This is a genomic window from Chryseobacterium formosense, assembly GCF_900116415.1.
In the GTDB taxonomy this organism is placed as follows: domain Bacteria; phylum Bacteroidota; class Bacteroidia; order Flavobacteriales; family Weeksellaceae; genus Chryseobacterium; species Chryseobacterium formosense.
Genome location: NZ_FPAP01000002.1, coordinates 576,716 through 634,386 on the forward strand (window position 1 = coordinate 576,716; position 57,671 = coordinate 634,386).

Here is a 57,671-nt window from a genome sequence, read left to right on the forward strand (position 1 = left end):
TGTTTTAAACATTGTGATGAAGAAAAATAAAATCGAAGGATATCGAGGCGTTCTTTCTTCAAAATACATTCAGACACAATATGCAAAAGGAGTTGCAGGCCTTTCGCAATACTATAAAAAAAATAAACTTTCGGTAATGGGAAGTTATTTTCGCGGAACGGGAACTTATTATCGAGAAGAAATAGGGTATGTGAATTATCCTGAAAATGGTACAACCTGGATCAGTATGATGAATCGCAAAGATCAGGCTAAAAGTCAGAATACGGTCAATTTTAATGTTGAATATGAGATTGACAGTCTTACGACGGCAAATCTTAATTATTCGGGATATTTTAATCCAAAATCTTTTGGAGTATATAATGTTCCGACTGTAATTTATAATGCTCAAAACGTTGCAGAATCAGATTACACCACAATTAATGACCATCATTCGCGAACAATTAATAACTCTCTAAGTTTTCAGGTAGACCGGAAATTGAATAAAAAAAGCAGTCTTTCGTGGATCAATTATTTTACAGGAAATAATGCGACAAAATATCAAAACGTTCTTACTTATTTGAATTTTGCTAACCAAAGCCCTCGAGAAACTAATTTTATGACGAATAATAAAAATGATGTTCAGCTTTATTCTACTCAATTTGATTATCAATGGAAGGGTGATAAGTTGGAACTAGAATCGGGCACGAAATATAGTTTTGTAAAAACCGACAGTCAACTTGATTTTTCTGATAACGAAAACGGAGGATTTCAGTACAGACCTGAAAAAAGCAGTCTTTTTGATTATAAAGAACACAATTTTTCCGTCTACACCTCATTGGCTTATAATGTTGGAAAATGGAATTTCAAAGGCGGACTTCGTGCTGAAATGACCGACCTGGAAGGTGTAGTTTCAGAACCTTATGAAGTGAATAAAAATAATTACTGGAGCTTATTCCCAACTTTTTATGCACAATATACGACTGAAAATAAGCATGAATTTGGCTTTTCTTATGGCAAAAGAATCAGCCGACCGTCTTATTCATGGTTGAATCCTGCAAAATCTTATTATAATTTGTTTTCCTATTATCAGGGCGACCCGAAATTGAAAGCAACGATTATTCATAATTTAAATCTTACCTATTCTTTCAAAAACTGGAATGTTGATTTTTATTACCGGAAAGAACTTTTTCCGTCAATGGAAATCTCTTTTCAGCAGCATGAGAACAATAACCTGATTTATTATTACACCAATATCGAAAAAGGTGAGGCTTTCGGAATGAGTCTTTACAAAAATTTTGAGATTAAACCCTGGTGGAATTTAATTGTTTCTCAAAATCTCGAGCATAACGAGAATTACTTTACAGGAATGGATGGAGCTTTAAATAAAAATCAGGTATGGAACTGGGTTTCGAATATTTCAACGAGCTTTACATTAGACAAAAATTCAGATTGGAAAATGGAGATTGGGCAGAACTATTATTCTCCGGCAATTCAGGGAACATTCAGGATTTCCAGCCAATGGTCTGCTTATTTTGTGATGAACAGGAAGTTTTTCAACAAAAAGCTGGAAGCTGCGTTTATTTTTAATGATATTTTCAAATCTACTCAACAGAAAATCAGTACCAAATATGGTAATCAGGATAATTATTTTTTAGATTATCAGGATACGCAGGGTTTTACTTTTTCGCTTAAATATAATTTCGGTAATCAATCCGTGAAAAGTACCAAAGCTATTAAGAAAGCCGAGGAACAGGAGAGATTGTAGATTTTATCGGACAAAATATACATTTGAGAATTATTTTTTTTAACAATCATTCATGATAATCAGTTTGATTTTTTGATGAAATTTAATAGAATTTTATTTTAACAACGGGAAGTTTCTGCAATTAATGATAGATTTGCAGCAATAATTAAATTCGTTAATAATAAATTATAAAATGATCAAATGAAAAAACAGACTATTGCATTATTCTGCATGGCAATATTTAGCGTTTCTTGCGCTCAGAAAAATGAAGGGAAGAGTGACAGCAAATATACAGATGACCAAAAAGCTTCGTATTATATCGGTCTGAATATCGCTCAGAATATGAAACAGGAAGGTTTCAAAGTAGATGCAGATCTTTTGGCTCAGGCTATTAAAGAAGAGATGGCAGGAACAAAGAAACTGATGCCGGCTGAAGAAATGAATACGTTCATGCAGGAATTTATGCAGAAGCAAAATGAGAAAAAACAATCTGAAGCTTTAGCACAGGCAGACGGAAATAAGAAAAAAGGGTTGGGTTTTCTTACAAAAAACAAAACAAATCCTAAAGTAAAAACTACCGCTACAGGTTTGCAGTATGAAGTTTTACAGGAAGGTGACGGCAAAACAAAGCCTAAAGCAACAGATGTAGTACAGGTGAAGTATACCGGAAAACTTTTGGACGGAACTGTCTTCGATTCTACCGATAAAAACGGGGGTAACCCAATGGATATTAATCTTGGTAGCGTAATAAAGGGTTGGACAGAAGGTATTCAGCTGATGAGCAAAGGTTCTAAATACAGATTCTATATTCCTTCAGATCTTGCTTATGGAGACCGTGGAGCAGGTGCTGCAATTCCTCCGGGTTCTACTATTATTTTTGATGTGGAATTGATAAGTATTAAATAAGACTATTATTTTCTAAATAAAAAAGAAGCTGAAAAGCTTCTTTTTTTATGCTTATAAATATGAAATTTATATTCAGGATTGAAAAAAACGTTATCTAAGATTCTGCAAAACCATTTTTTATGGCAAAAACAGCTAAACCGACCCTTGTTTTCAGTTCAAACTTTTCACAAAGCTGATCTCTGTAGCTTTCAACTGTTCTTGGGCTGCAGCACATTTTCTCTGCAATTTCTTTGTAACTGAGTTCGGTAACAGTATAGGTAAGAAATTCTTTTTCTCTTTCTGAAATTTTTATTGCTTTTTCGTTTGTCTTATCACTATTGATGTTCGAAAAAATAATTTTAGAAGCCCATTCCGGATAAAAAAAACCATCACTGCTTAGCTTTGAAAGAGCCGTTTCCAGATCTTTTGGATGGGTGTTTTTCAGAAGGTAACCCTTTGCTCCGTTTTTAATCATTTTGATGACACTGTTGTCATCACCCTGCATACTGAGAGCCATTACTTTGATTTCGGGATAATTATTTTTCAACCATAAAGCCGTTTCGAAACCATCCATTACCGGCATACTGATGTCGAGAAGGATTATATCGGGAATTTTGCCGCCACTTTCAAATTTTTCGATGAGGTCTTTACCGTTTTCCGCGACATCAATGACTTCAAAACCTGTGAAGTTATCAATGATTCCCTGAAGCGCTTTGGCAATAAGTATATGGTCGTCAACAATTAAAATGGTCTTTTTCATAGTGGTTTCTTTAATTTGATTTCAATGGAAGTTCCTTTACTTTCAAAACTTTTCAGGCTAAATTCTGCTCCGATGATGGCGGCTCTGTTTTTCATATTGGTAAGACCGATGCCATTTGACAGGGTGTTATCTATATTAAACCCAATTCCGTCGTCTTTTATTTTGAGTTCCCAAAGGTTTTCCTCAGAAGTATTGAGTGTAATCAGAATGTTTTCGCATTGCGAATGCTTAATGCTGTTCTGAATAAATTCCTGTGTGATTCGCAACAAAACATTTTTGTGAACAAAATCCAGATCAAGATTATCAAAATTATGCTCAAAATGAATCTTGCATTTTTTCAGAATATTGGCATTGTCTACTTCTTCCTGAATTAAAGTTACAATTTCTTTCTGGTTGATGTTATCATCCGTCAATGTTTTAGAAAGACTTCTCAAATCCTGCAACGATTGATTGATAATTTGCGAAACCTGATCTATTCTTTCACTTTCTTCTGCAACCTTATTTTCATACAGTAATTGTTGTGTATAAAGGCTCGCTAAGGTTAATTTCTGCCCGATATTGTCATGAAGTTCGCGCCCGATCTGCTGCATTGTTGCCTGCTGAATTTCGAGTTGTGTTGCCAAAAGTTCTTTTTGATGAATTTCATTTTTAAGCTGAATTTCACTCAGATATTCCATTTTTCGTTGCTTGTATTTTCGAACATAAATCGTTACAGCAATGATAAACATTGCAAAAAAAGCATTGAACAGTGTAATGGTTAAGAATAATTCTGTTTTCCCCATATAAAAGAGCTTGCAAATAACAGGTACATCACAATTCCAGACATCAGAAAATAGCTGAAATAAAGATTCCATATAGGTCTATGCTCCAGCAACTGGAAGTAAAATGCCCAAAATGGTAATGTTCCAATATAAAACAAAGTTACTCCAAGATTAATATAAAACATTCTGTTTTTGGCAAAATTCAGGATATTATCTGAGTTAATCTGTTTGTAATATTCCATTATTACTAAAAACATCAGAAGGAGACTCCCAAATGTGTAATTAAATGAGAAAATATGCTTATTCTTTAAAAAATAAAGCTCGTTTGGAATATAAGCCAAAGCAAACATCAGCGAAAATCCCCAGAATAAGTATTTCTTTTTAAGCGACTGATATGCATACAACCAATAAAGGAATATAAATTCTAAAGGAATTACAAAATAATTGTAAAACAGATTTTTCGGATACGAAATATATTCTCCACCATATTTTCCGAATATTTCGCAACAAAAAATAATAATGAGAAAAAACGAAAAGTAACGATAATGGGTTGCTTTAATTTTTTTGTAGTACAAAATTGATAGCAGCGCAGCAATGCCTTCGCTTAATCTCATACCACTCTGTAATAACATTTGAAAGTCAGTCATCTAAAATATGTTAATAAGTCTCTACAGTTGATGTATCTGGCGGAACCAAGCTGCCGTGATTTTGAGCCAGCGCCATAACAGGCCTTATTGCCAATGATTTTCCTTCTTCTTCACATGGATTGAAATCGTAGTTCAGACCGTCTTCTTTTTTTGTAGGAATCATTACTAAAGTATGTCTTAGAGCATAATCTGAAGGTACCGGCGCTACCGGAAACTCAGGGTAGGCTGCATAGTAAAATCTTATTCCCAGATCTGCATCTGTTACATTGGGATCTATTATGGCGGCTTGTTCTTCAATATCTTCAATGAAACTTTTCAGTGTGGGAAGATCAAACCAGATGGAATGTGCATCTTCAACACTTAGATTTTCATTAATAAAACTCAGCTGATTGTTGTGATAGTTGTCTACTAAACTCTGGATCAAAGTGGTGGGTAGCAAACTTATCATCGGCGGAGTTTTTTCTCTTCCGTTTTCTTTTGATTCACTTTTCATGCTAATAGGTTTCAGTTAGGATAGCAAATTTCTGAAAAAAATGTTACATCACAACATCGTGTTTTTCCGATGAAAAAAACCGTGTATTTACGGATTGTATAAATAGAATAGGTGTTGCAGATTATTCTACAACACCTATTCATAAAAATAATATATGAAAAAAACTACTTATTGTTCAGCAGGTCTGAAAACCAAACCTGTTTCTTCGAAATAATCTAAAGTGATTCTGTCGCCGTCATTTACTTTTCCAGCTAAAATTTCTCTTGATAATTTATTTAAAACTTCCTGTTGAATAACTCTCTTCAACGGTCTTGCCCCGAAAGCAGGATCATATCCTTTATTCATCAGATAATCTACAGCGTCCTGAGTTGCAGTCATAATGATATTTCGTTTTGCCAGCATATCATTGAATCCTCTCAGCTGGTAGGTTACAATTTTCCCGATTTCTTTTTTTCTTAAAGGCTGGAACAATACGACCTCATCGATTCTATTTAAGAATTCCGGACGCAATGTCTGCTTCAATAAATCAAAGACCTCATCTTTTGTTTTGTCAACGATTTCATCCTGATTTTCATCGGTAATATTTTCAAAATTTTCCTGAATAAGGTGCGAACCTAAATTCGAAGTCATAATGATGATTGAATTCTTAAAATTCACGACTCTACCTTTATTATCCGTCAAACGACCATCATCCAAAACCTGCAACAGCGTATTGAAAACATCCGGATGCGCTTTTTCAATTTCATCTAAAAGCACTACAGAATAAGGTCTTCTTCTTACCGCTTCCGTCAATTGCCCGCCTTCATCATAACCCACATATCCCGGAGGCGCACCAACAAGCCTAGACACGCTGTGTCTTTCCTGATATTCACTCATATCAATTCTTGTCATATTGTTTTCGTCATCGAATAGAAACTCAGCTAAGGCTTTTGCCAGCTCGGTTTTTCCGACACCGGTTGTTCCTAAAAATAAGAATGAACCAATAGGTTTTTTATCATCGCTTAATCCCGCTCTGTTTCTTCGGATTGCATCTGCAACGGCTGTAATCGCTTCATCTTGACCTACAACTCTGTGATGAAGTTCGGTTTCAAGATTTAATAATTTTTCTCTTTCGGATTGAAGGAGTTTTGTAACAGGAATTCCCGTCCATTTTGCAATCACTTCAGAAATGTTCTCAGAAGTTACTTCTTCTTTAATTAATTCATTCTGATGGTTTTGCATCTCCAATTCCAGTTTTTGCAAAGCATCTTCTTTTTCCTTTATTTTTCCGTACTGAATTTCCGCTACCTTTGCATAATCTCCTGCTCTTGAAGCTCTTTCTGCTTCTAATTTAAGAGATTCTATATCTTTTTTAATCTGAGTTAAATCTTCAGATTTTTGTTTTTCCTTCAACCATTTTGCATTGATTTCATTTCTCTGCTCGGAAATTTTCGAAATATCTTCTATTAAATGATCGATTTTTGTCTGATTTCCTTCTCTTGAAATGGCTGCCAATTCAATTTCCATCTGCATTAATTTTCTGTCTAGAACGTCAAGTTCTTCCGGTTTTGAATTGATTTCCATTCTCAATTTAGCTGAAGCTTCGTCAATCAAATCAATCGCTTTATCCGGTAAAAATCGGTCTGAAATATATCTTTGAGACATTTCCACCGCCGCAATAATCGCTTCATCTTTGATTCTTACTTTGTGGTGAGCTTCATATTTATCTTTAATTCCACGAAGAATGGAGATTGCTGATTCGGTATCCGGTTCTTCCACCATCACCTTCTGGAAACGTCTTTCTAACGCTTTATCTTTTTCAAAATATTTTTGATATTCATTCAAAGTCGTTGCACCGATGGCTCTTAATTCTCCTCTTGCTAAAGCAGGTTTCAGAATATTCGCAGCATCCATCGCACCTTCTCCGCCTCCGGCTCCAACCAATGTGTGGATTTCGTCGATGAAAAGAATGATTTGTCCGTCTGATTTGATCACTTCATTTACAACCGATTTCAAACGCTCCTCAAATTCTCCTTTATATTTTGCGCCGGCGATCAAGGCTCCCATATCTAATGAATACAAAGTTTTATCCATCAGATTTTCAGGAATATCTCCGCTGATAATTCTGTGCGCAATTCCTTCAGCGATCGCGGTTTTACCAACTCCGGGTTCACCAATCAGAATCGGATTATTTTTTGTTCTTCTCGAAAGAATCTGCAAAACTCTTCTGATTTCTTCATCACGACCGATTACTGGATCAAGTTTACCTTCTGCAGCGAGTTCGTTAAAGTTTTTAGCATATTTATTTAAGGATTGATACGTTTCTTCTGAACTTGCAGAAGTTGCCTTCGATCCTTTTCTTAATTCTTTAATTCCGCCTTCCAAAAGATTTTTCGTGACGCCCATATCTTTCAGCATTTTTGAAACTTCTGAACTGGTTTCTAATAATGAAAGCCAAAGATGTTCGATCGTTACAAATTCATCACCCATTTTTTTAGCGATATTGGGAGCATCAAGCAAAACTTTGTTTGCAGATTGTGAAAGGTAAATATTTCCGCCCTGTACTTTAGGAAGTTTTTCAAGATTTTCACGGTTGCGCTCTCTTACCAAAGTAGCATCTGCTTCAGATTTTTTTAATAAGAAAGGCGATATATTTTCATCTACCTGAAAAATTCCTTCAAGTAAATGTTGAGGTTCAATCTGTTGATTGCCAAATTCCATTGCCACTTGTTGTGCCGCCTGGATGGCTTCTTGTGATTTTACAGTATATTGATTTAAGTTCATATTTTGTTTTTTTGATTCTTTAATCTTTGGTTTAAATTTAGATTTTAGACATCAGATTTCAGACCATAAGAGTCTAATAAATGTTAATTTTTAAATCCGATTTTCTAATTTCTGATGTCCTCAATCTATTCAATCATTTAATTCGAAGAGATTATCACAAAAAGTGTTCAATTGTTGATTTTTTAAAAATAGTGGACAAAATTTCCGAAATATTCAATTTTGGTGCAATTTTATAAAGACAAAATTTCCGAATTCATTAAATTCAAATAAAATTTGTGGAATAACCGTCAGTTTAAATAAAATTAAAATTATTCATCTTAAACTTTGTTTTAAATCATCTCTTGAAAATCAGATTATTAAAATCAAAATAATTACTTTTGCCTTTTATCAGATGGAGCTAAAAGAAAAACAGATCAAAATACTCGAAGTCGCTGTAGAACTTTTCAAAGAGAAAGGTTATATGGGCAGCTCGGTGAGAGATTTGGCTACAAAACTCAATATCAAAGCGGCATCTTTATACGCTCATATTCGTTCTAAAGAAGAAATTCTTGAATGGATTTGTTTCGGAGTAGCCAACGAGTTTTTTGAAGAGCTTCAGCAAGTAAAAAATACCAAAGTTCCTGCTCAGGAAAAGCTTAATTTATTTATTGAAAAACATTTATCGGTTGTTTTGAAAAACCGCGATGTAACGCATATTTATTCCAACGAATGGAAGCATCTTGAAGAAAGATTACCCGAGTTTGTCGAACTCAGAAAAAATTATCAGCAGGAAGTTGAACAACTGATTTCTGAAATTTATGAAGCCCAAAACTGGGAACTGAGATCTCCTGCTTTTACGACAAGATTTATTCTTCATACTTTAAATAATTCTTATTTCTGGTTTAAAAGAAATATAGAATCTACATCGGAAATTACCGATGAGATTAGAGATAAGATACTTTTTGGTCTTTTAGGAAATCAAAAATAAGCTCCTTCCGTTCTTATCATTCATCAATGCTTTTGAATTTTCATTCGTCTAATTTTGTCCTATCTAAAAATCAACAATATGGAATTAGGAATAGGAATGTTTGGCGACTTGGGTTTCGATCAAAATACCGGAAAATATAAAGATGCAGGAATAAAAATCCGTGAAATCATCGAACAGGTAAAACTGATGGATGAGGTCGGAATTGATGTTTTTGCAATGGGAGAACATCATCGCGCGGATTATGCAGTTTCTTCGCCTGAAATGGTTTTGGCTGCAGCAGCAAGTGTGACCAAAAATATTAAATTGGCAAGTGGGGTTACGGTTTTAAGTTCGTCTGAACCAGTAAAAGTGTATGAAGATTTTTCAACACTAGATCTGATTTCTGATGGTCGGGCAGAAATTTTTGTCGGTCGTGGAAGTTTCATCGAATCTTTTCCTTTGTATGGGTATTCTTTAAATGATTACGAAGAATTATTCGATGAGAAATTAGAATTATTATTAAAAATAAATTCACAAGAAAACGTTTCGTGGACGGGTAAATTGCGTGCCCCAATGCAGAATCAGACGGTTTATCCGAGAGCAAAAAACAACGGAAAACTTTCCATCTGGAGAGCGGTTGGTGGAACTCCGCAATCGGTTTTAAGTGCTGCAAAACTGGGAATGCCCTTAGTCGTTGCTATTATTGGCGGAATGCCAATTCAGTTTAAAAATTTAATTGAATTTTACAAACAGGAATATCTGAATGCGGGTCACCCCGAATCTGAAATGCAGATTGCGATTCACTCACATACTTTTGTAAGTGAAGACCAAAATGTTGTTGATGGATATTTTAATAATTATAAATCTCAAATGGATAGAATCGGAAAATCCAGAGGTTGGTCTCCTTACACGAAAATGCAGTATGAAGGCGGAAGAGCAAAAGAAGGTGCGTTATTCATCGGGAATGCCAATGAAGTTGCTGATAAAATCAATTATATGAAAGAGATTTTCGGAATTACAAGATTTATCGGTCACATGGACGTTGGAGATCCTGCAAATGATGTGATGATGAAGTCTATTGAACTGTTTGGTGAAAAAGTTGCACCACAGGTAAGATAAAATAAAAACTCCGCTGAAAATATTTTCAGCGGAGTTTTTATTTAGATTGTCTCAAATCTAGTTTTATACTCATTCAGAAGGTCTGCAAGTTTTTGTGCAGACATTCCGTATGTATCAGGAAAAGCACCTGTTTTTGATTTCATGGTAGAATTTTCCAAAAGCTTTTGGTCGATATCAAAAACCACCATTTTATTAACGAAAATATACTTTGTTCTAAAACTACTGACAGCTTGCCAAGGAATAAAAGTAGTTCTGAAAAGGTTTTTCATCTCGATTCCTCTTTCGTCGATTTTCAAATAAGAAGAATCGGGAATGAGATTAATAATAAAAATAAGCAGACAGATTCCGAAGAAAACAATGTTCAGCACGGCAATCAGCATATTTTTTTCTAACAATGAAATTCCTAAAGCAACAAAACCGATACTTACCAGAATAAGAATGATACTTTTTACTTTCGAAGGCTTTAAGATAAGGGGTAAATTTTGCATGATAATTTTTAATGATTCAAATGTAAACAAAAATTGAAAATCTTTGATTTTCAACTCATGTGTTCTAAAATATTTTCAAGTATTAAAACTAATCTAATGTGACTTATGTATTAAAAGTTTGTGTCAAAAATCAAACAATCTCAATTAAACTTCCCCTTTCCTCATCTTTCGTAATATTCAGCGATACCGGAATTTTCTCTTTCAATTCTTCCACATGCGAAATAATTCCTACAATTCGGTTTTCTTTCTGAAGATTCATCAGCGTTTCAAACACAATATTCACCGATTCCACATCCTGAGTTCCAAAACCTTCATCAATAAAAAAGAAATTTTTCTCCGATTGTGCATTGGTTTGAACACTCTCAGCCAAAGCCAACGCAAGACTCAAAGAAACCTGAAAAGCCTGTCCTCCGGAAAGCGTTTTTACACTTCGGCTTCGGCCTTCATTCAGATAATCGATAATTTCAAAATCGTTATTTTCGTTCAACTGTAAACTTAGTTGATTTCTCGTCATCCGATGAAAACGAACATTGGCATGGTCACATAACTGACGAAGATAAATTGAGGAAACATATTGCACAAAACCAGCTCCCTTAAAGAGATTGGTCATTATTTTCAGGTTTTCTGCACGTTTCTGAAGTTGCGCCAAATCCTTTAAAAGATTTTCTTTTTTCCTGAATTCTTTTTCAAGCCTTTCAATTTCTGTTACGATTTTTACCACAGAATCGTTGGCAGTTTTTAAATCATTTTCAAAAGTTTTGAACTGATTTTCAATGGCTGAAAATTCTTCATCGTTAAATGAAAAATCTTTAAGCTTATTTTCCAATTCAAGAATACTGTTTTTCAACGTTTCAAACTGAATTCTGAATTGCTGAATCTGATTTCTTATTTCCTGAACATTGATTTCCTGAGCAAGAATTTGGTGGACCTCTTCCAAAGTGCTGAATTGCTGTTCAGACAAAGCTTTTTCAATCTGATTTATATTCTCTGAAATTTCTTTTTCCAGTTCAGAAATCCGTTTTTCCAATTGATGAACAATCGTTTTTTGTTCGGCTAATTTGGGCGAAATTTCTTTTTCTTCTTTGATTAATTGATTGTAATTCTGCTCGGTTTCAAGATTTGAATGTGCAAGTTTAGTGTAAATTTCTTCCACATCAACAATCACTTTTTCCTTGTAATTACTCCATTCTAAAACCTTTAAATTCCCTTCGTTGGCTTTGATCTGCTCTTCTTTTTTTGCTTCATCAAGCCTGAATTTTTCCAACGCCTTATTGTAACTGTCGAGATTTTCCCTTTCTTTGTCCAGATTTTTTTGTTCCAAAGAAATTTGCCGATTCAGCTCATCAATTTGTTTTTCAATAGTAAAAGATTGCTGTCTTTTTTCCTCGAAATCATTTTGATTTTCTGAACTAAATGCTGCCCAGATAAAGCCTTTTAAATGCTCATCAATGTTATTTTGGATCTGCTTTAAACTTTCCTCTTCCGATTTCAACTGTTCTTCAAAAATCTTTTTCCGGTCTAGGATTTTCTCGATTTCTAATAATTGTTTCTGAATATGTTCTTTTTGAATTTCAAGCTGCTCAATCTGCTTCTGAATTTCATTTAATTCTGAATTCACATCATCAAAATGCACAATATTCGGATGTTCCAAAGCGCCACAAAGCGGGCAGGATTCTCCGTCATGTAATTCGTTGGCAAAATGTGCCAGTTTCTGTTGAACTTCAAGGTGATTTCGTTTTTCAGAAATTGTTTTTCTTTGATTTTCTAAAGTTTCAATCTGAGTTTTAAAATCATTTTTAAAAGTTTCAGGATTGATTTTAAATGGTTTTAATTCATCAAGAATTTTTTGGGTTTCAAGTTTTTTTGAATCAATTTTTCCTGCTTGAATTTGTAATGTTTCGGTTAATTTTTGCCTTTCTGAAAACCAATTTCCGATATTTAAAAGTAAATTGGAATCTAATTTTTTAGGCTTTAAAAGTTCAGCATTTTTTGAAAGTTCTTCAATCTTATTTTGAATTAATTTTTGGCTGGCTTCAACTTCTTTTACTTTTTCTGAGCCTTTTTTAGTTCGTTCTTTTAAAGTTTCAATCTCATCCGAAAATTTAAGCATCTGAAGAATCAGACTCAAATCATTTTCCTGAATTTTAGACTGATGTAAAGCTTCATATTTCGGTTGAATTGCTGAAAGCTCATTCTTCGTATTTTCAAACTGAACTTCAGTTTCCTGTAAAATTTTAAACTGCTGTTCTTTACTTTTCTGCTGTTCAGAAATTTCTTTAGCAAGTTTATTTTTTTCAGAAATTAAAGGCGTAAAAGTCCTAAAAACGCTATCGTAAAGCTCTGTCTTTGTTTCTAAAATATCAATCTCAGATTTCTGTTGAGTCAGTTTTTCAAAATCTGATTTTTTCTGATGTAACATCTCAAAATCATCTTTTAAGGTTTTCAGTTTTACATATTTTTCTTCTGTTTCTTTGAAAACTTTCTGTACTTCTTCAAGCTTTTGCTGTTCGGTTTTTAACTCTGCTTTCTGGGCTGAAATCTGCTCTTCGTTGACCTCTTCAAAACCTTTTAACTGACCTTCCAGCTGATCGAGTTCTGATCTGTTTTTTGTATTTAAAACCGAAACATTATTCTGCAGATCAAACCGTTGAAGACCGAAAATTTCCTTCATCATATTCGTTCGTTCCGTTGCGCCGAGCTCCAGAAATTCTTTAAACTGACCTTGAGGAATAATGATGGTTCGCTTAAAATTCGCATAACTCAAACCAACCAATTTCTCCGCATTAGAATGTTCCAGAGGAATCCAGTTTTCATTTTTCCATTCGTAAAAAGTAACGGTAGGTGTTTTTACATCTTCAAAATTCTTAGAATTTCGTCTGAATTCTCTCGTCGCACGGAATTTTTTATTTTCATAATTCAAAAAATCAAACTCGATATAAGATTTGTTTGATTTCAGATTCATCATATTGTATGTGCGCTTATCTCTTGCATTCAAGCGTTCCGTTTCACCGTACAATGCAAAAGAAATGGCTTCCAAAATAGAAGATTTTCCGGAACCGACCGAACCGAAAATGCCGAAAAGTCCGGCTTCCGTAAGATTTTCGAAATCGATTTTTTGCCTTTCCTGATAAGAATACAGACCTTCTAAAGTCAATTGAATTGGAATCATTTTTATAAGTGTTTTTATTTAACCGCAAAAGGAACAAAAGATTTTGATGCTTCTCAGATATTCAAAAGTTTGCAAAACCAAGTTTCTTACATTTTATAAACTTTTAACTTACTTATTTTCAAAATTTTCTTTTGTCTCTTTTGCGGTTAAAAAATCCTTTTAATTTTAAGTTACGAATTATTTGAAACGATTTCATTAAACAAATTAATGAGTTCTTCATTCGCTTCCTGACCACCGTTTTTAGATTTAAAATAATCTTTAAACAACGTTTGTATATCCTGATTGAGATTAATTTCACTCAGATTATTTTCGTCAGTTTCCTGATTTTTTATCTTCGGAATCAGATGAACAATTCCGCTATGCGATTGGTACAGCCTTTTTCTCTCATCAGCGCTTAAAAAAGTTTCGCTTTCTAAAGTCAGTTCGACCAACGTATTTGGATTTTCATTAAGCCATTCCACTGTATTTTCGATAGAATCAAATGTTTTTCGGACTAATTTTTTGCCGTTTTGCAAAGCAATTTTTTCAAACGAAACTTGTTGATTAGGTTCGATATTAATAATGGAAATATATTTCGTCTGTCCTGCTTCACTAAAGCTGTAGCAAAGCGGAGAAGATGAATAAATTACAGGTTTTTCATCCGTTCCGATATTCTGAAAATTATGTAAATGCCCCAACGCGGTATATTGAATCTGTGGTGGAATAATATCAGAAAAAACTAAGTCTGCATTTCCGATTTTGATGGGTTTTTCGCCTTCCGGTTCTTCTAATATTGGAGCTCCTTTTTTATTCATATACAAATGCGTCATCAAAAGATTGACTCCGTTTTCATCACAAAAATAATCTGCATTTTTCTTCCAATGTTCAGCTAAAACATTGTTCAGTTCAGCTTCTTTGTCTTCTCCGAAATATTCTTTCAGACGGATTTCATTGGCATAAGGCGTGTGAAGAATTCTGATGGGGAAATTCTGATGTTGAAGTTCCATTTCGATAAATCCTTCTGCAGATTTTGAAATTTTAAAATGTTCGAGTTCAAAAGGCTGAACGGTCGCCTTCGGATGACCAATTAAAATAATGCCGCATTCTCTTGCTAAAGGGTCGGGTGCATCAATCAGGTTTGGAGAATCATGATTTCCCGAGATAGCAATGACTGGACGTTTTCCATTTAAAGATAAACGCTTTAAGGTTTTATAAAAAAGTTCTATGGCTTCCACACCCGGATTAAAATTATCAAACAAATCTCCGGCAATCAAAATTAAATCAACATTCTGTTCATCGGCAATCTGAACAATTTCTTCCATCACCAAAACCTGTTCTTCCAGTCTGGAAAAACGGTCAAGACGTTTACCTAAATGCCAATCGGCGGTGTGTAGAATTTTCATGTAATTAATCTTCGTTTTCTTGCTTCTCGTCTGATTTTTCTTTTCTATTTTCACGCATTTCCTTCAAACGGTTTTTCCTTTTCAGTTCGGCTTCCTGAATTTTCCTTTTTTTATTGTCGATCTTTTTTTTGTGTAATTTTCTGTTGGAGTCGGTATTCCTGCTCATCTCAACTCTATTTTAGATAAATTTTACTTAGAAATTTGGTCTTGCTAAATTAATATATTCTTTATAGAGAAAAAATTAATGTGACTTAATTAGGTGCTCAATTTTTAAGAAAAATATTCTTCAAACGTAAAAAAAGCAAAAAGAAAAAGTACAATTTTTCAATGAAAATCTTATTCCCTATTTTTGAAAAAACAATTATCATGAAAAATATTTTAGCAGTACTTGTTGTTTTGTTAGCAGTATCGTTTCAGGCACAAAATTTAGAAAAGCTTTCAAATGAAATCAATGAAGAAGGAATTGCTCTTTACCGCAGTGAAATGGCAAGTTGGTATGGAACGGATGTTTTCAGGGCTAGTTATGAGAACATGGAAAATGTAGGCGGATATTTTTCTTACATAGACGAATCGGTTCCAAAGTGTATTTTCTTTTCAAAGGAAAACAAGGTTATTGCAACAATCGCTTTTCCCACAAATTACAATCCAAAGGACGCAAATTTAGATTTAAAAGAACGAGATTTTACACCAACTGAAGCAGAATATTTTTCTATCAGACAGAATGCTTTGGCGAGAATTAAAACAGATACTATTTTTAAATCTTATCAGAATACAAGTTTTAATATTGTTCCTCTCATTCGAAAAAATGTTAAAAAGGTTTATGTTTTAACCGGACCATCTGTAAACAATGTTATTGTTTTCGGAAATGATTATTTGCTTACTTTTAATAATAAAAATGAAGTAAAAAATGTTGAAAAACTTCATAATTCTATGATACCAACCAATATCCATGACGAAAAAGTTGGAAAAACCGTAAGTGGAGTTCACTCTCATGTTATTGAAAAATGGTTAACCATTACTCCCACAGATATCTGTACATTGATGCTTTATTATAATCTTACCAATTGGGATTCTTATACTGTTGTTTCTAAAAAATATGTCAGTATCTGGAATTCGAATAATAAGCTTGTGATTATGAAAACTGAGAATTTTAAAGATATGGCAGAAAATATTCTTAAAAATAAAGATAAAACAGAATCAAAAGAAAAAACAGAATAGCATTGAATATTTTCATTAATTCAAAACAACCTTGTTTGCAGTCAAATGCGATTTACATAAAGGTAAAACAGACTTGTTTGTTACTAAATACAATTTTATCTCTATTTTTACACCATGGAACAACAATCTAAAGACCCGCTTCACGGAAAAAGACTTGATGCTATTCTCGAAGAACTGGTAGAATATTATGATGGTTTTGAGGAATTGGGGAAGCAAATTAATATTAAGTGTTTTACAGATAATCCGAGCATCAGCTCTTCGCTAAAGTTTTTGCGGAAAACAGATTGGGCAAGAACGAAAGTAGAGAGTTTATACCTTTATGTTTTAAGGCAGAAAAAGAAAGCGGAAAGAGATAATATAGGGTGATTTTTGATGATTTATTAATTTGTTTCTAAAACCAATTATTTCAAAAACAGTATATTTGTGCCGTTAATCGTGATGATAAATTCACGAAAAAAAGAAAAAATATGACAATCGAAAACAATCACGTTGTAGCTGTAAAGTATATTCTTCACACGATCGAAGAAGATGGATCTAAAGTTCTTGTAGAAGAGACAACAGAAGAAAATCCGCTTACATTTTTATATGGAATGGGAATGATGATTCCTAAGTTTGAGCAAAATATTCACGGTTTGAAAGCGGGCGATACAGCAGCTTTCGTTATTCAGCCAGAAGAAGCGTATGGCGAAAAACAGGAAGATGCGATTGCACAATTACCAATCGATATGTTCGGAGAATCCGGAATTCCACCAGTTGGAGCTATTCTGCCATTGACAGATAATCAGGGAAATAATTTCCAGGCTTTTGTAGTAGAAGTTACACCGGAAGTTGTGGTAGCAGATTTAAATCATCCAATGGCTGGGAAAGTTTTGGATTTCCAGGTTGAAGTTTTAAATACCCGTCCTGCAACTGAAGAGGAATTATCTCACGGTCACGCTCACGGAATTGACGGAAACGAAGGTCACTAAGAACTTCCTATACAATATTAAAATATCCTGCAGAAATGTGGGATATTTTTTGTTTTTAACCACAAAAGTCACAAAAGTTTTACACTTTTATAGTTTAAATGATTGAAAACAGAAGTTCAAAAAAGGTTTAAAAGTGATTTTTAATCTGTGAAAATCTGAGTAATCTGTGGGAGACTTTAAACACATAAGTCACATTAGTTTTTGGTTTAAATTTTTTGAAAATATTTTAGAACACATAAGGCTAAAATCAGAGATTTCAAATTACTAGAAATGAATTTTGTCTTTGATAAAATCTTTGCGTCTTAAAAAAGTTTAGAATTCAACTTCTTTTGCGCCTTGCGATTAACTAATTCCAATTATTCTAAAAACTCTCCGCTTACGTAGTACCAACGATTTTGAATCATTTTGAATTGAGATAATTCGTGATGAACTTGTTTTTCTCCATCTTCATTGGTGTAATACGCTTTGAATTCCACTTTATTCATTGATGGTTTGTCTACAATTTCCAGTTTCGTCCATTCATTGATTTCTCCCCATTCCTGTAAATCTTTTTTGTTGTGAAATTGTCTTTTTACCGGTGAAGTTGTTTCCATTAAATATTCTCCATTCGGAATGGCAAATGCTGAAAATCTAGAGCGCATCAAAGCTTCGGCGGTTGGTGCATTTTTTTCTCCGTTATGATAAGGTTTACAACATTTTTCATAGGTTTTACCCGAACAGCATGGACAGTTCATTTCTTTGATTTTTGAAACACAAATGTACACGAATATTATTACTTCTTATTTACCACGAATTCACGAATATATTAGAAGACATAAAGTTTATATCAATAGGAACGGGCTTTAGTTCCGTTTACCAAAATAGTAAATCCAACTGGCTTTAGCTGAAATATATTTTCCCACAGATTTCACAAATTTTCACAGATGTTTGCGCTATATTTTAAGATCTGCGTTATCTGCAAAATCAGCGAGAGAATATGGAATCATTCGTATAACGCATTTGTGTTCAAACAAAAAAGCATCCAAAAAATTGAATGCTTTTAAAAATTTATTTAATAAACCCTCTGTTTCTCAACAACGGTTTAATATCTGGATCATGTCCTGTGAAATCTCTGAATGCCTGATTCAAATCAACTGAATTTCCGACAGACAGAATATATTTTCTGAAACGGTCTCCATTTTCTCGAGTTAATCCGCCATTATTTTTAATCCATTCCCAGGCGTCGTTATCCAATGTTTCAGACCATAAATAAGCGTAATATCCTGCAGAATAACCACCACCCCAAATGTGTGCGAAATAAGGAGTATGATATCTCGGAGGAACCGTTGCTAAAGTAAATCCGTGATTTACCAACGATTGTTTTTCGAAATCTAAAACCGGAGTTAATTGATTTTCATTCGTTACCGTATGCCAATCCATATCCAAAGCTGCTGCAGAAACCAATTCGGTGGTCATGTAACCCTGATTGAAAGTCGCTGCTTTTTTAATTTTATCAACCAAAGCTTGTGGAATGGGTTGCTTGGTTTCGTAATGAAGTGCATAATTTTTCAAAACTACCGGATCTAAAGCCCAATGTTCATTGATTTGAGATGGAAACTCTACAAAATCTCTCGGTACATTTGTTCCTGAAAGAGAAGGATATTTCTGGCTCGCAAACATCCCGTGGATCGAGTGACCAAATTCATGGAAAATGGTTGTCACATCGTCATAGCTGATCAAGGAAGGTTTTCCCGGGGCAGGTTTTTGATAATTATAACAGTTTACAATAACTGGCTTTGTACCTAATAAATAAGATTGTTCTACGAAGTTACTCATCCATGCTCCACCGTTTTTAGAATCTCTCGTGTAGAAATCCAAGTAATAAATGGCGATAGATTTTCCATTATGGTCGAAAACTTCATACGTTACAACATCAGAATGATAAACAGGAAGATCAGTTCTTTTTTTGAAGGTCAATCCATAGAATTTTTCAGCAGCGAAGAAAACTCCTTTTTCCAGAACCGTTGTGATTTCGAAATAAGGCTTGATTTGATTTTCATCTAAATCATATTTAGCTTTTCTTACCTGTTCAGCATAAAAATTCCAATCCCAAGGTTCTACTTTGAAACCGCCTTTTTGCTGGTCAATCAGATCCTGAATATCTTTTGCTTCACGCCTTGCAGTTTCTACAGCAGGCGTTGCAATCTGATCCATCAATTTCTTTGCTGCTTCCGGATTTTTTGCCATCTGATCCTGCAATTTCCATTCTGCGAAACTTTTTTTGCCTAAAATCTGAGCTTTCTTCAGTCTTAATTTGGCTAATTTTTCAATCGTTTCTCTTGTGTCATTAGCATCACTTTTTTCAGCTCTCGTCCACGAAGCTTTGAATAATTTTTCTCTTGTTGCTCTGTTTTTAAGATTCTGTAAGAGAGGTTGCTGTGTCGTATTTTGTAAAGCCAATAAATACTGACCTTCTTTGCCTGCATTTTTAGCATCACTTGCAGCGGCGGCAATTTCATCAGCAGAAAGTCCGTCTAATTCTTTTGCATCAGAGAAGAAAACACCGCCCTGCTTTCTTGCTTCCAATAATTTGTTGGAATACTGTGTAGAAAGAGATGCCATTTCCTGATTTACCTGCTTCAGTTTTTCTTTGTCGGCCATTGAAAGATTAGCTCCCGCAATTTCAAAGTTTTGTTTATAAAACTGTACTAATCTTTTGCTTTCAGAATCTAATCCGTTTTCAGAAATAGATTTAATTCTTTTGTACAGATTTTCATTCAGATACATTTTATCGGAATGTGCGGCAAAAATCGGAGCATATTCTTCGTCTAAAGCCTGTAAAGTAGGGTTTGTATTTGCACTTGTTAAATTTGAAAATACAATGACAGCTCTTTTCAGGACTTCGCCACTTTTTTCTAATGCAACGATGGTATTTTCAAAAGTCGGAGCTTCAGGATTGTTGGCGATTTTTAAAATTTCAGCATCGTGTTGTTTTAAACCAAATTCAAAAGCAGGTTTGAAATGTTCGTTTTTAATTTTATCAAACTCCGGAGCTTCATATTGAAGTTTGCTTTTCTTCATGAAAGGATTCGAAGAAAGTGATGCGTCAGGAACAGGGATTTCCTGTTTTATGTCGTTTGTTTTCATTGTTGTAGTACAGGAATAATTGAATGCCAAAGCAGAAATTAATAATACTGATGAAACATTTTTCATAAGCAGATTTTATGGTATTTAAATTTAGTTTAGAATCTCTTTTTGATTTTAAAAATTGTTTTTCTTGTCAGTTGTAAGAGATTTCATAATTTAGTTGTTATTAAAGTATAAAGATATTAAAAACTAAACTTTTAAACATCAAAAATGAAATCGCCATGAATTTTCGTACTGAAACACTGATGAAGGTGAAGCGATTGCATATGTTCCTTAAAAGAAAATCAAAAATTTACATATGAAATACCAAACAATTTTACTTTTTTCAGGATTAATTATTTTTTCTTCGTGCAAAGAAAATGAGAACAAAAACGAAAAATCAACCTGGCTTCCGGATGTGACCAACAAAGATCACGGGCCTTTAAAACAAAAAGAATTTAAAGGAGATTTTGATGAAATTGAAGTTTCCCAGGCCATTGAAGCTGAAATTATTAAGTCGGATATTGAGAAAGTCGTGATTTCTGCACCGGAAAATATTATTAATGAAGTTTTGGTTGATAATGACGGAGGAGAACTGCATATTCATTATAAAACGGGAGTTCGTGTAATGAATACAAATAATGTAAAAGCTAAAATTTATGCTAAAAATTTCAACAAGATTGAAGCCAATTCTGCAGCAACAATCATTGTAAGAGATAAATTTACACAGGACAAAACGGATATTGAAGTGTCAAGTGCAGCACATATTTCAGGTAAATTGGAAGCAAATGATCTGGATATTGATGCGGGAAGCAGTGCAAGTTTCAAAGGAGAAATATGGGCAGTAAATCTGAATATCGAGGCTTCGTCTGCTTCAGATGTTACCATTTCAGGAAAAACTAAAAATGCAACCCTTAATTCATCTTCATCAAGCGAGATTTCTGCTAAAGAGGTAATTGCCGAAAATGTAAAAGCTGAAGCATCAAGTGCATCAAGTGTAGAAATCGGTGTCTCTTCTAAATTTGAAGGTCATGCTTCTTCGGGAGCAAGTGTTAAAGGAATTAAAAAAGGAAATGTGACAACGGTAAGCAAAGAAGAAAGCAGCGGCGGAAGCGTAACTGTGGAGTAATTTTTTACTCCTGATCCTCTTCTTCGTCTGTCGATTGAGTTTCCCAATCTTTATTTTCTAAATTAAGATTATCATAAGCCAATAAATCCTCCTCTCGCTGGAGGATTTCTCTTGTGGTAAAAAGATGAATTTCTTCGTCGTCTTTTGATTTTGCCAGTTTTCTGATAGAAGCTTTGTCGATTGCCATAAATCTCTGCCCAAGTCTGCGGGCAGCATATTTCCGCATTCCGGTTTCGTGGAGAACATCCACTGCCATATCAACAGCGGTTCCTAAAGTTTCACGGTAAATATTATCGATTCCGTTGTCCAAATAAGCATAAGCATCGATTCTGTTTTTAGCACGAACAAATATTTTCACTTTCGGATAATGTTCACGAACCAATTCTGCAATAAATTTATTGTCATCGGGATCATCAAGACATAAAACCAGAATTTCGGCATCTTCAATTCCTGCAGCTCTTAAGATGGGAATTCTTGTAGCATCTCCATAATATACTTTAAAACCATAGCTTCTCAATAATTTTACACGGTCTGAATCTCTGTCGAGAACCGTTGCGGTAATTTTATTGGCTTTTAAAAGTCTTCCAACCGTACTTCCGAAATGACCAAAACCGACGATAATGATTTTTTTCTGAGAAATATTACCGTCAAGAATACTGAAGGCAGATTCTTCTTCAGGAATTTCTTTGATGAATTTCGGAGTAATCAGTTTATCATTAATAATTAAAAGAATAGGAGTGATACACATGGTAATAGCAGTAACTGCCATCATTTGTGCGTTCATTTCAGCGCTGAAAAGATATAAATCTGATGCATAATTAATTAAAACGAAAGAAAATTCTCCTACCTGAGAAAGAGCAAAAGCATAAAATAAACTTTGTGGTGTGTCTATTTTAAAGAATTTTCCGATGGCAAAAAGGACAAAAGATTTCACTGCCAAAACCACAAAAACGGTACTGAAAATGAATACAGGATCCTGAGCAATAACATTAAAATTCATCGTGGAACCGACGCTCACGAAAAATACGGCAAGCAAAAGTCCTTTGAACGGGTCGATCTGTGCTTCAAGCTCATGACGAAATTCACTGTTTGCCAACATCACACCCGCTAAAAATGCTCCCAAAGCCGGAGACAATCCAATGGCAACCATTAGTTCTGAAACACCGATCACTAAAAATAGGGAAGAGGCAGTTAGTAACTCTGTCATTCCTGCTTTTGAAACGTATCTTAAAAATGGAACGAAAACATATCTTCCTAGTAAAATTAGAACAACAACTCCGAAAATTACGGTGGCAAACTGTAGCCATTCAGGAAGAGTCTGTATTAAAACCTGAACTTCATTATCGTGATGTCTAGCCTTATAATTTGCAATGATCGGTAAGATTGCCAAAATCGGGATCACAGCAATATCTTGAAATAAAAGCGTAGAAAATGATACTTCTCCGGCTAAAGTTTTCAGATTGTTTTTTTCCTGTAAGGTCTGCAAAACAATAGCAGTCGACGATAACGCAAAACACATGGCAATGGCAATTGATTTGTCGACTTTCCAGCCAGCCCAAATAAAAATAAGAAATAGAATGGAAATAGTAAGAACCATTTGCGTCAAACCGAGTCCGACAATCTTCTTCCGCATTTCCCAGAATTTCCTGGGTTCTAATTCTAATCCGACCAAAAAAAGAAGCATGATGACTCCAAATTCACTGGCGTGCATAATGTCGTTCACATCTTTTCCGGTAAGTTTTAAAACGTACGGTCCGATGATAATTCCACCTAAAATATAGCCGATTACTGAACTTAAACCCAATTTTCTTGCTAACGGAACCATAATAATGGCTACGCCCAAAAATAATAAAGTGTTCATTGCTAAAGTAGTTTCCATGCTATTGATTCAGGATTTCGACAAATTTCTTTTTCTGTAAAATGATTTCTTTTTTTGATAGTTTATTGGCTTCGTAAACGATTGTAATGTCTTTGATATTGGCTTTAAAAACATTCAGAGAAACAATCAATCCGCTGATGATTTCTTCAATCGTGTATTTGTATGTTCCGTTTTTTGAAAAAGACCTTTCTTTTCCACCGGTTGTCACAACGATAAAAACTTCTTTGTTTTCGAGAGGATTATTTTCGCCTTCTTTTACCCAGTTTCGGTCAAAAACTTCATCAATCCATAGTTTTAGTAAAGGTGGAATTCCGAACCAGATGATGGGAAACTGAAAAATAAAACGATCGTATTGCTGAAGTCTTTTTCGCTCCCGAAATGCCGCAATATGAAAATCGGGATATTCTTCATACAAATCGCGAAGGGTAAAATGCTGATGACGAACATAGAAATTGATGATCTCTACATTTGAATTGGAATGTTCAAGATAGGGATGGGCAAAAACCACCAGCGTTTTTTTCATAAACCCGTTTTCAGTAAATATAATGAAAATTGTGTGAAATATGAAGGGTTATGGCGGGTTTAATGAAATTTTAATCAGAGAAAAGCGGAATTTTTAGTTTAATTAAAATTTATTCTCCGTGAGTGAGTTTAATTATTTTTCCGTCTTTTGAACTTATTATTATCAGGAATGTTCCTCCGATTGCTACTTCAGCGGGCATTGTTCCATTAATTATATAGTAATCTTCAACATAATTTACATTATATGGTCTTTGTTTAACTATATTTTCTTCTCCGTAAATTTTAAAAAGAATGTCTTCAGCAATTTTAACAGCAGTTTGAGAATCTGAAATAACTTTATCAGTAAGGATCTCATTTTCTAAAAGAACATTCTTTAATTCTAATTGTGCATTTTCAATATTTCTGTTTTCTTTAAAAACTATAGAATTATTAATTTCAGAAATATTTTCTTGCTTATTTCTTTTTGTGCAAGATAAAATAGGTATAATTAAAAGTAATCCTAATGATATTTTCAATGAAGATTTCATATTTTAAAACTTTAAATAAACCATTTCCAAAAACTTACAAATATTGAAATTATTCCAATCATTAAAATACAAGTCGCAGAATATTTAAATGTATTTAATTCTTTGTTTTTAAAAGCTAATATTAAAAATGATAATGAAATGAATGAGATAATTAAAAAGTAATATTTGTATGAATATTTTAAGTCTAAAAGTCCATACAACGCCTGAGTTTTTCCGTCTGTCGACCAATAATCTTTTAGAATTGTCAGATTAACTTTAATGGAAAGTAATAAAGTTGTGAAGCTTAAAAGAATAGATGTTACTGAAAATTTCATTTTAATTTTTCTACCACCCACCCGAAGCTCCACCACCTCCAAAACTTCCGCCGCCTCCAAATCCTCCAAATCCTCCACCGCCTCGAGAGCTTCCACCACCAAATCCACCGCCAAAACTTCCGGGAAAAGGGAACGGGAAAAATCCACCGGGATAATTTCTTCTTCCTCTACGACTTAAAATAATATCGCCATCATCATCACCGCCACCTCTATTGCCAAAAATAATCGCAAGAATAATAAAAATAACAAAAGCAATGATAATTAATTTTAAAGCTCCTGAATCCCCTTCATTTTCATGGTTTTCCAAAGGTTTGAACTTTCCCTGAACAGCCTCCATAATAGCATTCGTTCCACCATTGATGCCTTCGTACCATCTTCCTTGCCTGAAATTCGGTGTAACGATATAATCTAAAATCTGTCCTGCAACTGAAGCCGTCAAATATTGTTCAACCGCTCTTCCTTGCTGAATAGACATGGTTCTGTCATCTTTTGCAATCAGGAAAACGACTCCGTTATCTACATCTTTTTGTCCGATTCCCCATTTTTCACCAAACATGGTTGCCAGAAAATTTACATCTTCGCCTTTTGTGGAAGGAATAATGATTACCTCAATTTCCGTTGAAGTAGAATCTGCAAATTTGATGAGCTTTTTGTTCAGTTCATCTTTTTCCTGCTGAGTCAAAAGGTTGGCTTCATCGTAAACAGGATAAAGAACTGCTGGTTTTTCGGGAATAGTGTATTGCGCTGATAAAAAACCATAACAGCAAACTAATAGAAATGTGAAAAATATTTTAAGAGAATGTAATCTCATTGGGTAATTCGTTGTGGTTTTCTCCGGTTATCGGAAAATATTTTTTTAATTCAAGACCTGTTTCAAGAATCCCGCTTTTCAAAGCTTGGTAATAATGCCCTTTTGCAAATTCCGAAGTGATATAATCGTGCAGATGATCCCAGTACGACTGATGCACTTTCTCATGAATTCCGGTATCACCAATAATGGTAAGGTATTTTTTCTCAAAATTAACATGAAAAAGAACCGCATTTTTTTCTGCAGTTTTGTCTTTGCACAGCTCTTTAAAAACTTCAAAAGCAGTTTCTGCAGACTGTGAATCTGTAGTAGAATCAATATGTACACGGATTTCTCCGGTAGAATGTTGCTCTGCCGACTGAATAGCTTCCACAAGGGAAGCTATTTGCTGATCTGTAAGAAAGCGGCTCATTATTCTGTAAATACGCTTGGTGCGTTTTCAGCTCCTGCCTGTGCTTTAAACAAAGGTTTTTCCTTAAAATTGGTAAAGTTTGCCAAGATATTGTTCGGGAATTGCTTGATCGAAACATTGTAGTCTCTCGCTGCATTGTTGTAATACACCGTTTCGGTTCTGATGCTGTTTTCAATAGCAATATATTCTCTCTGGAAATTGATGTACTGCTGATCTGCCTTCAAATTCGGATAAGCTTCTGCAACCGCCATCAATCTGCTTAAAGCCCCCGTTAATTCTCCTTGGGCAGCCTGAAATTTAGCCATGTCTTCTTCAGTAAGATTAGTAGGGTTGATGTTGATTGAAGTGGCTTTTGATCTGGCTTCAATAACTTTAGTCAAAGTTTCCTGCTCGAATTTTGAATATGATTTTACAGTTCTTTCAAGATTCGGAATGAGGTTGGCTCTTTTCTGATAAACGGTTTGTACGTTAGACCATTTTGCATCTACCGTCTGTTCCTGATCTACAAATTTATTATATCCGCTTTTTCCCCAGAAGAATAGTATTCCTACGATAATTATAAGAGCAATTCCGATCGTTCCGGCGCTCATACAGCCTTTGTTTTTCATATGTGAGTTTTTATTGTTTTTAATAGTTTTATGCAATCGCTAATCTTCAAGTATGTGTATTTGAAAATGTGTAGTTACGATTTCATCGTTTAAAATTTTTTAATGTTTTTGTGTTACTCAAATATACAAATTAAGTGCTAATTTTGCAGAAAATTTATTGAATGACAACAATTGTGGTGGCAATGGGAGAAAAAAACGAAATTGGTTCTGATAATCAGCTTCTGTGGCATCTTCCGAAAGATTTGAAACATTTTAAAGATCTTACTTCGGGGCATCCGATCATCATGGGAAGAAAAACATATGAAAGCATTGGAAAACCATTACCCAACCGTACCAATATTGTTGTTTCAAGAAAAAAAGACTGGTTTGAGGAAGGGATTTTAATTGTAGGAAGCATTAAAGAAGCTGTGAAATTTGCCAAAAAAATAGACGAAAATATTTTTATTATCGGAGGCGGAAATATATATGAGCAAACTATGGAGATTACAGACCGACTTGAAGTAACTTTAGTAAAAGCAAACCTTGAAGCCGATACTTATTTTCCTAAAATAGATCACAAAATCTGGAAAATGACAGAGGAAATCTGCCATGAAAAAGACGAGAAAAATCAATATGATTTCTGTTTTCAAACGTATGAAAGAATTGAAGGATAATAGTTGTTGGTTGATCGTTTTTAATTTGTGGAATTTTAATGAGAAACCGTCAACATACTAATAACTAACAACCAAATTTCTTATCTTTGCACTTCTAAAATTTAATAATGAACAAGTACATAAAAATCATAGTTGCAGCACTTTTGATTCTTGGAGGTCTTTACATGATGTTTTTTACCAGAAATTTAGGTTGGGGAATCGTAGTTTTCCTTTTATCAGTATTACCAATTTTCTTATTTTTTAAGAATGAAAATATCCTTTTGGCATTCTGGCAATTGAGAAAGCAGGATATGATAAAAGCTTCGAAATTTTTGAATAATATTAAAAATTATAAAACTGAGCTTCATAAGAACCAATATGGATATTACCATTATTTACAAGGCTTGGTTTTAGCACAGGATCATCCGACGAAGGTTGAGCCTTTAATGAAAAAAGCTTTGGAATATGGTTTGAATATGAAGCATGACCGCGCAATGGCAACTTTAAATCTTGCGGCAGGAGCAATTTCTAAAGGAAAAAAACAGGAAGGACAAAGACTTCTTGAAGAAGCAAAAAGGCTGGATTCTGCCGGAATGATGGCCGACCAAATCAAAATGCTGAAAGATCAGCTGAAAATGCCGACGATGCAAAAGCATATGCATAACCCGAATATGAGAAACAGAGGGAAATTTTAGAAAAATATAAATGGCAGAGAATATTCTCTGCCATTTTTTTTGTTAAATGAATTATTGTTTTATAACTTTTATTGTTTTCGAAGAACCGTCTTTGTAAATAACTTTAGCAATATAATTTCCTGATGTAAATCTTGATAAATTCACGGAAATATCTTTGTTGTCGAATTTCTGATTTAATATGTTTTGTCCGGACAAATTATAAATTTCTAAAGAAGTGATTGTTTGGTTGCCAGATATATTAAAGATATCTTTTACAGGGTTAGGATAATATTTCAAAGCGTTTTTTCCATCGATTTCTACAGTGCTTAATGTGCTGAAATTTAATCGGATATTGGCTCTGTTTGGTGTTGAAGTCATTGTTCTAGTATCATTCCATGCATTGGATATACTGTAATAATAGGATGATTTATCAGGTACATTTGAATAAGAATAATTCGGTGGACCTAATGTGTAATTTCCTGAGGCATGTACAACTAAAACAATTAAGTTTTTTGTAGAATCATTATATTGAAAAGGTGTGGTCAGCGTAATATTTTGCCAACCCACCACATCATTATTAACGTTTCCTGAATACACTAATGTATACCCTGTTGTAGAAGTAGGTGTTGAAATCGTACTTTGAGTAGCCATTTTCATATAAATAGACACATTTCCCGTAGTTACGGCATAAGCGCTGCTTACAATATTCCATCCGATAGAATTAATGGTTCCTGTAGTTCCTATTTCGGCAGCATCATAAATCGTTTCGCTTGCCCCGTTCTCAAACAATCGAGTTATTGGTGAATAATACCATGAGTTTGTACCTGTGCCAATTGTTACCTGTTGAGCATTTGTTGGAATAATCCCTAAAATACTAATGAGTAAAATGTAAAAAATAGTAGAATTTTTCATAAGCCTGATAATTTAAGTTGCTTAAATATAGCAATTATTTATCAAATAAGCTTATTTGTTGATTTATTACATTTCTGAGTTTTGTTCATAACCATAAAATTTTGGCATCTGCCAATGATATTTTACAGCCAGCGTTCTGATGGAAACAATTAATAAAATTGTAAAAATCTGGATAATTGTAAAAGAAAGATCGGTGAAAGTTGTCAATAATAAAAAGATCGAACCGCCAATAATACAGGCACTCGCATAAATTTCTTTTCTGAAAATCAAAGGAATTCTGTTTAATAAAATATCCCGTATAATTCCACCAAAACATCCGGTTATCGTTCCCAATGCAATACAAATTAAGGGATGAATATCTGAATTTAAACCTTTCTGAACTCCGATAATCGTAAACAATCCCAAACCGAAACTGTCAAAAATAAATAAAGTAACCTTAAAATTTTTCTCGATTGATTTAAAGACCATCGAAAAAACGCTGGTTACCAAAATCAAGCCGCACATCAGAAGATCGTGCATCCAGAAAACAGGGATGTCAAGAAGGAGATCTCTCACCGTTCCGCCTCCAACCGAAGTTACGAAAGCAATAATTAAAACACCGAAAGGATCTAATCTTTTCTGCATTGCCGCAAAACTTCCCGACATCGAAAACGATATCGTACCCAAGATTTCTATGGCAAAATTGATCTGTTCGTGCATTTATTATCGATGATGAGTAATTGGTAATGAGTAATCCACTTATTAGATTTTAGATAATTTATATTTATAAGTAGTCATTACTTTTACCAATTCTTCACATTCTGATTTTAATGGTTCTAATTTATTTTGCTCAACATATTGAAGTTCTTCAATGATTTCCAGCCAATGTTGAGTCTCGTCTATTTCTTCAACTACGATGCAGATTTTAGCAAACTTCTCCTTATCCGATCTTGCTCTGCAAACAGCTCTATAATTTGATGATACAGATGTTGCCGATCTTATAATTTGTTTTCTGATTATTGATACAGCATCTGAGTATGGGATATCTGATAAAGATTTGATGATTTCTACAGCAAATCTTTTAGTTCTGTCTCTGAAAATTTGATTGTAATCCATAATGTGTTTTTGCAAAATTACTCATTACAAATTACTTATTACTTATTTTTCTACTCTTACTGATTCTGGAACGAGAAGTTCGTATTCTCCGCCGTGATTGATGATTTCCCTTACGATGCTGCTGCTGATAAAAGATTTCCCGGAAGAAGTAAGAAGGAAAACGGTTTCAATTTTTTTATGGGCTAAAGTTCTGTTGGTATGCGCAATTGCCTTTTCGAATTCAAAATCGGCGGGATTTCTAAGTCCGCGGATGATAAACTGGGCATTTTTCTCAAAACAGTAATCCACGGTTAAACCTTCGAAAAAATCGACTTCCACATTGGGAAATTCGGCAACGGAATTTTGCAGGAATTCCATTCTTTTTTCTAGCGGGAACATGTATTTTTTCTGTGAATTCTGTCCGATGGCGATGATTAATTTATCAAAAAGTGCGGCGGCTCTTTCTATAATATCGTAATGTCCTAAAGTGATCGGGTCAAAAGATCCCGGGAAAACAGCAATTTTCATGCGTGAAAGGTTTTTAAGTTTAAGGTTCAGAGTTTAAAATTCTTCTAAAGAAAACGCTGCCTTTTGAAACTAAAGTTTATTTAAATTAAAATAAATGTTGAAAGTAAAGTAAAAAAACTTCCAACATCCATCTTCCTATTTATTCAAAGCTTTCTCAACCTCGTTTCCACAAAGGTCTTTGATTGATATTCCGTAGATTTTTGCCTGCTGCGGAAGAATACTTGCAGGAGAAAATCCTGGATTGGTATTCATTTCCAACATATAAGGAATTCCATCCATTAGAATAAATTCACTTCTTGAGAAACCGCTCATTCCAAGAGAATTGTACGCTCTTTTTGCAATTTCTTCCACTCTGATTCTTGTTTCGTCATCAATTCTTGCAGGAGTAATTTCTTCAGAAGCTCCTTCATATTTCGCTTCATAATCGAAAAATTCGTTTTTAGGAACAATTTCAGTAATTCCCAAAACAATTGTTTCACCTTTAAAATCAATAACTCCGACAGAAACCTCCATTCCGTTCAGGAAACTTTCAATTAAAATTTCATCATCTTCTTTAAAAGCAATTTCGGTTGCAGCAATCATCTCCGATTTTTCTTTAACCTTAGAAATTCCTAGTGAAGAACCAGACTGATTGGGTTTAACAAAAACTGGAAGTCCTAGATTGTCGATAATTTCATCAACATTAATATTTTCACCTTTTCTTAAATAAACACTTTTTGCAGAAGGAATTCCGTACTTCGAAAGTACCGCTAAAGTATCTTTTTTATTGAATGTTAATGCACTTTGATAAAAATCACAACCGGTATATTTCTGTCCGATGGCATCCCAATAAGCCTGAAAAATCCCATTTTCACCCGGTGTTCCGTGAATAATGTTGAAACAAGCATCAAATTTTAATTTTTCGTTATTGTCTAGTGTAACCGAAAAATCGCCTTTGTTGATCGGTTTTTTATTCTCGTTTTCATCCAGAAAATACCATTCGTCTTTTAAGATAACCACCTTGTAGACATGGTACAGATCACGGTCTAAGGAATCGTATATTAACTGACCGCTTTTCAGAGAAACTTTGTATTCGTCAGAATAGCCTCCCATAACTACGGCAATGTGTTTTTTGCTCATATTAAATTATCAATTAAGGCAAATTTAAACAATTTATATATTGAAATAAGTGAATTTCGGATTTTTTGAAAGCAAAAATGAATTCTGTCAAATAAAAACTTCAATATAAAATTATTAATTATCTTTGTCGTTATAATTAAAGTATTTTTAAGTATGCTTAAATCACTTTTCAATTGGAAAGTTTTACTCAATTTATTAGTAGCGATAGGGATTTTTGTGGGATTAGTATGGCTTACTTTCCGCTGGCTTGAGTATCATACCAATCATGGGCAGGAAATTCCTGTTCCTAATGTTGTGAATAAATCTGTGCACGACGCAGTAAAAATATTAGAAGATGCAGGGCTTGATTATGAAGTAGACAGTGCTGCTTACAATCCTAAATACAGACCGCTTCAGGTTTTGAAAGTATATCCTTCACAAGGTTCACGTGTGAAAGACGGAAGAGCGATTCAGCTGATGGTAAATCCTAAAAGCTGGGCTCCTGTTGCTGTGCCGGATGTTATCAATAAATATTCGGGTCTGGCTTTCCAAAGATTGGATCAGGTAGGTTTGAAGGTAGGAGACACCATTTTTGAATCGAGCATTCAGAAAGATGCTGTTTTAAGAATTTTATTTAAAGGAAACTCTATTAAACCGGGAACAAAAATCCCAAGATTCTCTGTGGTGGATGTTGTTGTAGGTTCTGGTCCTTTGAGAAATATTTCTGTTCCGAATGTGGTAGGATTAACGGTAAAAGAAGCTAAAGCTTTAATTGCAAGAAATTTATTTGAAGTTGGTCTTGTAGATCATGAAGATGGCGGCAATGATGATTCAGATATCATTTATTACCAGGATCCTGCAGCAGGAGATACACGAGATCAGGGAATGCAGATCGATCTTTGGGCAAGTAAGAAAACACCTGCAGAACTGCGTGGGAAAATTGAGATTTTAAATTCTACTTACAGAATGAAGGTTGATACAACACTGCCTCCAATCAGATACGAAGAAGTACCGAATTTCCCGGATCCTCCAATGAATGAGCCGACACCTGCTCCGGTAAGTCCTCCGAAAAAAGAGGTTCCTAGAACTGATGCTGCAAAACAAAGTACAGGTTCAGCAAAACCGGCGACTACAAATGATAAGACGAAACCTGCTGCAAATTCAACAACTCCCGCAACAGATAAGCCTAAAGCTAAAAAGGTAATTATATAATATAATTTTTAATTTAATATAAAAGGCTTCAACTTTAAATGTTGAAGCCTTTTATATAAAGAAGTAACAATGACAGAAGATAATGAGGATTTTTTAGACGAAGAATTTTTAGACATCAATAACTCAATTGATATTGATGAGGAAAATAAAGGTCTTTATGAACATTTTAATATTACGGTTGATCCTAAGCAGGAACCATTAAGAATTGATAAGTTTTTAATGATTTTTAGGCAGAATTCTTCGAGAAATAAAATTTCACAAACCTGCCGTGCAGGAAATGTTGTCGTCAACGGAAATCCTGTAAAACAAAATTACAAGGTAAAGCCCGGTGATCAGATTTCTGTTTTATTGGCTCATCCGCCGAGGGAAAATGTTATCATTCCACAAGATATTCCTATTAATATCGTATACGAAGATGATGATCTTGTCGTTGTAGATAAAGATCCCGGAATGGTGGTGCATCCCGGTTTCGGAAACTGGGACGGAACTTTGGTCAATGCATTAGCGTTTCATTTTCAGAAAAACGGTGAGAAATCTGATCTTGACAGAGTGGGATTGGTTCATAGGATTGATAAAGATACTTCCGGGCTTTTAGTCATTGCAAAAACAGAATATGCTCTGAGTTTTCTTGCAAAACAGTTCTTCGATCGGAAAACGAGACGTTTGTACTGGGCTTTTGTTTGGGGGAATGTACAGGACGATGAAGGTACGATTACCGGTCATATCGGAAGACATCCGAAAAACAGAATGCAGATGTACACGTATGCAGACGGAAGTCAGGGAAAACATGCGGTAACTCATTATAAAGTATTAGAAAGGTTTAAATACATGACTTGGGTAGAATGTAAGCTTGAGACCGGAAGAACGCATCAGATCAGAGCGCATTTTAAACATATCGGTCATACCTTATTTAATGATGAAAGATATGAAGGGAATGTTGCTCTGAGAGGAGTTAATCTGCCAAAGTATAAGAGTTTTATTAAAAATGTTTTTGAGGTTTTACCACGACATGCTTTACATGCTCATACTTTAGGATTTATACATCCAACCACTAAAAAGGAATTGTATTTTGAGAGCCCAATGCCGAAAGATATGGCGGATGCTGTAAAAAAATGGAGAAATTATTTAGAAAACTAAAAATATATTGAGAATTTTTTTATATTTGTTGAATTGAAATCAAGATTTGTTATGAGAAAACTATATGCTATCGTATGTTTAGCTCTTTTGTCGAATGCATACAAAGCACAAGAATCACTACCATATTATCAACAATATCTTTTGGATGGTGAGTTCCTGTTCAACCCTGCTCAATACGGTAAAACGGACTATGTACAGCTTAACTTAAACTATCAACAACAATTTTCAAAATTCAGCGAGTCTCCAAACGTACAATCTGTGGGGATCAACGCGAATATTTTTGACAGAGTGGGAGCGGGTATCTCCGTTTTCAGAGATAGTAACGGTCCTATTTCAGCAGGAGGGATTACAGCGGGAGCATCTTATTTTATTCCACTTAGCAGCGAAGGTGAAAGACAGGATCAGTTTTCTTTCGGTACAAGTGTGAACTTCTACAATATGAATTTTGATTACTCTAAAATTAATACAGAAGACGGATACGATCCTTTGCTTCAGGGTAACGAAAGCAACATCTTTATGGCGTATGCAAACTTCGGTTTGGCAGCGACGTACAGAGGTTTGTTCGGGGGAGTTTCTGTGAATGATATTGCTTTAAGCAATGACGAATCTATCGTAAACAACTACGAACCGTCTCCAATCAAATTCTTCTTAAACTTAGGATACGACTGGAAAATTGCAGACAACATTGCAATCACACCTTCAGCTTTAATCAATTTGAATACAAACTCAACGAGAATGATGGACTTAAACCTTATGGCTACATTCTCAAACGATATCAACGCTTTTTCTTTTGGGGTAAGCTACAGAGGAGTTCAGAACAGATTTGATAATCAGCAGCTGAGTATCTCTCCGATCGTAAAAGTAAGATTCAACAAATTTATGGTGGGTGCTACTTACAACCTTGGAATGTCTGACATTCAGGAGTATGGAGGAAACAGCTTCATGATTGGTCTTGGTTATAACTTCGATAACTTTATTAATCATAGAGGATTTAGATATTAATCAATTTAATTTAAATAAATTTGAGCTCTGAAATTTTTCAGGGCTTTTTTTATGATCTACATTCACATTCCTTTCTGCAAACAGAAATGCAGTTACTGCAATTTTCATTTTTCTACATCTTTGAATTTTAAAGATGAAATGCTGGATGCCATGAAAAAGGAAATTTTCCTGAGGAAAGACGAGCTTCAGAATAAAAATATTCAATCGCTTTATTTCGGTGGCGGAACTCCTTCTGTGCTTTCTGCGGATGAAATTAAATCTTTAATTGATGAAGTTTTAAAATATTTTAATTTTAAGAATGACATCGAAATTACATTAGAAGCAAATCCTGATGATTTAGATAAAAATTTTCTGAAAGGATTATCAGATTCTCCTGTCAATCGTTTATCAATCGGAACGCAGAGTTTTTTTGATGAAGATTTAAAGCTGATGAATCGTGCGCATAATGCTTCCGAAGCAGAAGGCTCGATTAAAAGAGCACAGGATTTTGGCTTTGAAAATTTAAGCATCGATTTAATCTACGGTTCACCAACTTCCAATCTGGAAATCTGGAAAGAAAATTTAAATAAAACCGTTGCCCTTGAAATTCCGCATATTTCTTCTTATGCCTTAACGGTAGAACCTAAAACCGCTTTGGAAAACTGGGTTGCAAAAGGAAAGGTTTTAAATCCAAAAGAAGAAGAACAGAATCGTGAGTTTTATTATATGATCGATTTTCTGAAAGACCACGGTTTTGAACATTATGAAGTTTCCAATTTTGCAAAGCCAGGATTTTATTCAAGACACAATTCTTCGTACTGGAAATACCAGGAATATCTGGGAATTGGTCCTTCCGCACATTCTTACAACGGAACTGATGTCAGAAGCTGGAATGTTGCCAATAATCAGCAATATATTAAGAAACTGAATTCAAATATTTTAGCAAAGGAAACGGAAGTACTTTCCCAACAAGACCAATTTAACGAAATGATTATGATTGGCTTGAGAACGGTTTGGGGCGTAGACTTAGATAGTTTAAACCAAAAATTTTCAGAAAATATTCTGGAACGCTTTAATAAAGAAATTCAAAATAAAATGGAAGAAGGAATTCTTAAAATTGATAATAATCATCTTAAAATTCCTGAAAAACATTGGTTTATGGCAGACGGAATAGCCTCCGATTTGTTCCAGGTTTAAAAATCTCAAATCTCGAATCTCAAATTTAAAATCTTTAAGTATTTTTGTATTAAATTTCAAAGCTTTTGAAAACTAAAAAACAAGATTATTCGCATCTTTCGCCGAAGCAGCCTATCGGGATTTTCGATAGCGGAGTAGGTGGTTTAACGGTTGCCAAAGAAATAAAAAGACTTCTCCCGAATGAAGACCTTATTTATTTTGGAGATACAAAACACCTTCCTTACGGGGAAAAATCGAAAGAAGCGATTATAGGATATTCTACGAAAATTTCTAATTTCCTTTTAGAACAAAATTGTAAAGCGATTGTCATTGCCTGTAATACCGCTACAGCAAACGCTTTGCAGGAAGTAATGGAATCGGTTGCCGGAAAAGTTCCGGTGATTGATGTCATCAACCCTGTTGCTGAAAAAGTAGCGTACGAAATTCACAATAATGTAGGTGTAATTGCGACGAAAGCGACTGTAAATTCAGGACTTTATAAGAAAAGCATTCGTAAGCACAATAAATTTATCAAAGTTGATGAGTTAGCGACTCCGCTTTTGGTTCCTGCGATTGAAGAAGGCTTCAAGAATCATCCGATCACGCATTCTATCATTTACAATTATCTGAGCAATGCTAAATTAAAGAATATTGAAACGCTAATTCTGGGCTGTACCCATTATCCGCTTTTGATTGATGAAATAAAGCAATATTACGGAAACCGCGTTCGTGTCATCGATTCACCGAATATTGTTGCAAATCATTTAACGATTATTTTAGATAAATATCACCTTCTGAATGACAATAATCCGAAACCGACCTACAAATTTTATCTTTCGGATATTACTAAAAACTTTGAGAAAATTTCCAAGAAATTCTTTGGTAAATCAATAGATCTAGAACATAAGGTTTTATAAAAACGAAAAAAGACTCAATTGAGTCTTTTTTTTATTCTGTAGTATCTTTGTTTTCAGTTTCAACTTCAATCTCAGCTTCCTGATTGGGTTCATAAAAACTGAAGCTCACATTTCCATATTTTCTGGTATATTTAAAATTAGGGTGATCCAGTTTTAATCTGCTTTGGTGTTCTACAATCAGAACTCCGTTTGGTTTTAGATATTTATTATTTAAAACCAAAGAAATCAGTTCCTGATATTTTTTTTCTTCGGTTTCAAAAGGAGCATCAGCAAAAACGATCTCATACGATTTATTATTTCTGAATTTCTTCAGCCAGTCATAAACGTCGCCACGTTGGGTACTTATCTGTAAACTCATGTCTAAATCTGAAGCTGTAGAATTGATAAAAGACGTGTGTTTCGGATTCATTTCAACCGAAGTTATATCTTGGCAACCTCTTGACGCAAATTCTAAAGTGATGGAACCGATTCCTGCAAAAAGATCAAGAACGGAAATCGACTGCATATCGTAAGTATTTTCTAAAATACTGAAAAGTGCTTCTTTTGCAAAGTCCGTTGTCGGTCTTACATCAAAATTTTTGGGAGCGGCTATTTTTTTTGCTTTCCATTTACCGGAAATTATTCTGTACATAGATGTTGGGTGTTAGATGTTTGGTGATGGAAAATTTCTAAACATTAAGAATTTCAAGCATTAATTCTTTCTATTTTCATTAAGATTTTATTAAGCTAAATAAGATTTATGTCTGTCTCTGCGCTCTTATATAAATAAAATGGCTTAGTGAACTTAAAACTATATTCAAAAAAAGCTTTGTGAACTTTGTGTTGTTATTCTTTCGAGTTAATTAAGGATAAAATTCTTATTCGGAACGTTATCATACACTACTTTAAGATTTTTTACAAACTTCTGAAGTTCAGAGATAAATGTTTCGTTTTCTGTGGTTTCGCCGTAAACGTAGAAATTGGTTTCGTTAATTCCAAAACCGATTTTGCTCAGCGTAAACATCACGAAATAAAGAAAGTCCACCTCCGAATTTACATCCAGATTGTTATATAAGATGATTTTTTTATTGGATATTGCAAAAAACTCACATTGATTATGATACAGATTGATGTGAATTTCTTTATTGTTTTTATTATTGATCGAGTTCAAAAACTTCTCTCCCGAAAAATTAAATCTTACCGGAATCGACAAATCTTTTATTTTCTGATAAAATTCTTTTGGAAAAGTATAGTAAAACTGAACTTTGAATTTCTTATTCACAGAAAGCATCAGTTCTTCGTTAGCCTTATCAACTGGCGCATTGAAAGCAATCAGGTCATATCCGGAATCATGATCTTCAAAACCTTCCGGCATCAAGGTGAAATGATTCAGTGCAGAAATTACAGAAACTTCGTCATACCTTTGTTTTAGAAGAACATCTTCAAGTTTTCCTGAAATAAAATTCTTCGGCGATTCTTCGTCTACGAAATAAGACTTTTCCTCCAAAACACTTTTGTTTTTGGTGATTTGGTAAATCAGTCCGTCTTTGGTAAAAAGTAAATTTAGTACGTTCATATTACAATTGTTGCAAATTTAGTGAAATTCTACCATTACCGCACCCGATTGATGATGAAGTATTTCCTTATTGTAAAAATCCAAACCTGTCTGGCTTTCGAGAACATCAAAAACCATTCGCTGCAGAGTTCCGTCACCGATTCCGTGAACAATTTCAAGTTTTTTCAAATGATTTTTTCTACAAAAATTAATAGTCTGAATGAGTTTTTCCTTCTGAATGAATAATCTTTCAAAGCTATCGTAATCATGTGGGTTTTTCACCAGATTTTCGAAATGTAAATCTAAAACAAGCGGATTTTTGTCATGCTTTTTAGAAATCACTTTTTTCGGTTCTGCTTTTTTTACGATTTTAATATTTTCATAAATTTCAGCGTTTTTCGGAACCAGTTTTTCTTTCGGATATTGATAAGTGAATCCGTATTCATCTTTGAAAACGACAATATTTACATTGACTGAAGTGATAACTCCACTCAAATCTTCATCAACTACCGAAACTTTATCGCCGATTTTCATACATCTTAAACACTAATCTACACAAATTTTCAGCACAAGTTTTTCACAAATTTTTTAGTGTTATTTGCGAAAAAATATTGGTGGCATTTGTGTTTCAAAATTAAACTTTTGTCCCTAATTCAATGACTGCCAAATCTTTTATTTCCTCACCATCAATCACAAACTGCATCATCGTTCTCATTTTATGCCATCCCTGTTTTCCGCAAGCTCCGGGATTGAGATGAAGCAATTTGTTTTTATCATCATACATCGCTTTCAAAATATGAGAATGCCCTGAAATAAATAATTTCGGAGCTTTTTCAGAAATTTCTTTCTTGGCTAAAGGCGTATATTTTCCCGGATAACCACCGATATGAATCATTAAAACTTCTACCTTTTCACAAAAAAAACGATTCACTTCAGGAAATTCTGAACGGATTTTTGCATTGTCAATATTTCCCCAAACTCCTTTTAAAGGTTTGATTTTTTCAAGTTGCTCAATGATTTCAAAACTTCCAAAATCTCCGCAATGCCAAATTTCATCGGCTTGTTTTGCATAATCTAAAATTCTGTCATCCATATAAGAATGAGAATCGGAGAGAAGGAGTATTTTAGTCATTTTTAATTTTTTTACCACAAAAGAAGAGACAAAGGAAATAATTGAATGGTATTTCAAAAGTTTACAAATCATTGATGCTGTTTTTTGTGAACTTTTGAAAATCTTATAGTACACTAAAATCTTTTGTTTCTTTTGCGGTTTAAACAAGTCGCAAATTTACTTAATAATACTGAATTGATTAAATTTGAAAAAATTTTTAAAATAAATATTTACATATGAAAAAGAAACTTTCTTTTTTCCTTTTTCTTTTAACAATAGGGATTGCGAATGCGCAGGTTGAAGAAAAAAAACTGGATGAATTAATTCAGAATACCTTAAAAACTTTCGACGTTCCCGGAATCTCGGTTGGTGTTATTAAAGACGGAAAAATAATTTATTCTAAAGGTTTTGGGGTGCGTTCTTTGACAACGAAACAACCGATGGATGATACCACTTTGGTAGGTATTGCTTCCAACTCAAAAGGGTTTACCTGTACTGCTTTAGCGATTTTGGCGGATGAAGGTAAATTAAACTGGGATGATAAAGTTTCAAAATATATCCCTGAATTTCAAATGTATGATCCTTATGTTTCTCAAAATGTGACCATCAAAGATTTGGTAACCCACAGAGCGGGATTAGGACTCGGACAAGGAGATTTGATGTTTTTTCCTGAAGGTGGAAATTTAACGGTAAAAGATATTGTTCATAATGTAAGATATTTAAAACCTGAAAATCCGTTCAGAACGACATTGGATTATAACAACATCATGTTTATTGTTGCAGGAGAAGTGATTACCAGAATTTCAGGATTAAGCTGGGCAGATTTTATTGAGCAGAGAATTATGAAGCCGGTCGGAATGACTTCAAGTTTCGGGAGTTATAACAGAGCAAAAGCTATTTCGAATAAAATCGATGCACACGCGCCGGTTGACGGAAAAGCAATTGCCGTTCCCCACGACTGGAACGAAACAGGAAATGCAGCAGGCGGAATTATGAGCAACATTAAAGACATGACCACTTGGGCAGAATGTCTTCTGAATAATTTTACAACAAAAGACGGAAAGAAATTGGTTTCGGATAAAAATATTCAGCAGCTTTGGAGTTTACAGATTCCGGACGGTGTGGCAATGAAAAATCCTTATGACACAAGTTTTTACGGATACGGTTTGGGTTGGTTTTTAAGTGATGTAAAAGGACATAAGCAGATTCAGCACACTGGTGGATTGATTGGAACGGTAACTCAGTTTACCTTAATTCCTGATATGAAATTAGGGATTGTGGTTTTAACGAATCAACAGTCCGGAGCAGCTTTCAGTACGATTACCAATACAGTAAAAGATTCTTATTTAGGAGTTGCCGACAGAAACTGGCTAAAAACTTATGGTGACAGAATGCAGAAAGTTGAAGCGGATTACAACAAGCAAAAGAAAGAAGCTTTTGCAAAATCTGAGGCTTTTAAAAAAGAAAAAAATCTGCAGCCAAAACCAGAACAGTTTGTCGGAAAATACAATGATCAATGGTTCGGAGATGTTGAAGTGATTCAACAAGGAAATACGTACAGAATTTCTTGTAAAAATTCGCCAAGACTGAAGGGGAAGCTTCTTCCTTTTTCAAACAATACTTTCATTATTAAATGGGATGATAGAAGTTACGATGCCAATGCATATCTTACTTTTAGCTATGATGAAAACGGAAAAGCAGAATCTGCAAAAATGAAAGCGATTTCTGATGTGACAGATTTCAGCTTCGATTTTGATGATTTGGATTTGAGGAGGAAATAATTTTTTTTAAATATTTATTCAAATAGGGACGGGCTTTAGCCCGTCTTTTCTTTGTAATGCGAATTGGCTTTAGCCAAAACTTAAAATTTAAAAATATTTAACCACCCCGTCAAAAATTCTTACGAATTTTCGCCACCCCTCCAGAGGAGGGGAATCTTAACGTCAAACTTTTATTTTCGCAGGCTCATAGAAGAAAAGCAATTTTTTATTGGCTCCGTCAAACTGCGACCATGAGTCACATTCAATCTGAAAACCGGCAACACCACAGGTAGGGAAATGGAAAATATCCTCAGAAATTGAATTGGCAAAGTTGGAGATTCCGTTGTTGTGAGAAAAAAACGCAACAGAATTCAGTTCGTCATTTAAATCATAAATAACCGACTGAAAATTATTTTCAGAAGGATTGTACAGTTTTTCGTCTGTTCCAAATTTCAGATGATAGGTCTGATTGAAAATTTTACAGGTATTCAAAGCCCTTACAGCGGGGCTCGAAACAAGATAATCAATCGCGATATTATGGTTTTTAAGAAATTTAGACATTTTTAAAGCATCCTGTAAGCCGGTATCTGCTAATGGTCTTTCAAAGTCGCTGGTTTCTTCGGGCCAGTCACTTTTTGCATGTCTTACGAGAATCAATTGCTTCATAGTCTTTGGTTTAGGTAATATAAAATTATAAAAAAATTAATGTAAAAAACTATGATTTATAAAAAAAACTGTGTTAGGAATATAATGGCTAAAATTTCTTAAATTTGCAGACTTATGGGACAGATCATTGCAATAGACTATGGAAAGGCGCGTTGTGGTATCGCTGCAACCGATGATATGCAGATTATTGCAAGCGGTCTTGATACTGTGGAAACCCACTTTCTGATTGATTTTTTGAAAAAATATTTCAGTTTAAATAAGGTAGATGCAGTTGTTGTAGGTCTTCCTACGGATTTAAAAGGTAATATTTCGGAAGTGGAAACCGATATTTTAGGTTTTATAGAAAACTTTAAAAAAGAATTTCCGCAGGTTGAAGTTCATCGTTTTGATGAGAGATTTACCTCAAAAATGGCTTCATTTTTTATTTCCCAAAGCGGAAAAAGTAAAAAACAAAGACAACAGAAAGGATTAATAGATAAAGTAAGTGCAACCATCATATTGCAGAATTTTTTAGAACAAAGAACAAGATGATTTTACCAATTAGAGCTTTTGGAGATCCTGTTTTAAGAAAAACGGGAAAAGATATAGACAAAAATTATCCGGATCTGCAGGAACTGATCGATAATATGTTTGAAACCATGTACAGCGCAAACGGTATTGGTTTGGCTGCACCACAGATTGGTCTGGATATCAGATTGTTTATCGTAGATGTGACGCCTTTAGCGGAGGATGAGGATTATGAGGATATTGCTGAAGAACTGAAGGACTTTAAAAAAGTTTTTATCAATGCAAAAATTCTTGAAGAATCTGGTGAAGAATGGAAATTTAATGAAGGATGTCTCTCAATTCCTGATGTAAGAGAAGATGTGAAAAGGAAGAGTACAATTCTTATTGAATATTACGACGAAAATTTTGTAAAGCATACAGAAACTTTTTCCGATATTAGAGCCCGCGTAATTCAGCATGAGTATGATCATATTGAAGGAACACTTTTTACCGATCATTTAAGTGCGCTGAAGAAAAAGTTGGTGAAAGGAAAACTCACAAAAATCACTCAGGGAGATGTTTCAATAGGTTATAAAATGAGATTTCCAAAATAATTTAAACTAAGAAATATATTATTATAAAGAGCGTTATAGCTTTTACTAAAATTAAAAAAATAAAATTATGCTGTTAGAAAAAATAATTTCGATTTCTGGTAAGCCGGGTCTTTACAAGTTGGTTTCGCAATTGAAAAACGGATTCATTATCGAGGACGTAACTACTAAAAAGAAGGTGAGCATCGGGAATTCAAGCCAGGTAAGTCTTTTGGATAATATCGCCATGTTTACTTTTGATAAAGAAGTTCCTTTGTTTGAAGTATTCGAAAACATTGCTAAAAACCACGATTATAAAGAAGCGCTTTCTCACAAATCTTCAGAAGATGAGTTGAAAGAATTTATGGGTGCATCTCTTCCAAATTATGATACTGAAAGAGTATATAATTCTGACATCAAAAAATTAGCTCAATGGTATAACATTCTTCACAAAGCAGGCTACATCACTCCTGAAAGTTTTGTAAAAGCAGAACCTGAAACTGTTGACGGAGAAGCTACAGAAGAGGTAAGCATTGAAAAAGAAGCTCCAAAAAAAGCTCCAAAAGCTGAAAAACCTGCAGCTCCAAAAGTAAAAGCAAGTACAGGAGCAAAAGCTGCTACAAAAAGTACACACAGAAAAATGGGATAATATATCCTGAATATTATATAAAAACCTTGTCAGAAATGATGAGGTTTTTTGTTTCAAGACAAAATAACAATACAGAAGATTTGCCGTAAATTTGTACTTCTTAACCTAAACCTTAATCTCAACCTCAATTAGATGAATACCAAACAGGAAAAACTCGAAGCTTTCGGAAGACTTTTAGATATTATGGATGATCTTCGTGAAAAATGTCCATGGGATCAGAAGCAGACTCTTCAAACGTTACGTCATTTAACGTTAGAAGAAACCTACGAGCTTTCTGATGCGCTTTTACAGGAAGATTTAACGGAAATTAAAAAAGAATTGGGAGATGTTTTGCTTCATTTGGTTTTCTATGCTAAAATTGGTTCCGAAAAAGGCAGTTTTGATATTGCTGATGTCATTAATTCTTTGAATGAAAAACTGATTTTCCGTCATCCTCATATTTATGGAGATGTTGAAGTGAAAGATGATGAAGAAGTAAAGCAGAACTGGGAAAAATTGAAACTAAAAGAAGGCAACAAATCTATTTTGGGTGGTGTTCCTAAAGGTTTGCCGAGTTTGGTAAAAGCATACCGAATTCAGGATAAGGTAAAAGGAATTGGTTTTGAATTTCACGACGCTGAAGATGCGTGGAAAAAAGTAGACGAAGAAATTCAGGAGTTTCATGCGGAGACCGATTTAGACAAAAAAGAGCAGGAGTTAGGCGATGTGTTTTTCTCACTAATCAATTATGCCCGAATTTCAGGGATAAATCCTGATTCAGCATTAGAAAGAACAAATTTAAAGTTCATTTCAAGATTCCAGAAAATGGAACAGCTTACAGCTGAAGCAGATTTAAAATTAGCCGATATGACTTTAGAGGAAATGGATCTGTTTTGGGAAAAAGCAAAGCTTCAAGATAAAAATTAATGAAAGTAAATCATCCTGTGCAAAACAGATTTCAGTACATCATTGAAATCAAAAAGACAGAAAGGAAATGGCATTTTCCTTTACTGGCGGCTTTGTGCATCGGGACGCCATTGCTTTTGGGTTGGCTTATAGAAAAACCTGACTTTGGAAGCTTCTCAAGTTTGGGAGCATTAACGATTCTTTACTTCACGCAGGCTCCGATCAGTCAAAGAATGATTCATCTTGCGGTTTGTTCCTTTGGAATGATTTTCTCATTTGCGGTGAGTTTATGTTTGGGATTTAATATCTATTCTGCCGCCTTTGCCTTAGGAATTGTGGCTTTTCTCTCACATTTTATAACAAATTATTACAAAATTCCACCTCCCGGAAATTTCTTTTTCATTATGGTTGCGGCAATGGCGAGTAATTTTCAGTTTAATATCGAATTGATTCCTACAAGGATCGGTCTTTTTGCGATGGGCGCCATTCTTTCCTGTTCATTTGCATTTATTTATTCTGTTTTTGTCGAGAAATCTGCGGTCATCAATCTTCCCAGAAGAACATTCAGGAAAAGACGATATACAAAGTTCGTAGAAAGTGGGATAATCGCTGTTTTTATGATCTTAACTTTGATCATCGGGCATCTGTTAGAATTTAAAAATACCTATTGGATTTCCATTTCAACAATTGCTATCATTCAAGGGAGAAATTTTGAGCATGTACGGCAAAGAAATCTCCATCGAATTATCGGAACTTTCGTAGGTCTCGGTTTGGCTTCTGTTATTCTTTATTTTGATCCAGAAAAAATTGTGATGATTTTTATTATTATGATTTTACAATATGTTGTTGAACTGATGATCGTGAGAAATTATGGGTTTGCAGTTGTTTTTCTTACACCCTTAACAATTTTACTGGTAGAAACCGGAAGTCACATTCATCATGATGTTACCGAATTAATGCAGGCAAGACTGATCGATACTGTAATCGGAAGTTTAATGGGTTTATCAGCAGGATTCTTACTCTACCATCAGCAAACCATCAATAACCTGGAGAAAAGCGTAAGATTTTCTTTTTTTCAGTTTAAAAAATTGAAGAAGTAAAAAATATTTAAGCCATTAAGATTTATGTAATGATTGAGAAGTTTAAGAAATATCAAAATATATTCATTATCAGTCATCTTAAATCAGATTTATCTGAAACTTAAAAAATCTTATCCACTGAAATAACTTAATGTTTAAATTTGAATATTAAATAAAAAGGAAGTTATGAAATTCAACTATATTTTCGCCCTGTTTTTACTAAGTTGCAATCCTAAAGCACAGGATTCTGCAATAAAAAGTGATGCCTTGAAGACAGAGTTTTCTCTTCCCAAAAAGCTAAAAGAAGTTTCGGGAATTGCACTTTCCCAAGACCAAAAAACTATTTGGGCAATTGAAGATGCAGGAAATAAAAATGTAGTCTATGGTTTAGATTTAAAAGGAAACCTTATTGCAGATGTTTTGGTAGAAAATACAGAAAACAACGACTGGGAAGACATTACAAAAGATAAAAACGGAGATATCTACATCGGAGATTTCGGAAATAATGAAAATGACAGACAGAATCTTTCCATTATAAAATTAGATTTGAAAAACGGTTCTCAAACGTCAACAAAGGTCGTTCAGACAACGAAGTTTCATTACGAAGGACAAAACGAATTTCCACCGAAAAAATCAAACTTGCTGTACGATTGTGAAGCTTTTGTAGAAAGAGACGGAAGTTTTTATCTATTTACAAAAAACAGAAGCAAAGGATTTGACGGAACTTTTTTAGTCTTCCAGATTCCAAATAAAGAAGGTGATTTTGAAGCAAAATTAATAGGAAAGCTGAAACTGGAAGGTGGCTTTAATGATGCTGCTATTACTTCAGCTGCGATTAATTCTAAAGATCAGATTGTACTTCTAACGCACAAGAATATTCATGTTCTTTCCGGATTCACAACAAATGATTTTAATTCAGCTAAAATTCAGAAAATCTCTCTGGATCATAATTCACAAAAAGAGGCAGTTGTTTTTTTGGATGACAAAACTCTGCTAATCGCCGATGAAAAGGATAAAAATGAAGGTGGGAATGTTTATCGTTTTGGATTGTAGTTGATAATAGATTATTTTCGCAGTTGTTAAAAATAATTATGAAAAAACTATTATATATTCTACTTGCTTTCGCTGTTATTTCATGTAGTGGAACTGATGATATTTTACAAGAAGAAACTTCTCAAAATAATTCTTCGGAATTACAACCGGATAAGATTTGGGTTTATTATGCCGAACTTCCTATTATAACAAATGTAAACCAAGATTGGAATTATAAATTTCTCTATGAAAATGGGCTTTTGAAAAGAATGACCGGAAGATTAAATAAAGTAAATTCGGGAGGTTCTAATATTTATTTTTTTTCCAACGATATATATACAAGTGTCTCTTACTTACCTAATCAGGTTGTTGTCGAACATTCAGAAATGCATGATGGAGTAAAGAAAATTGTTCATAAATTGCAAAATAATAAATTGATTAAATCTGAAGTTTATAATAATTACAACGAGATTTATCAAGTTAAAAACTATTCATACGAAGCAAATAAAATATCGGTTCATACAAAATGGTACTCTTGGGATACTTATGATACCTATTTCTTTGATTCTAATAAAAACCTGATTAAAAGTGAAAAACTAGAGCTTTCAGGAAATGTTCAGACTAAGCTGACTAAAACGGATTATTTGAACTTTGATACAGCTAAAAATCCGTATAAAAAGCTTTCATTATTAAATGAAAATTTTTTCGTGAAAAGTTTGTCAGAAAATAATTACAGAAAGATATCTTATACAACTCAATATTTACCAAATGACCCTCAGATTTTGCCAGGAAACGGATATAATGAATGGACGTATCAATATAATTCTGACGGGCAAGTAGTATTATCTCATTAGAAATAAAAAAGAAAACCATTTCGGTTTTCTTTTTTTATTTTGTGATATTCTTTTCTTTAGACTTCTCTAAAAATTCATTCCCACACCGCCGGAAATTCTTCCTCCATCCGAACCGATGAAATAATCTAGTCTTGCAGAGAAAGATTCCAAAAGATTTAACCAAAATCCTGCACCAACACCTTGATGCCATTTGTCAGACTGTTCTTTGTCTATCCATACTCTTCCCAAATCGTAACCTACCAAGATCCCCATATTGGTCGGAACAATATTGTTCTTCACCCTACCAAAATCCCAACGGACTTCTGCATTGTTGACCAAATACGATTTTCCGGCAAACCTTTCATTTCTATAAGCGCGCATTCCGTTGTTTCCGCCAATGGCTGCAGCTTGGTAGAATTCAAAATTATTATTGTTGATGATCATTGCATTCGTTGAGTTGGCAAAAACAAATCTTCCCTGCTTATCAATTCTTTTAAAAAGATTCATCGTTCCCTGGAATGTTGCGAAATTTCTGTCGAAATCCTGTAAATTGGTTTTCCAGCCTGCATTTAAAATTAATTCCAAGCCTAACGTAGGAAAAGCATTATTATCTAAATTTTTAAAGCTAAACGTGTAATTTGCTCCTCCAAACTGTTGATTATTGAAAACTTCAGGTCTTACATCGGGAGAAACGGCTACAAAACGATCATCATTTCTCTGAACTTTAGCATTTTCAAAAGTTAACTGAAACTGATGTTTCAGATTAAGCCAGCTTGTTTTTGAAATGGAAGGTGCAAATTTAATCTGCGAAATTCTCACACGGTTATAATCTCTGTTGTCCTCATCCGCATCGTTTAAGCTTTCGTTTCCTAAACCAAAAAATGTTCGAGCAAAATGTGGAGTCGTGTAAAGAGCATCAATTCCTGCATCCCAACCGAAAATTGCTTTTTTGAAAACTCCTTTATAGCCAAGATTAAACCCACCAGTTGCAGTGTATAAATTGGCGCTTAAGCTGTGTTTCTGTGTAAAGCGGTCACGAATGAAATTGTTGACGGTATAGTTTGCTACAATCCCTAAAATTACTCCGTCATCAGGGTTGAAATTCGCATTCGGATACCCTGCAAAGAAATTATATTTCGGATGTTTCCAGTTATAGGTATTCACATTATAATCATCAGAAATTCTTTTTAAAGCTCCTTTGGTTTCGTACGTATTTTTCTGAGATTTAAAATCATAAATTTTAACGTTTCTTCCATTGGAAACTTGATAAACATCGTGATTATAACCGCCAATTAATCGAATGTTGGTCTTTGATTTCCCATCACCCGAAACTTCGTAAATATCATCATCATCCAAACCATAGATCCAAAGTTCCTTTGTTTTTTTGCCGTCATAATTTTTCTCAAAGACCAGCTCTTCAGTTTTATCCTTATTGATTTTGTATTGCTTTACATCAACGGAGTTTTCATTTTTAACGATAACAAATTTATCTTTGTCTAAAGTACCCACCAATGGAACTTTTTCCTGAAGAATGTGATAATATTCAACTGCATTTGCATCGATTTTCTCTTTTCTCAGCTTTAATTTTCTCTGAATATCGGCAATTGTTTCGTCCTGAACTTCTTTCGGAAGATTTTTAAAGGCATTGTCGATATCGGTATCCGTAAGATTTTTTTGAATAAATTTTGCCTGATTGCTCCAATCCTGTTCCGTAGAGCCTTTCAGGAAAATTAAATCTAAAGGATAAGGTTCCATGTTTACCCAACGTACATTTTTAATTTCATCTTTAAAAGATTTCATGTGACGAATCATCGGAATATTCATGATAAAGAAAAAAGCAGCACCGTCATAATTGCTGAAAGCCTGATCTCTGTCTCTTGGAATCGGTTTGTAAATAACTTTGTTACCGACTTTATATTCAGCCCATTTCCATTGGTCTTCGTGGCGATCCCAATCTCCGATCAGCATATCAAAAATCCTGGCTCTGATGTACAAAGCCTGGTCCACAGAATATTTGCTGTCTTTTCGCATATTTTTCAGAACATCTGAAGTTGAAACAATATCTGTAGCATTGTCAAGCGATTGCAAAGTTTTTGGGTCAGAAGAAAAACGTTCTTCGATCATGTATAATTCATCGCCATAGTTTTCATTGTATTTTCCTAAAGATTTTTGCTTCGGAATATAATATAATTCGGGATTGCTGTGGAAAATTCCTAACTTATCAATCATATTATTGACTGCAAAACCTGTAAAAGGATGATTGGTTGTATAAAAATCGAGGAGAAATCGTTCAGCGAACGTATTGTTTAATTCGTTTCCGAAATCATTTTTCTTAAAAGCTTGTGCGTTGAGAAAGCGAACTGCACTTTTCTTGATTCCGCGCATTACAAATTCCTGTCCGTCATTGGTTCTTAAACGTAAACTGTTCGACTGATTTCCGCCACCTTCTCGTACCGGTGAATAACCGGGATTCATGTCAGAAAGATCTTTAGTTTGCGCATTAATCGGAAGTGAGTAATATTTTCTGTAATGTTCTCCCCAAAGCCAGCGGTAGATTTTCCCTTTTTGAGTCATCTTCTCGGCGTAAACGGCAGAAGTATATGTTGCCGGAAGTGAGCTTGGAAAATTATTTTCAAATATTTTTGGTTTAGAAATAACAGAAATCTGTGTCAGTTTTTCTAGCTTATTATCTTTGGTTGAAAAATATTCAACGTCTGAACTGAGGTCTTTTCTTAAATTTAAAACAGCAAATCCGCTTCCGCCGTAAGAGAAATCGGTTTTCTCAACAATCGTTGAAGGGTCGGTTTTTGAGCCGGCTCCGCTAATGATTTGTCTGATATTTCGGTCTGCATGATATTGCAAATTATGATCGTGCCCGGAAACGAAAATTACATTTTCTTTATCCTGAACAATACTCTTGATTCTGTTGGCAAAATCTGCGTAATGTCTGTTGCTGATGTCTTCCATGCTTGCTCCGGAAGAACTTCTTAAAGTTGTAAGAACAGTAGCGACTCCGGGAACTGGAACTTTACCGTTAAAAGCTGAAAGATGTGATTTTGCAGTATTAAAACCGGCATGAACGCCCGAGCTGATTACGGGATGATGAAGCGCAACAATAATTCTTTTGTCCTGATTTTTAGTAATTAAATCTTTGAATTCGGTGTAAAGGTCGTCTCTGGTTTTGATATCGCAGCCTTTGTTGATTCCGGGTTGTTTATCCCAGTTAATTAAAGCCCATTCAGAATCAATAACGATGAGCTTAATGTCTTTTGTTAAATTAATATCATCAATCGGGCAGGAATTTTTAGGCAAAAAAGATTTTTTATCGTTCAGATAAGATTTTACAAATTCTTCCTGAGCTTTTAATCCGTCTAAACCGTGATACCAGTCATGATTTCCTGGAATAACCAATGTTTTGCCTTTAAAATTTTTGGTAATTGAAAGCTGGTTTTCCATTTTTTCTTTGGCTAGAGGATAGCCACTGTCGCTTTCTTTTGGCATTCCGAGAGGGTAGATGTTGTCACCCAAAAAGATCAGCATCGAATTGCTGTTGGCAGAATCAATCTTATTTTTAAGAAAATTCAAAGTGTGCTGAGCCTGAATTTCTTCCGCATTTCCGGCATCTCCAACCAGGAAGATCTGAAAATCGTTATCCGTTTTTATTTCAGATTGCTGCAGCTCATGTAAGTTTTTACCTTTTTTTACGTTGTAGGTAGCACAAGATAAAAGAAGTCCCGAAAGGAGAAGTGTTTTTCCTGCCGGAGCTATTTTTTTTAAATAAGATTTAAAGGATAAATTCATACATTTACATTAAGAAAAATTCTGTGATGAGCATCTTAGACAAAGCTAAAAATTATGTTGAAAACTTATTCAAAGATAAACTATCTTCTGTTTACTTTTATCATAATTTTATTCATACCACATACGCTGTTCAGAAAGCAGATGAAATCATAAAACATACCAGTATCTCTGAAACAGACAAAGAAAAAGTGTTATTGGCATTATGGTTTCATGATGTTGGCTTTACCGACTGCAATGCAGAAGGTCATGAGAAGCGCAGTGCGGTTATCATGAGAGAATTTTTGAAGAAAGATAACTTTTCAGACGAATATATTGATGAGGTTTCAAAGCTGATTCTTTCTACCGAAAAATATCACCAACCTCAAGGTTTACTGGAGGAAATCATGAAGGACGCTGATTTCAGTCACTTTGCAAGTCCGTTTTACAATGATTCGGCGGAAGCTTTGCGTAAAGAATGGGAACTGACAGGCGGAATGTGCTTTTCAAATGACGAGTGGAACGAAATGAATGTGGATTTTCTGAAAAATAAACACAAATATTTTACTGATTACGCCAAAGAACATTGGGAGCCTTTGAAAATGAAAAATGTAAAAAAGTTGGAAAAAAAATTGGATAAAGAAGAAAAACCAAAGAAAGATTCAGATAAAAAAGATCAGAAATCGGATAGAAGTGTTGATACTCTGTTCAGAGTCACGTTGAATAATCACACAAGATTGAGTGATATTGCAGACAGTAAAGCGAATATTTTACTTTCGGTAAATGCGATTATTATTTCGGTTTGTCTTTCGGTTTTGGTTCCAAAGCTGGATGCTCCGAAAAATACGCATTTGATTATTCCGACATTTTTTCTTTTGATTTCAAGTGTTTTAACAATTATTTTTGCGATTCTTTCGACAAAACCGAATGTGACGAAAACCAATTTTACAAAACAGGATATTGCAGACCGAAAGGTAAATCTTCTGTTTTTCGGAAATTTTCAGCAAATGCTTTTTGATGATTTTAATAATTCGATGAAAGATCTGATTAAGGATCGTGATTATATTTACGATTCTCTGACGAAAGACCTGTACTTTTTAGGAAAGGTTTTAGACAGAAAATATAAGCTTCTTTCGGTGACGTATCAGATTTTTATGGCAGGAATTGTGATTTCTGTACTGTCTTTTGCATATGCGTTTTTGACTTTGTAATTTTTGAAATGTTTTTTCATAGCGCTCCTACGGAGCGCACCGCAATAATACGATCTTATTTTCTACACACATTTTGCTCTTATGGAGCAATGGTAAGTTGTATTTTATAAGGATGACTGTTTTGTTTTAAAACAGAATTATTATTTAAGCCAAAGAAACCCTTATTGCCAACAACCCCGAAATTCCCTGCAAATCTTCTACTTTGAGAAACTCAACATCGTTCTTTAAAAGTCCTTTCTTTTGAAGCGTATTGATGTACTGAAGATATTCTTTCTGATTTTCCAGACCGAAATAAACGATCGCGATTTTTCCGGGAGATGTAATTCTTTCCTGAGAATTTTTGATATGTGCTTTGTCGATTCGTTTTTTGATGATTTCATAGTAAGAATTGTGAGCGCCATCAATGTCGAAACGCTTTTCATCCATACGGAAACGGATGTCTACTTTTTCGTTATACACAAAAATCAGTGAGGCAATATCTAAAGGAATCGGAAGATTCTGTTTAAACATCTGAAACTCAATTTCCATATTGCAGACCGTTTCCAATTGCCAGAATCTTAGCTGATGCACATCTTTCTGAGAGTAATCTGCATCGGGAGAAATATTCTGACCGATATATAAATTGTGCTCTACACCGTCAGATTTGAAACGCTCATAATAATGCGGGAAAATTTCCTGCGCCTGAACCTGACTTTTATCCAAAACATCCGCCAGTTTTCTGTTGACCAATGTGATCGATTCATCTAAATTTCTGCGCTGATTGTAAAAAAGCTGATTCTGTAAAGTGATCTGCGAAATATACGTTTTGATCTTATTCTTTACTTCTTCGGTTGCGCTGGTTTCCAGTTTTCCCTGAAGGTAAGGGTGAATTTCGTCACGAAGAAGGCGCTGAAATCGTTGTTCAGTATCGGCTTTTATTTCGTTATTCAGTTCATTTTCAAAAATTTCTAATGCCAAAAGATATTTTTCGGAATCTGAATTGATTAAAGTAAAGATCTCATAAAGACATTCCAACTGATGATTGAGGTCAACTTTCATCAGGTTAAAACGTTTTTCCGAAGAAGCTCTAATATCTGAGAAACCAAATAACGGAGTAAGATTTTTAAATGAAATCTGCTTTAAAGTATAAATTTTCTTAGATAAAAAGGCGTTGAAATACTTCTCGGCTTCATTTCTGAATTTCCAGACTACAGAATCGTGGATGGATGTATATTCTCGCTGAATAATCGCTTCGATCTGATTGTTTCTCTCAAAGCTGAAACGGTTGAGTGAAAAGAGAATCATGTCCGTGAAAAATTCCATTTTCTTTAGTTTCAGGCCATTTAAAGAATTGGCAATTGGTGAGGTAAATTCCATAATTGCCATCAATTCTCCATCTTTCATAATCGGAATGACCATAAAACTTCGTATTCCTGTATTTTTTAAAATTTCAAAAGACGACATATTTTTCACCTCTTCGTCCATTTTATCAATATCGGAAATCACGATCGGCCTGGAATTATAGTTTATGTTTTCAAAAGCAGTTTTTCGGATTTCTTCATCGAAAGTATTAAGCCAGAAGTCAAGAATATGACTGGTAAAAACATTTTCGTAGATCGGAAGCCGCTCAAGCTTTTTATCTTTTTTATTGAAAAGCATTAAGCCGAAATTCAGATCCGGAACATCGAAATAAGATTTGAAAATTTCTTTTAAATTTTCGTCTGGAGCAGGATGTTCCAGATCAACTTTAATGAGTGTAGATTTAAGATCAGATAACGCAACTTCAGAAGTACAATCGATAAGTGAAATAATGGCAAACCCGCTCAAAATCCAGGATTGAGGCGGGAAATTTTTTTTCCACAATCTGATATCGTCGATGTTTTCAAGCAGCATATTTACGGTATCTTCGTCGGGAATTTTGGTGTCTTTATCCGGATAAACATCGGTGAAATCTGAATTTACCGTGATTTTATAATGTTTTATAATTCCATCCTTATTCGGAATGTCATAGTAAAGTGGAAGGGTTGCCCGTAAATCTGTGCTGAAATGCACCTGCAAAATTAAACAGCAACAAAAAATATAAAACTCATCGTCATCAATTTCCCTGAACTTGATTTCGAAATCGGTTCCTGCGTCGCTAAGAATATTTCTGAATCTTTCAGTATAATTAAAGGTAATATTGGCAAGCGGAATACTGGCTGCTTTAATTTCGTTTCGGGTTAAACCTGTGGGGAAAAGGTCTGCCAATAAGAGTCTGATGAGGTCGTCATGTTTTTCGAGTAGCGAAAGATCCTGAAAACCTTCTCTTAATTCTTTGAAGTTTTTTGTTCTCTCGATAAGTGATTCTGCATAATTTGCCCGGTATTCCAGACGATCATTGTAGCGGATATGTTCCAGCACATCCAAATACTTTTTGAATGAAATGAAAACCTGAAACGGACTGTTATTTGTATCGAGTTCCGACAAAATCTGAAAAAAATTGTGGAGGTAAAGGTATGAAAAAAGGATTTTTTAATCGAAAAGAGAACGGTAATATTTGTGAAATATTAATGTTCAAAATAAAACCGCTGCTTGATTGCAACGGTATTATTTTTTATTACGTTTCAAAAAATATTTAAAAACAGAATTTATTTTTTTGGTTTTAAAGATAAATTATCAATATAAACAGCCTGGTGTATACCATTCAGCATCACTTTTAAGCCTAAATGCGCATCTTTTTTCAAAGAAACATTGATTGTTTTTTTGTCGCCTGTAATTTTCGAAGCTTTCGCTACAACAACAGAAGCTTTTGTGTCGGCTGCGTTGTTTAATGACAAAACTTCTATTGTTGTTTCACCTCCGTTATCAGATATATCAAACGTTAATGTATAATTTCCTGCTTTGATTTTCGGAGTTACCAAAACCATGTTTTCGCGTGGGCTCGTCATCGAATAAAAAGTCACTTTTTTATCTTTAGAGTAAAGCATCGCTTTTCCTGATTGGGCAGTCCAGCATTTGTCGATATCTTTCCACGTATCAAAATTTTCCGCAAGAGTAGTTACTGTTTTACATTGTGCATGAGCAGTAAGAAATCCGCCTAGAGTCACTATTCCTGTAAGTAATATTTTTCTCATAAATTGTTTATATATTATGAAGTAAAAGTAGCTAAAAAAGATTTTGTTAGAAAGTTTAAATTTGATTATTTTGAATGATTCTAAATGTTTTTTATCATCTTTATTTTTATTATATGCAAGAAAACGTAACTTGTACAAAACTATTAATTATGCCCAATCAGTTGTATCATCATATTGTAAAACTTGTTCCTGCATTTGAAAAAGAGGTTGAAAAAGTGCTTCCTTATTTTGAAAAACGGAGCTTTCCAAAAGATTATATTTTGATCAAAGAAGGAAATATGGTGGATGAATTTTATTTTGTTTTGAATGGTTGCCTTCAGATTTATTTTACAGACCATTCAGGAAGTAAAAATACAATTCATTTTGCGATCGAAAACTGGTGGGTGACAGAATATAACGCTTTCTTGGGTGCTCCTGCAGCTCATTTTAGTATTGCAGCTTTAGAGGAAACGGAAGTTTTATTTATTAAAAAAGAAAAATTCAACGAGATGTTGCTCGATTTTCCTTTTATGGCTATTTATTTTAATAAAATTCACATGAGAGCTTATGGTGCAGCATTACAGAAGCAAAAAACGTATGCCGTAACGAGCAAGAAAGATTTTCATTATTATTTCTGTACGCATTACCCTGATCTTGTGAAACGCTTTCCGGATGATGTTTTTGCTTCCTACATCGGAATTTCAACTGAAGAGCTGGCTATTTTAAACAAAAATTTTCGTTCTTAAACCAGTTTAAGATTTTTCAGACTCAAGTTACTGACCTTTGTTTTATTAATTTAAAAAAAATTAAAACAATGAAAATAGTAATTATCGGAGGTACGGGTCTTATCGGATCACAACTTACCAATCTTTTGAAAGACAAACATGAGGTAATCGTTGCATCACCCAATACAGGAGTCAATACATTAACAGGCGAAGGTCTGGATAACGCACTTGAAAATGCAGATGTTGTAGTGGATGTTTCTAATTCTCCGTCTTTTGCGGATGATGATGTGATGAATTTTTTCAAAACCTCTACTTCAAACCTTTTGGAAGCCGAGAAAAAAGCGAACGTAAAACATCACATTGCTTTATCGGTTGTAGGAACTCAAAAATTGAGCGCAAGCGGATATTTCAGAGCAAAACAAGTACAGGAAGAGCTTATCGGTTCATCATCAATTCCGTATTCAATCGTTCATGCGACGCAGTTTTTTGAATTTGCCGGCGGTGTTGCTGCTTCAAGCGTAAAAGAAAACGGAATGTTTGTAACTGATGCTTTTGTTCAGCCGATTGCAAGCTCAGAAGTGGCTGCATTTTTAGCAAAAACGGTAGAAGAAAAACCGAATCTTGGAATTTCTGAAATTGCAGGTCCTGAAAGAATGCCAATGAATCATTGGATTGAAAATTATCTGTCTGTAATGAATCGTCCTTCTGAGATTACGATTGAAAAAGAGGCTCCTTATTTCGGTGCAGTTCTGGAAAAAGATACTTTAGTTCCGGAAAAAGCAGTTTTTGAAAGTAATATCAGATACCAGGATTGGATTGCAGATCCAAAGAACCAAAGATAAATATTGATTATTATAAAAGGTTTCAGACGTTTTATGACGAGTTCTATCGGCAGAAAGGTGGTAATGGCAGCGACTGGTCTGTTTCTGATCAGTTTTCTGATTGTACACTGCGGTGTAAATGCTTTGATCTTTTTTGATGACGGAGGAAAAACGTTTAATATTGGTGCCCATTTTATGGGTACCAATCCTGTTATCAGGACGATTGAGGTGTTTCTGATCATTGGTTTTCTGATTCACATTGTTCAGGGATTTATGATCTGGTGGCAGAATAAGAAAGCGCGACCTGTACGTTATGCAGTAAACGGAGCATCCAAAAACAGTACCTGGTACAGCCGAAGCATGGCATTATTGGGCACATTGCTGCTTTTGTTTCTGATGATTCATACTTCAAATTTCTGGATTCCCAACCGAACCAACCAATTTATTCACGGCGAAGAACTTCCGCTTTATGAA

The 57,671-nt window shown here is 34.3% G+C and carries 58 protein-coding genes (2 of these 58 running past the window's edge); 27 read left to right on the forward strand and 31 right to left on the reverse strand.

The annotated features are described in order from the left end of the window. A protein-coding gene (locus BM371_RS08875; protein WP_034678153.1) for an outer membrane beta-barrel family protein crosses the window boundary here: on the forward strand, window positions 1-1,744 show its 3' portion. The gene continues 629 nt to the left of window position 1, outside the view; the window shows 1,744 of its 2,373 coding nt (coding positions 630-2,373); the start codon falls outside the window, past its left edge; its stop codon occupies window positions 1,742-1,744. Between the two features lie 180 nt (window positions 1,745-1,924). Further along, window positions 1,925-2,629, forward strand: coding sequence for an FKBP-type peptidyl-prolyl cis-trans isomerase (locus BM371_RS08880; protein ID WP_034678155.1), 705 nt, complete (start codon window positions 1,925-1,927; stop codon window positions 2,627-2,629). 94 nt (window positions 2,630-2,723) lie between these two features. Here the strand turns inward: BM371_RS08880 and BM371_RS08885 are convergent, their stop codons facing one another. The 5 genes from BM371_RS08885 to clpB form a co-directional block, all read right to left on the reverse strand. After that, window positions 2,724-3,368 carry a response regulator transcription factor gene (locus BM371_RS08885; protein WP_034678158.1) on the reverse strand — a complete coding sequence of 215 codons (645 nt, stop codon included), beginning with the start codon at window positions 3,366-3,368 and terminating at the stop codon, window positions 2,724-2,726. Then, window positions 3,365-4,150, reverse strand: a complete 786-nt coding sequence (locus BM371_RS08890) for a sensor histidine kinase (protein ID WP_034678159.1) — start codon at window positions 4,148-4,150, stop codon at window positions 3,365-3,367. Before BM371_RS08890 ends, BM371_RS08885 begins: the two co-directional genes overlap by 4 nt. Continuing rightward, complete coding sequence (locus BM371_RS08895) at window positions 4,126-4,776, reverse strand: hypothetical protein (protein WP_034678160.1); 651 nt, start codon at window positions 4,774-4,776, stop codon at window positions 4,126-4,128. The genes BM371_RS08890 and BM371_RS08895 overlap by 25 nt, the downstream gene beginning before the upstream one ends. Window positions 4,777-4,786: 10 nt before the next feature. Further along, on the reverse strand, window positions 4,787-5,269 hold the full coding sequence (locus BM371_RS08900) for a hypothetical protein (protein WP_034678161.1): 483 nt from the start codon (window positions 5,267-5,269) through the stop codon (window positions 4,787-4,789). Window positions 5,270-5,437: 168 nt separating this feature from the next. Beyond that, window positions 5,438-8,032: an ATP-dependent chaperone ClpB gene (gene clpB, locus BM371_RS08905; protein WP_034678162.1), complete on the reverse strand. Its 2,595-nt coding sequence runs from the start codon at window positions 8,030-8,032 to the stop codon at window positions 5,438-5,440. A gap of 391 nt (window positions 8,033-8,423) precedes the next feature. Here clpB and BM371_RS08910 point away from each other — a divergent pair, with 391 nt between their 5' ends. Then, window positions 8,424-8,999, forward strand: a complete 576-nt coding sequence (locus tag BM371_RS08910; RefSeq protein WP_034678164.1) for a TetR/AcrR family transcriptional regulator — start codon at window positions 8,424-8,426, stop codon at window positions 8,997-8,999. A gap of 78 nt (window positions 9,000-9,077) precedes the next feature. Next, complete coding sequence (locus BM371_RS08915) at window positions 9,078-10,097, forward strand: LLM class flavin-dependent oxidoreductase (RefSeq protein ID WP_034678165.1); 1,020 nt, start codon at window positions 9,078-9,080, stop codon at window positions 10,095-10,097. A gap of 41 nt (window positions 10,098-10,138) precedes the next feature. Here BM371_RS08915 and BM371_RS08920 read toward each other — a convergent pair whose 3' ends face one another. From BM371_RS08920 to BM371_RS20525, 4 genes are all read right to left on the reverse strand, one after another. After that, window positions 10,139-10,585, reverse strand: a complete 447-nt coding sequence (locus BM371_RS08920; protein ID WP_131430986.1) for a PH domain-containing protein — start codon at window positions 10,583-10,585, stop codon at window positions 10,139-10,141. A 130-nt stretch (window positions 10,586-10,715) separates the two neighbouring features. Next, window positions 10,716-13,754 carry an AAA family ATPase gene (locus BM371_RS08925; protein WP_034678167.1) on the reverse strand — a complete coding sequence of 1,013 codons (3,039 nt, stop codon included), beginning with the start codon at window positions 13,752-13,754 and terminating at the stop codon, window positions 10,716-10,718. A 170-nt stretch (window positions 13,755-13,924) separates the two neighbouring features. Beyond that, the gene (locus BM371_RS08930) at window positions 13,925-15,136 is read right to left on the reverse strand and encodes a metallophosphoesterase family protein (protein ID WP_034678169.1); all 1,212 of its coding nucleotides are present in this window, start codon (window positions 15,134-15,136) and stop codon (window positions 13,925-13,927) included. 4 nt (window positions 15,137-15,140) lie between these two features. Then, entirely contained in the window at window positions 15,141-15,302 is a 162-nt protein-coding gene (locus tag BM371_RS20525) for a hypothetical protein (RefSeq protein ID WP_165571786.1), read from the reverse strand. Window positions 15,303-15,502: 200 nt separating this feature from the next. Here BM371_RS20525 and BM371_RS08935 point away from each other — a divergent pair, with 200 nt between their 5' ends. The 3 genes from BM371_RS08935 (at window position 15,503) to BM371_RS08945 (ending at window position 17,322) form a co-directional block, all read left to right on the forward strand. Next, window positions 15,503-16,354: a hypothetical protein gene (locus tag BM371_RS08935; protein ID WP_034678313.1), complete on the forward strand. Its 852-nt coding sequence runs from the start codon at window positions 15,503-15,505 to the stop codon at window positions 16,352-16,354. A gap of 114 nt (window positions 16,355-16,468) precedes the next feature. Continuing rightward, window positions 16,469-16,720 carry a VF530 family protein gene (locus BM371_RS08940; RefSeq protein ID WP_034678172.1) on the forward strand — a complete coding sequence of 84 codons (252 nt, stop codon included), beginning with the start codon at window positions 16,469-16,471 and terminating at the stop codon, window positions 16,718-16,720. Window positions 16,721-16,821: 101 nt separating this feature from the next. Beyond that, a complete protein-coding gene (locus tag BM371_RS08945) occupies window positions 16,822-17,322 on the forward strand; it encodes an FKBP-type peptidyl-prolyl cis-trans isomerase (RefSeq protein ID WP_034678173.1) in 501 nt (166 codons plus the stop codon). A gap of 356 nt (window positions 17,323-17,678) precedes the next feature. On the opposite strand, the gene BM371_RS08950 is transcribed toward BM371_RS08945, so the two are convergent. Together BM371_RS08950 and BM371_RS08955 are read right to left on the reverse strand one after the other, a co-directional pair. Then, entirely contained in the window at window positions 17,679-18,056 is a 378-nt protein-coding gene (locus BM371_RS08950; protein ID WP_034678174.1) for a YchJ family protein, read from the reverse strand. Between the two features lie 313 nt (window positions 18,057-18,369). Further along, entirely contained in the window at window positions 18,370-20,514 is a 2,145-nt protein-coding gene (locus tag BM371_RS08955; protein WP_034678175.1) for a M3 family metallopeptidase, read from the reverse strand. A 232-nt stretch (window positions 20,515-20,746) separates the two neighbouring features. On the opposite strand from BM371_RS08955, the gene BM371_RS08960 reads away from it, so the two are divergent. Next, a complete protein-coding gene (locus BM371_RS08960; protein WP_034678176.1) occupies window positions 20,747-21,556 on the forward strand; it encodes a head GIN domain-containing protein in 810 nt (269 codons plus the stop codon). Between the two features lie 4 nt (window positions 21,557-21,560). Here the strand turns inward: BM371_RS08960 and BM371_RS08965 are convergent, their stop codons facing one another. From BM371_RS08965 to BM371_RS08995, 7 genes are all read right to left on the reverse strand, one after another. Next, a complete protein-coding gene (locus BM371_RS08965) occupies window positions 21,561-23,435 on the reverse strand; it encodes a monovalent cation:proton antiporter-2 (CPA2) family protein (protein WP_034678177.1) in 1,875 nt (624 codons plus the stop codon). A gap of 1 nt (window position 23,436) precedes the next feature. Further along, window positions 23,437-23,958 (reverse strand): NAD(P)H-dependent oxidoreductase, encoded by a 522-nt coding sequence (locus tag BM371_RS08970; protein ID WP_034678178.1) that lies wholly within the window; start codon window positions 23,956-23,958, stop codon window positions 23,437-23,439. Window positions 23,959-24,067: 109 nt separating this feature from the next. Next, entirely contained in the window at window positions 24,068-24,484 is a 417-nt protein-coding gene (locus BM371_RS08975; RefSeq protein ID WP_051882925.1) for an NTF2 fold immunity protein, read from the reverse strand. Window positions 24,485-24,495: 11 nt separating this feature from the next. Next, window positions 24,496-24,798: a hypothetical protein gene (locus BM371_RS20530; RefSeq protein ID WP_165571787.1), complete on the reverse strand. Its 303-nt coding sequence runs from the start codon at window positions 24,796-24,798 to the stop codon at window positions 24,496-24,498. A gap of 10 nt (window positions 24,799-24,808) precedes the next feature. After that, on the reverse strand, window positions 24,809-25,609 hold the full coding sequence (locus tag BM371_RS08985; protein WP_034678181.1) for a TPM domain-containing protein: 801 nt from the start codon (window positions 25,607-25,609) through the stop codon (window positions 24,809-24,811). Beyond that, window positions 25,590-26,018 carry a TPM domain-containing protein gene (locus BM371_RS08990; protein WP_177225350.1) on the reverse strand — a complete coding sequence of 143 codons (429 nt, stop codon included), beginning with the start codon at window positions 26,016-26,018 and terminating at the stop codon, window positions 25,590-25,592. Before BM371_RS08990 ends, BM371_RS08985 begins: the two co-directional genes overlap by 20 nt. Then, window positions 26,018-26,626, reverse strand: a complete 609-nt coding sequence (locus BM371_RS08995) for a LemA family protein (protein ID WP_034678184.1) — start codon at window positions 26,624-26,626, stop codon at window positions 26,018-26,020. Before BM371_RS08995 ends, BM371_RS08990 begins: the two co-directional genes overlap by 1 nt. Before the next feature lie 161 nt (window positions 26,627-26,787). On the opposite strand from BM371_RS08995, the gene BM371_RS09000 reads away from it, so the two are divergent. Together BM371_RS09000 and BM371_RS09005 are read left to right on the forward strand one after the other, a co-directional pair. Next, window positions 26,788-27,279, forward strand: a complete 492-nt coding sequence (locus BM371_RS09000) for a dihydrofolate reductase (protein WP_034678185.1) — start codon at window positions 26,788-26,790, stop codon at window positions 27,277-27,279. Window positions 27,280-27,386: 107 nt separating this feature from the next. Next, the gene (locus BM371_RS09005) at window positions 27,387-27,953 is read left to right on the forward strand and encodes a hypothetical protein (RefSeq protein ID WP_034678186.1); all 567 of its coding nucleotides are present in this window, start codon (window positions 27,387-27,389) and stop codon (window positions 27,951-27,953) included. Between the two features lie 51 nt (window positions 27,954-28,004). On the opposite strand, the gene BM371_RS09010 is transcribed toward BM371_RS09005, so the two are convergent. From BM371_RS09010 to BM371_RS09030, 5 genes are all read right to left on the reverse strand, one after another. After that, window positions 28,005-28,844: a T9SS type A sorting domain-containing protein gene (locus BM371_RS09010; protein ID WP_034678187.1), complete on the reverse strand. Its 840-nt coding sequence runs from the start codon at window positions 28,842-28,844 to the stop codon at window positions 28,005-28,007. A 66-nt stretch (window positions 28,845-28,910) separates the two neighbouring features. Further along, window positions 28,911-29,543 (reverse strand): trimeric intracellular cation channel family protein, encoded by a 633-nt coding sequence (locus tag BM371_RS09015; protein ID WP_034678188.1) that lies wholly within the window; start codon window positions 29,541-29,543, stop codon window positions 28,911-28,913. 42 nt (window positions 29,544-29,585) lie between these two features. Continuing rightward, window positions 29,586-29,939 (reverse strand): four helix bundle protein, encoded by a 354-nt coding sequence (locus tag BM371_RS09020; RefSeq protein ID WP_051882927.1) that lies wholly within the window; start codon window positions 29,937-29,939, stop codon window positions 29,586-29,588. Window positions 29,940-29,981: 42 nt separating this feature from the next. Then, window positions 29,982-30,446, reverse strand: coding sequence for a pantetheine-phosphate adenylyltransferase (coaD, locus tag BM371_RS09025; protein ID WP_034678190.1), 465 nt, complete (start codon window positions 30,444-30,446; stop codon window positions 29,982-29,984). Window positions 30,447-30,581: 135 nt separating this feature from the next. Continuing rightward, complete coding sequence (locus BM371_RS09030) at window positions 30,582-31,565, reverse strand: D-alanine--D-alanine ligase (RefSeq protein WP_034678191.1); 984 nt, start codon at window positions 31,563-31,565, stop codon at window positions 30,582-30,584. Between the two features lie 153 nt (window positions 31,566-31,718). Here BM371_RS09030 and BM371_RS09035 point away from each other — a divergent pair, with 153 nt between their 5' ends. The 5 genes from BM371_RS09035 (at window position 31,719) to murI (ending at window position 36,967) form a co-directional block, all read left to right on the forward strand. Further along, window positions 31,719-32,756 (forward strand): PASTA domain-containing protein, encoded by a 1,038-nt coding sequence (locus BM371_RS09035; RefSeq protein ID WP_034678193.1) that lies wholly within the window; start codon window positions 31,719-31,721, stop codon window positions 32,754-32,756. Window positions 32,757-32,825: 69 nt separating this feature from the next. After that, a complete protein-coding gene (locus BM371_RS09040) occupies window positions 32,826-33,893 on the forward strand; it encodes an RluA family pseudouridine synthase (protein WP_034678195.1) in 1,068 nt (355 codons plus the stop codon). Between the two features lie 51 nt (window positions 33,894-33,944). Further along, complete coding sequence (locus BM371_RS09045; RefSeq protein WP_034678196.1) at window positions 33,945-34,895, forward strand: PorP/SprF family type IX secretion system membrane protein; 951 nt, start codon at window positions 33,945-33,947, stop codon at window positions 34,893-34,895. Window positions 34,896-34,946: 51 nt separating this feature from the next. Beyond that, window positions 34,947-36,071, forward strand: coding sequence for a radical SAM family heme chaperone HemW (gene hemW, locus BM371_RS09050; RefSeq protein WP_074958656.1), 1,125 nt, complete (start codon window positions 34,947-34,949; stop codon window positions 36,069-36,071). A gap of 65 nt (window positions 36,072-36,136) precedes the next feature. After that, window positions 36,137-36,967 carry a glutamate racemase gene (gene murI, locus BM371_RS09055; RefSeq protein WP_034678198.1) on the forward strand — a complete coding sequence of 277 codons (831 nt, stop codon included), beginning with the start codon at window positions 36,137-36,139 and terminating at the stop codon, window positions 36,965-36,967. 31 nt (window positions 36,968-36,998) lie between these two features. Here the strand turns inward: murI and BM371_RS09060 are convergent, their stop codons facing one another. From BM371_RS09060 to BM371_RS09075, 4 genes are all read right to left on the reverse strand, one after another. Further along, the gene (locus BM371_RS09060; protein WP_034678199.1) at window positions 36,999-37,598 is read right to left on the reverse strand and encodes an RsmD family RNA methyltransferase; all 600 of its coding nucleotides are present in this window, start codon (window positions 37,596-37,598) and stop codon (window positions 36,999-37,001) included. Between the two features lie 207 nt (window positions 37,599-37,805). Next, window positions 37,806-38,522 (reverse strand): DUF3822 family protein, encoded by a 717-nt coding sequence (locus BM371_RS09065; RefSeq protein WP_034678200.1) that lies wholly within the window; start codon window positions 38,520-38,522, stop codon window positions 37,806-37,808. 18 nt (window positions 38,523-38,540) lie between these two features. Further along, window positions 38,541-39,035, reverse strand: a complete 495-nt coding sequence (locus BM371_RS09070; protein WP_034678202.1) for a Smr/MutS family protein — start codon at window positions 39,033-39,035, stop codon at window positions 38,541-38,543. Between the two features lie 100 nt (window positions 39,036-39,135). After that, a complete protein-coding gene (locus BM371_RS09075) occupies window positions 39,136-39,633 on the reverse strand; it encodes a metallophosphoesterase family protein (protein ID WP_034678317.1) in 498 nt (165 codons plus the stop codon). Between the two features lie 215 nt (window positions 39,634-39,848). Here BM371_RS09075 and BM371_RS09080 point away from each other — a divergent pair, with 215 nt between their 5' ends. Then, window positions 39,849-41,393, forward strand: a complete 1,545-nt coding sequence (locus tag BM371_RS09080; protein ID WP_034678204.1) for a serine hydrolase — start codon at window positions 39,849-39,851, stop codon at window positions 41,391-41,393. Window positions 41,394-41,555: 162 nt separating this feature from the next. On the opposite strand, the gene BM371_RS09085 is transcribed toward BM371_RS09080, so the two are convergent. Beyond that, a complete protein-coding gene (locus BM371_RS09085) occupies window positions 41,556-42,038 on the reverse strand; it encodes a SixA phosphatase family protein (protein WP_034678205.1) in 483 nt (160 codons plus the stop codon). Window positions 42,039-42,152: 114 nt separating this feature from the next. Between BM371_RS09085 and ruvX the strand changes: the two genes are divergently transcribed. From ruvX to BM371_RS09120, 7 genes are all read left to right on the forward strand, one after another. Beyond that, window positions 42,153-42,569: a Holliday junction resolvase RuvX gene (gene ruvX, locus BM371_RS09090; RefSeq protein ID WP_034678207.1), complete on the forward strand. Its 417-nt coding sequence runs from the start codon at window positions 42,153-42,155 to the stop codon at window positions 42,567-42,569. Next, a complete protein-coding gene (gene def, locus BM371_RS09095; protein ID WP_034678208.1) occupies window positions 42,566-43,138 on the forward strand; it encodes a peptide deformylase in 573 nt (190 codons plus the stop codon). The genes ruvX and def overlap by 4 nt, the downstream gene beginning before the upstream one ends. Before the next feature lie 67 nt (window positions 43,139-43,205). Beyond that, window positions 43,206-43,763, forward strand: a complete 558-nt coding sequence (locus BM371_RS09100) for a DUF5606 family protein (RefSeq protein WP_034678209.1) — start codon at window positions 43,206-43,208, stop codon at window positions 43,761-43,763. A 132-nt stretch (window positions 43,764-43,895) separates the two neighbouring features. Continuing rightward, window positions 43,896-44,669 carry a nucleoside triphosphate pyrophosphohydrolase gene (gene mazG, locus BM371_RS09105; RefSeq protein WP_034678210.1) on the forward strand — a complete coding sequence of 258 codons (774 nt, stop codon included), beginning with the start codon at window positions 43,896-43,898 and terminating at the stop codon, window positions 44,667-44,669. Then, window positions 44,669-45,748 (forward strand): FUSC family protein, encoded by a 1,080-nt coding sequence (locus BM371_RS09110; RefSeq protein ID WP_034678212.1) that lies wholly within the window; start codon window positions 44,669-44,671, stop codon window positions 45,746-45,748. The genes mazG and BM371_RS09110 overlap by 1 nt, the downstream gene beginning before the upstream one ends. Before the next feature lie 165 nt (window positions 45,749-45,913). Continuing rightward, window positions 45,914-46,780: a hypothetical protein gene (locus BM371_RS09115; RefSeq protein WP_034678214.1), complete on the forward strand. Its 867-nt coding sequence runs from the start codon at window positions 45,914-45,916 to the stop codon at window positions 46,778-46,780. Window positions 46,781-46,818: 38 nt separating this feature from the next. Next, window positions 46,819-47,613 (forward strand): hypothetical protein, encoded by a 795-nt coding sequence (locus BM371_RS09120; protein ID WP_034678215.1) that lies wholly within the window; start codon window positions 46,819-46,821, stop codon window positions 47,611-47,613. A gap of 66 nt (window positions 47,614-47,679) precedes the next feature. Here BM371_RS09120 and BM371_RS09125 read toward each other — a convergent pair whose 3' ends face one another. Next, on the reverse strand, window positions 47,680-51,393 hold the full coding sequence (locus BM371_RS09125; protein ID WP_034678216.1) for a metallophosphoesterase: 3,714 nt from the start codon (window positions 51,391-51,393) through the stop codon (window positions 47,680-47,682). A gap of 26 nt (window positions 51,394-51,419) precedes the next feature. On the opposite strand from BM371_RS09125, the gene BM371_RS09130 reads away from it, so the two are divergent. After that, entirely contained in the window at window positions 51,420-52,580 is a 1,161-nt protein-coding gene (locus BM371_RS09130) for a Pycsar system effector family protein (protein WP_034678218.1), read from the forward strand. 144 nt (window positions 52,581-52,724) lie between these two features. On the opposite strand, the gene BM371_RS09135 is transcribed toward BM371_RS09130, so the two are convergent. Both BM371_RS09135 and BM371_RS09140 read right to left on the reverse strand, forming a co-directional pair. After that, window positions 52,725-55,025, reverse strand: coding sequence for a GAF domain-containing protein (locus tag BM371_RS09135; RefSeq protein WP_034678219.1), 2,301 nt, complete (start codon window positions 55,023-55,025; stop codon window positions 52,725-52,727). Window positions 55,026-55,186: 161 nt separating this feature from the next. Beyond that, a complete protein-coding gene (locus BM371_RS09140) occupies window positions 55,187-55,672 on the reverse strand; it encodes a hypothetical protein (protein WP_034678220.1) in 486 nt (161 codons plus the stop codon). Between the two features lie 149 nt (window positions 55,673-55,821). On the opposite strand from BM371_RS09140, the gene BM371_RS09145 reads away from it, so the two are divergent. From BM371_RS09145 to BM371_RS09155, 3 genes are all read left to right on the forward strand, one after another. Next, window positions 55,822-56,397 carry a Crp/Fnr family transcriptional regulator gene (locus BM371_RS09145; RefSeq protein ID WP_177225351.1) on the forward strand — a complete coding sequence of 192 codons (576 nt, stop codon included), beginning with the start codon at window positions 55,822-55,824 and terminating at the stop codon, window positions 56,395-56,397. Between the two features lie 68 nt (window positions 56,398-56,465). Beyond that, window positions 56,466-57,218 (forward strand): SDR family oxidoreductase, encoded by a 753-nt coding sequence (locus BM371_RS09150; protein ID WP_034678223.1) that lies wholly within the window; start codon window positions 56,466-56,468, stop codon window positions 57,216-57,218. A gap of 3 nt (window positions 57,219-57,221) precedes the next feature. After that, window positions 57,222-57,671, forward strand: the 5' portion of a protein-coding gene (locus tag BM371_RS09155) for a succinate dehydrogenase cytochrome b subunit (RefSeq protein ID WP_228376787.1). Its footprint extends 234 nt past the window's final position; 450 of the gene's 684 nt are visible here — the first part of the coding sequence; its start codon is at window positions 57,222-57,224; the stop codon falls past the right edge of the window.

Coding starts and splice junctions, on each gene's coding strand:
- BM371_RS08945 (WP_034678173.1), top strand. CDS start 16,822: ATGACAATCGAAAACAATCACGTTGTAGCTGTAAAGTATATTCTTCAC.
- ruvX (WP_034678207.1), top strand. CDS start 42,153: ATGGGACAGATCATTGCAATAGACTATGGAAAGGCGCGTTGTGGTATC.
- BM371_RS09035 (WP_034678193.1), top strand. CDS start 31,719: ATGCTTAAATCACTTTTCAATTGGAAAGTTTTACTCAATTTATTAGTA.
- BM371_RS09115 (WP_034678214.1), top strand. CDS start 45,914: ATGAAATTCAACTATATTTTCGCCCTGTTTTTACTAAGTTGCAATCCT.
- BM371_RS08990 (WP_177225350.1), bottom strand. CDS start 26,018: ATGAGCCGCTTTCTTACAGATCAGCAAATAGCTTCCCTTGTGGAAGCT.
- coaD (WP_034678190.1), bottom strand. CDS start 30,446: ATGAAAATTGCTGTTTTCCCGGGATCTTTTGACCCGATCACTTTAGGA.
- BM371_RS08895 (WP_034678160.1), bottom strand. CDS start 4,776: ATGACTGACTTTCAAATGTTATTACAGAGTGGTATGAGATTAAGCGAA.
- BM371_RS09110 (WP_034678212.1), top strand. CDS start 44,669: ATGAAAGTAAATCATCCTGTGCAAAACAGATTTCAGTACATCATTGAA.
- def (WP_034678208.1), top strand. CDS start 42,566: ATGATTTTACCAATTAGAGCTTTTGGAGATCCTGTTTTAAGAAAAACG.
- BM371_RS08965 (WP_034678177.1), bottom strand. CDS start 23,435: ATGGAAACTACTTTAGCAATGAACACTTTATTATTTTTGGGCGTAGCC.
- BM371_RS20525 (WP_165571786.1), bottom strand. CDS start 15,302: ATGAGCAGGAATACCGACTCCAACAGAAAATTACACAAAAAAAAGATC.
- BM371_RS09145 (WP_177225351.1), top strand. CDS start 55,822: ATGCCCAATCAGTTGTATCATCATATTGTAAAACTTGTTCCTGCATTT.
- BM371_RS09140 (WP_034678220.1), bottom strand. CDS start 55,672: ATGAGAAAAATATTACTTACAGGAATAGTGACTCTAGGCGGATTTCTT.
- BM371_RS09015 (WP_034678188.1), bottom strand. CDS start 29,543: ATGCACGAACAGATCAATTTTGCCATAGAAATCTTGGGTACGATATCG.
- BM371_RS08930 (WP_034678169.1), bottom strand. CDS start 15,136: ATGAAAATTCTACACACCGCCGATTGGCATTTAGGTAAACGTCTTGAC.
- BM371_RS09085 (WP_034678205.1), bottom strand. CDS start 42,038: ATGAAGCAATTGATTCTCGTAAGACATGCAAAAAGTGACTGGCCCGAA.
- BM371_RS08970 (WP_034678178.1), bottom strand. CDS start 23,958: ATGAAAAAAACGCTGGTGGTTTTTGCCCATCCCTATCTTGAACATTCC.
- BM371_RS08960 (WP_034678176.1), top strand. CDS start 20,747: ATGAAATACCAAACAATTTTACTTTTTTCAGGATTAATTATTTTTTCT.
- BM371_RS08900 (WP_034678161.1), bottom strand. CDS start 5,269: ATGAAAAGTGAATCAAAAGAAAACGGAAGAGAAAAAACTCCGCCGATG.
- BM371_RS09005 (WP_034678186.1), top strand. CDS start 27,387: ATGAACAAGTACATAAAAATCATAGTTGCAGCACTTTTGATTCTTGGA.
- BM371_RS08950 (WP_034678174.1), bottom strand. CDS start 18,056: ATGAACTGTCCATGCTGTTCGGGTAAAACCTATGAAAAATGTTGTAAA.
- BM371_RS08915 (WP_034678165.1), top strand. CDS start 9,078: ATGGAATTAGGAATAGGAATGTTTGGCGACTTGGGTTTCGATCAAAAT.
- hemW (WP_074958656.1), top strand. CDS start 34,947: ATGATCTACATTCACATTCCTTTCTGCAAACAGAAATGCAGTTACTGC.
- BM371_RS08890 (WP_034678159.1), bottom strand. CDS start 4,150: ATGGGGAAAACAGAATTATTCTTAACCATTACACTGTTCAATGCTTTT.
- BM371_RS09070 (WP_034678202.1), bottom strand. CDS start 39,035: ATGAAAATCGGCGATAAAGTTTCGGTAGTTGATGAAGATTTGAGTGGA.
- BM371_RS08920 (WP_131430986.1), bottom strand. CDS start 10,585: ATGCAAAATTTACCCCTTATCTTAAAGCCTTCGAAAGTAAAAAGTATC.
- BM371_RS09010 (WP_034678187.1), bottom strand. CDS start 28,844: ATGAAAAATTCTACTATTTTTTACATTTTACTCATTAGTATTTTAGGG.
- BM371_RS09045 (WP_034678196.1), top strand. CDS start 33,945: ATGAGAAAACTATATGCTATCGTATGTTTAGCTCTTTTGTCGAATGCA.
- BM371_RS08995 (WP_034678184.1), bottom strand. CDS start 26,626: ATGAAAAACAAAGGCTGTATGAGCGCCGGAACGATCGGAATTGCTCTT.
- BM371_RS09060 (WP_034678199.1), bottom strand. CDS start 37,598: ATGTACAGAATAATTTCCGGTAAATGGAAAGCAAAAAAAATAGCCGCT.
- BM371_RS20530 (WP_165571787.1), bottom strand. CDS start 24,798: ATGAAATTTTCAGTAACATCTATTCTTTTAAGCTTCACAACTTTATTA.
- BM371_RS09065 (WP_034678200.1), bottom strand. CDS start 38,522: ATGAACGTACTAAATTTACTTTTTACCAAAGACGGACTGATTTACCAA.
- BM371_RS08975 (WP_051882925.1), bottom strand. CDS start 24,484: ATGAAATCTTCATTGAAAATATCATTAGGATTACTTTTAATTATACCT.
- BM371_RS09000 (WP_034678185.1), top strand. CDS start 26,788: ATGACAACAATTGTGGTGGCAATGGGAGAAAAAAACGAAATTGGTTCT.
- BM371_RS08885 (WP_034678158.1), bottom strand. CDS start 3,368: ATGAAAAAGACCATTTTAATTGTTGACGACCATATACTTATTGCCAAA.
- clpB (WP_034678162.1), bottom strand. CDS start 8,032: ATGAACTTAAATCAATATACTGTAAAATCACAAGAAGCCATCCAGGCG.
- BM371_RS09075 (WP_034678317.1), bottom strand. CDS start 39,633: ATGACTAAAATACTCCTTCTCTCCGATTCTCATTCTTATATGGATGAC.
- BM371_RS09080 (WP_034678204.1), top strand. CDS start 39,849: ATGAAAAAGAAACTTTCTTTTTTCCTTTTTCTTTTAACAATAGGGATT.
- BM371_RS08940 (WP_034678172.1), top strand. CDS start 16,469: ATGGAACAACAATCTAAAGACCCGCTTCACGGAAAAAGACTTGATGCT.
- BM371_RS09150 (WP_034678223.1), top strand. CDS start 56,466: ATGAAAATAGTAATTATCGGAGGTACGGGTCTTATCGGATCACAACTT.
- BM371_RS09030 (WP_034678191.1), bottom strand. CDS start 31,565: ATGAGCAAAAAACACATTGCCGTAGTTATGGGAGGCTATTCTGACGAA.
- BM371_RS09130 (WP_034678218.1), top strand. CDS start 51,420: ATGAGCATCTTAGACAAAGCTAAAAATTATGTTGAAAACTTATTCAAA.
- BM371_RS09040 (WP_034678195.1), top strand. CDS start 32,826: ATGACAGAAGATAATGAGGATTTTTTAGACGAAGAATTTTTAGACATC.
- mazG (WP_034678210.1), top strand. CDS start 43,896: ATGAATACCAAACAGGAAAAACTCGAAGCTTTCGGAAGACTTTTAGAT.
- BM371_RS08955 (WP_034678175.1), bottom strand. CDS start 20,514: ATGAAAAATGTTTCATCAGTATTATTAATTTCTGCTTTGGCATTCAAT.
- BM371_RS08935 (WP_034678313.1), top strand. CDS start 15,503: ATGAAAAATATTTTAGCAGTACTTGTTGTTTTGTTAGCAGTATCGTTT.
- BM371_RS08925 (WP_034678167.1), bottom strand. CDS start 13,754: ATGATTCCAATTCAATTGACTTTAGAAGGTCTGTATTCTTATCAGGAA.
- BM371_RS08910 (WP_034678164.1), top strand. CDS start 8,424: ATGGAGCTAAAAGAAAAACAGATCAAAATACTCGAAGTCGCTGTAGAA.
- BM371_RS09100 (WP_034678209.1), top strand. CDS start 43,206: ATGCTGTTAGAAAAAATAATTTCGATTTCTGGTAAGCCGGGTCTTTAC.
- BM371_RS09125 (WP_034678216.1), bottom strand. CDS start 51,393: ATGAATTTATCCTTTAAATCTTATTTAAAAAAAATAGCTCCGGCAGGA.
- BM371_RS09120 (WP_034678215.1), top strand. CDS start 46,819: ATGAAAAAACTATTATATATTCTACTTGCTTTCGCTGTTATTTCATGT.
- BM371_RS09020 (WP_051882927.1), bottom strand. CDS start 29,939: ATGGATTACAATCAAATTTTCAGAGACAGAACTAAAAGATTTGCTGTA.
- BM371_RS08985 (WP_034678181.1), bottom strand. CDS start 25,609: ATGAGATTACATTCTCTTAAAATATTTTTCACATTTCTATTAGTTTGC.
- BM371_RS08880 (WP_034678155.1), top strand. CDS start 1,925: ATGAAAAAACAGACTATTGCATTATTCTGCATGGCAATATTTAGCGTT.